At 62.7% G+C, this 57,671-nt stretch carries 49 protein-coding genes and 1 pseudogene; 16 read left to right on the forward strand and 34 right to left on the reverse strand.

The features are described 5' to 3' along the window. Positions 1–928 (reverse strand): bile acid:sodium symporter family protein (locus GNZ13_RS29080; RefSeq protein ID WP_172170996.1); only part of this gene is annotated, 928 nt, incomplete at its 3' end. A 556-nt stretch (positions 929–1,484) separates the two neighbouring features. Between GNZ13_RS29080 and GNZ13_RS29085 the strand changes: the two genes are divergently transcribed. The 4 genes from GNZ13_RS29085 (at position 1,485) to icmF (ending at position 8,432) form a co-directional block, all read left to right on the forward strand. Continuing rightward, positions 1,485–2,042 (forward strand): hypothetical protein, encoded by a 558-nt coding sequence (locus GNZ13_RS29085; protein ID WP_172171134.1) that lies wholly within the window; start codon positions 1,485–1,487, stop codon positions 2,040–2,042. A gap of 548 nt (positions 2,043–2,590) precedes the next feature. After that, the gene (locus GNZ13_RS29090; RefSeq protein ID WP_172170998.1) at positions 2,591–3,679 is read left to right on the forward strand and encodes a porin; all 1,089 of its coding nucleotides are present in this window, start codon (positions 2,591–2,593) and stop codon (positions 3,677–3,679) included. A gap of 219 nt (positions 3,680–3,898) precedes the next feature. Further along, positions 3,899–4,837 carry a LysR family transcriptional regulator gene (locus GNZ13_RS29095; RefSeq protein ID WP_172171000.1) on the forward strand — a complete coding sequence of 313 codons (939 nt, stop codon included), beginning with the start codon at positions 3,899–3,901 and terminating at the stop codon, positions 4,835–4,837. Between the two features lie 64 nt (positions 4,838–4,901). After that, positions 4,902–8,432, forward strand: coding sequence for a fused isobutyryl-CoA mutase/GTPase IcmF (gene icmF / locus GNZ13_RS29100; RefSeq protein WP_172171002.1), 3,531 nt, complete (start codon positions 4,902–4,904; stop codon positions 8,430–8,432). 58 nt (positions 8,433–8,490) lie between these two features. Here icmF and GNZ13_RS29105 read toward each other — a convergent pair whose 3' ends face one another. Continuing rightward, a complete protein-coding gene (locus tag GNZ13_RS29105) occupies positions 8,491–9,450 on the reverse strand; it encodes an NAD(P)H-dependent flavin oxidoreductase (RefSeq protein WP_172171004.1) in 960 nt (319 codons plus the stop codon). Positions 9,451–9,769: 319 nt separating this feature from the next. On the opposite strand from GNZ13_RS29105, the gene GNZ13_RS29110 reads away from it, so the two are divergent. Continuing rightward, a complete protein-coding gene (locus tag GNZ13_RS29110) occupies positions 9,770–10,660 on the forward strand; it encodes an alpha/beta fold hydrolase (RefSeq protein WP_172171006.1) in 891 nt (296 codons plus the stop codon). Between the two features lie 77 nt (positions 10,661–10,737). On the opposite strand, the gene GNZ13_RS29115 is transcribed toward GNZ13_RS29110, so the two are convergent. Further along, the gene (locus GNZ13_RS29115) at positions 10,738–11,208 is read right to left on the reverse strand and encodes an Lrp/AsnC family transcriptional regulator (protein ID WP_172171008.1); all 471 of its coding nucleotides are present in this window, start codon (positions 11,206–11,208) and stop codon (positions 10,738–10,740) included. Between the two features lie 114 nt (positions 11,209–11,322). Here GNZ13_RS29115 and GNZ13_RS29120 point away from each other — a divergent pair, with 114 nt between their 5' ends. Further along, positions 11,323–12,222 carry a DMT family transporter gene (locus GNZ13_RS29120; RefSeq protein WP_172171010.1) on the forward strand — a complete coding sequence of 300 codons (900 nt, stop codon included), beginning with the start codon at positions 11,323–11,325 and terminating at the stop codon, positions 12,220–12,222. A gap of 347 nt (positions 12,223–12,569) precedes the next feature. Here the strand turns inward: GNZ13_RS29120 and GNZ13_RS29125 are convergent. From GNZ13_RS29125 to GNZ13_RS29150, 6 genes and pseudogenes are all read right to left on the reverse strand, one after another. After that, a pseudogene (locus GNZ13_RS29125) lies at positions 12,570–13,488 on the reverse strand (MBL fold metallo-hydrolase). Continuing rightward, the gene (locus GNZ13_RS29130; protein ID WP_172171012.1) at positions 13,485–13,994 is read right to left on the reverse strand and encodes a MaoC family dehydratase; all 510 of its coding nucleotides are present in this window, start codon (positions 13,992–13,994) and stop codon (positions 13,485–13,487) included. Before GNZ13_RS29130 ends, GNZ13_RS29125 begins: the two are co-directional and overlap by 4 nt. Then, on the reverse strand, positions 13,991–14,218 hold the full coding sequence (locus tag GNZ13_RS29135) for a DUF1289 domain-containing protein (protein ID WP_172171014.1): 228 nt from the start codon (positions 14,216–14,218) through the stop codon (positions 13,991–13,993). Before GNZ13_RS29135 ends, GNZ13_RS29130 begins: the two co-directional genes overlap by 4 nt. Positions 14,219–14,222: 4 nt before the next feature. Next, positions 14,223–14,744, reverse strand: a complete 522-nt coding sequence (locus GNZ13_RS29140) for a YbaK/EbsC family protein (RefSeq protein ID WP_172171016.1) — start codon at positions 14,742–14,744, stop codon at positions 14,223–14,225. A gap of 29 nt (positions 14,745–14,773) precedes the next feature. Beyond that, on the reverse strand, positions 14,774–15,700 hold the full coding sequence (locus tag GNZ13_RS29145) for a hydroxymethylglutaryl-CoA lyase (RefSeq protein WP_172171018.1): 927 nt from the start codon (positions 15,698–15,700) through the stop codon (positions 14,774–14,776). 107 nt (positions 15,701–15,807) lie between these two features. Next, positions 15,808–16,749: a 2-hydroxyacid dehydrogenase gene (locus tag GNZ13_RS29150; protein WP_172171020.1), complete on the reverse strand. Its 942-nt coding sequence runs from the start codon at positions 16,747–16,749 to the stop codon at positions 15,808–15,810. Between the two features lie 394 nt (positions 16,750–17,143). On the opposite strand from GNZ13_RS29150, the gene GNZ13_RS29155 reads away from it, so the two are divergent. Further along, positions 17,144–17,746: an RBBP9/YdeN family alpha/beta hydrolase gene (locus GNZ13_RS29155; RefSeq protein ID WP_172171022.1), complete on the forward strand. Its 603-nt coding sequence runs from the start codon at positions 17,144–17,146 to the stop codon at positions 17,744–17,746. A 106-nt stretch (positions 17,747–17,852) separates the two neighbouring features. Continuing rightward, complete coding sequence (locus GNZ13_RS29160) at positions 17,853–18,878, forward strand: sulfate ABC transporter substrate-binding protein (RefSeq protein ID WP_172171024.1); 1,026 nt, start codon at positions 17,853–17,855, stop codon at positions 18,876–18,878. A 177-nt stretch (positions 18,879–19,055) separates the two neighbouring features. Here the strand turns inward: GNZ13_RS29160 and bioB are convergent, their stop codons facing one another. The 4 genes from bioB to bioA are packed head-to-tail and all read right to left on the reverse strand — an operon-like array spanning position 19,056 to position 23,440. Then, a complete protein-coding gene (gene bioB / locus GNZ13_RS29165) occupies positions 19,056–20,144 on the reverse strand; it encodes a biotin synthase BioB (protein WP_172171026.1) in 1,089 nt (362 codons plus the stop codon). Between the two features lie 34 nt (positions 20,145–20,178). Next, entirely contained in the window at positions 20,179–20,910 is a 732-nt protein-coding gene (bioD, locus tag GNZ13_RS29170; RefSeq protein ID WP_172171028.1) for a dethiobiotin synthase, read from the reverse strand. Next, positions 20,907–22,091, reverse strand: coding sequence for an 8-amino-7-oxononanoate synthase (bioF, locus tag GNZ13_RS29175; RefSeq protein WP_172171030.1), 1,185 nt, complete (start codon positions 22,089–22,091; stop codon positions 20,907–20,909). The genes bioD and bioF overlap by 4 nt, the downstream gene beginning before the upstream one ends. Continuing rightward, entirely contained in the window at positions 22,091–23,440 is a 1,350-nt protein-coding gene (gene bioA / locus GNZ13_RS29180) for an adenosylmethionine--8-amino-7-oxononanoate transaminase (RefSeq protein WP_172171032.1), read from the reverse strand. Before bioA ends, bioF begins: the two co-directional genes overlap by 1 nt. A 538-nt stretch (positions 23,441–23,978) precedes the next feature. Here bioA and GNZ13_RS29185 point away from each other — a divergent pair. Next, positions 23,979–25,109 carry an IS481 family transposase gene (locus GNZ13_RS29185; RefSeq protein WP_172171034.1) on the forward strand — a complete coding sequence of 377 codons (1,131 nt, stop codon included), beginning with the start codon at positions 23,979–23,981 and terminating at the stop codon, positions 25,107–25,109. 242 nt (positions 25,110–25,351) lie between these two features. On the opposite strand, the gene GNZ13_RS29190 is transcribed toward GNZ13_RS29185, so the two are convergent. The 8 genes from GNZ13_RS29190 to GNZ13_RS29225 all read right to left on the reverse strand — a co-directional run bounded on the left by GNZ13_RS29190 (position 25,352) and on the right by GNZ13_RS29225 (position 33,955). Next, on the reverse strand, positions 25,352–26,626 hold the full coding sequence (locus GNZ13_RS29190; protein WP_172171036.1) for a dienelactone hydrolase family protein: 1,275 nt from the start codon (positions 26,624–26,626) through the stop codon (positions 25,352–25,354). A 587-nt stretch (positions 26,627–27,213) separates the two neighbouring features. Further along, on the reverse strand, positions 27,214–27,663 hold the full coding sequence (locus GNZ13_RS29195; protein WP_172171038.1) for a YchJ family protein: 450 nt from the start codon (positions 27,661–27,663) through the stop codon (positions 27,214–27,216). 7 nt (positions 27,664–27,670) lie between these two features. After that, positions 27,671–28,801 (reverse strand): acyl-CoA dehydrogenase family protein, encoded by a 1,131-nt coding sequence (locus tag GNZ13_RS29200; RefSeq protein ID WP_172171040.1) that lies wholly within the window; start codon positions 28,799–28,801, stop codon positions 27,671–27,673. A gap of 36 nt (positions 28,802–28,837) precedes the next feature. Continuing rightward, complete coding sequence (locus GNZ13_RS29205) at positions 28,838–29,515, reverse strand: SDR family oxidoreductase (protein ID WP_172171042.1); 678 nt, start codon at positions 29,513–29,515, stop codon at positions 28,838–28,840. 49 nt (positions 29,516–29,564) lie between these two features. Then, complete coding sequence (locus tag GNZ13_RS29210) at positions 29,565–30,773, reverse strand: acetyl-CoA C-acetyltransferase (protein ID WP_172171044.1); 1,209 nt, start codon at positions 30,771–30,773, stop codon at positions 29,565–29,567. A 7-nt stretch (positions 30,774–30,780) separates the two neighbouring features. Then, the gene (can, locus tag GNZ13_RS29215; protein WP_172171046.1) at positions 30,781–31,557 is read right to left on the reverse strand and encodes a carbonate dehydratase; all 777 of its coding nucleotides are present in this window, start codon (positions 31,555–31,557) and stop codon (positions 30,781–30,783) included. A 94-nt stretch (positions 31,558–31,651) separates the two neighbouring features. Beyond that, complete coding sequence (gene aceK, locus GNZ13_RS29220) at positions 31,652–33,481, reverse strand: bifunctional isocitrate dehydrogenase kinase/phosphatase (protein WP_172171048.1); 1,830 nt, start codon at positions 33,479–33,481, stop codon at positions 31,652–31,654. A gap of 60 nt (positions 33,482–33,541) precedes the next feature. Beyond that, a complete protein-coding gene (locus GNZ13_RS29225) occupies positions 33,542–33,955 on the reverse strand; it encodes a MerR family transcriptional regulator (RefSeq protein ID WP_172171050.1) in 414 nt (137 codons plus the stop codon). A 188-nt stretch (positions 33,956–34,143) separates the two neighbouring features. Here GNZ13_RS29225 and GNZ13_RS29230 point away from each other — a divergent pair, with 188 nt between their 5' ends. Beyond that, positions 34,144–35,223, forward strand: a complete 1,080-nt coding sequence (locus GNZ13_RS29230) for an MBL fold metallo-hydrolase (RefSeq protein ID WP_172171052.1) — start codon at positions 34,144–34,146, stop codon at positions 35,221–35,223. Positions 35,224–35,241: 18 nt separating this feature from the next. After that, positions 35,242–36,690: a phytoene desaturase family protein gene (locus GNZ13_RS29235; RefSeq protein WP_172171054.1), complete on the forward strand. Its 1,449-nt coding sequence runs from the start codon at positions 35,242–35,244 to the stop codon at positions 36,688–36,690. A 115-nt stretch (positions 36,691–36,805) separates the two neighbouring features. On the opposite strand, the gene GNZ13_RS29240 is transcribed toward GNZ13_RS29235, so the two are convergent. The 6 genes from GNZ13_RS29240 to argS all read right to left on the reverse strand — a co-directional run bounded on the left by GNZ13_RS29240 (position 36,806) and on the right by argS (position 43,831). Further along, entirely contained in the window at positions 36,806–38,392 is a 1,587-nt protein-coding gene (locus GNZ13_RS29240; protein WP_172171056.1) for an ABC transporter substrate-binding protein, read from the reverse strand. 307 nt (positions 38,393–38,699) lie between these two features. Beyond that, positions 38,700–39,548 carry a cobalamin-binding protein gene (locus GNZ13_RS29245; protein WP_172171058.1) on the reverse strand — a complete coding sequence of 283 codons (849 nt, stop codon included), beginning with the start codon at positions 39,546–39,548 and terminating at the stop codon, positions 38,700–38,702. Positions 39,549–39,551: 3 nt separating this feature from the next. Then, positions 39,552–40,325, reverse strand: coding sequence for an SDR family oxidoreductase (locus GNZ13_RS29250; RefSeq protein WP_172171060.1), 774 nt, complete (start codon positions 40,323–40,325; stop codon positions 39,552–39,554). 15 nt (positions 40,326–40,340) lie between these two features. Beyond that, positions 40,341–40,979, reverse strand: coding sequence for a thiol:disulfide interchange protein DsbA/DsbL (locus tag GNZ13_RS29255; protein ID WP_172171062.1), 639 nt, complete (start codon positions 40,977–40,979; stop codon positions 40,341–40,343). A gap of 184 nt (positions 40,980–41,163) precedes the next feature. Then, positions 41,164–41,979, reverse strand: coding sequence for an SPOR domain-containing protein (locus tag GNZ13_RS29260; RefSeq protein WP_172171064.1), 816 nt, complete (start codon positions 41,977–41,979; stop codon positions 41,164–41,166). A 61-nt stretch (positions 41,980–42,040) separates the two neighbouring features. Continuing rightward, a complete protein-coding gene (argS, locus tag GNZ13_RS29265; protein WP_172171066.1) occupies positions 42,041–43,831 on the reverse strand; it encodes an arginine--tRNA ligase in 1,791 nt (596 codons plus the stop codon). Positions 43,832–44,278: 447 nt separating this feature from the next. Between argS and GNZ13_RS29270 the strand changes: the two genes are divergently transcribed. After that, complete coding sequence (locus tag GNZ13_RS29270) at positions 44,279–44,605, forward strand: DUF1840 domain-containing protein (protein ID WP_172171068.1); 327 nt, start codon at positions 44,279–44,281, stop codon at positions 44,603–44,605. A 132-nt stretch (positions 44,606–44,737) separates the two neighbouring features. On the opposite strand, the gene GNZ13_RS29275 is transcribed toward GNZ13_RS29270, so the two are convergent. From GNZ13_RS29275 to GNZ13_RS29305, 7 genes are all read right to left on the reverse strand, one after another. After that, a complete protein-coding gene (locus GNZ13_RS29275; RefSeq protein ID WP_120297461.1) occupies positions 44,738–44,932 on the reverse strand; it encodes an acid-shock protein in 195 nt (64 codons plus the stop codon). Positions 44,933–45,089: 157 nt separating this feature from the next. Beyond that, positions 45,090–47,807 (reverse strand): methionine synthase, encoded by a 2,718-nt coding sequence (gene metH, locus GNZ13_RS29280; RefSeq protein WP_172171070.1) that lies wholly within the window; start codon positions 47,805–47,807, stop codon positions 45,090–45,092. A 96-nt stretch (positions 47,808–47,903) separates the two neighbouring features. After that, positions 47,904–48,974 carry a homocysteine S-methyltransferase family protein gene (locus GNZ13_RS29285; protein ID WP_172171072.1) on the reverse strand — a complete coding sequence of 357 codons (1,071 nt, stop codon included), beginning with the start codon at positions 48,972–48,974 and terminating at the stop codon, positions 47,904–47,906. A gap of 275 nt (positions 48,975–49,249) precedes the next feature. Then, positions 49,250–49,507, reverse strand: a complete 258-nt coding sequence (locus tag GNZ13_RS29290) for a BTH_I0359 family protein (RefSeq protein ID WP_028198981.1) — start codon at positions 49,505–49,507, stop codon at positions 49,250–49,252. Between the two features lie 118 nt (positions 49,508–49,625). Further along, a complete protein-coding gene (locus GNZ13_RS29295; protein ID WP_172171074.1) occupies positions 49,626–50,414 on the reverse strand; it encodes an alpha/beta fold hydrolase in 789 nt (262 codons plus the stop codon). Positions 50,415–50,574: 160 nt separating this feature from the next. Continuing rightward, a complete protein-coding gene (locus GNZ13_RS29300) occupies positions 50,575–51,915 on the reverse strand; it encodes a DUF3108 domain-containing protein (protein ID WP_172171076.1) in 1,341 nt (446 codons plus the stop codon). Between the two features lie 46 nt (positions 51,916–51,961). Further along, positions 51,962–52,858: an IclR family transcriptional regulator gene (locus tag GNZ13_RS29305; RefSeq protein ID WP_172171078.1), complete on the reverse strand. Its 897-nt coding sequence runs from the start codon at positions 52,856–52,858 to the stop codon at positions 51,962–51,964. A gap of 115 nt (positions 52,859–52,973) precedes the next feature. Between GNZ13_RS29305 and GNZ13_RS29310 the strand changes: the two genes are divergently transcribed. The 4 genes from GNZ13_RS29310 to GNZ13_RS29325 all read left to right on the forward strand — a co-directional run bounded on the left by GNZ13_RS29310 (position 52,974) and on the right by GNZ13_RS29325 (position 57,455). Next, on the forward strand, positions 52,974–53,957 hold the full coding sequence (locus GNZ13_RS29310; RefSeq protein WP_120297469.1) for a fumarylacetoacetate hydrolase family protein: 984 nt from the start codon (positions 52,974–52,976) through the stop codon (positions 53,955–53,957). 262 nt (positions 53,958–54,219) lie between these two features. Then, on the forward strand, positions 54,220–55,440 hold the full coding sequence (locus GNZ13_RS29315; protein WP_172171080.1) for an ABC transporter substrate-binding protein: 1,221 nt from the start codon (positions 54,220–54,222) through the stop codon (positions 55,438–55,440). 109 nt (positions 55,441–55,549) lie between these two features. Further along, entirely contained in the window at positions 55,550–56,446 is an 897-nt protein-coding gene (locus GNZ13_RS29320) for an enoyl-CoA hydratase/isomerase family protein (RefSeq protein WP_172171082.1), read from the forward strand. Positions 56,447–56,636: 190 nt separating this feature from the next. Continuing rightward, a complete protein-coding gene (locus GNZ13_RS29325; RefSeq protein ID WP_172171084.1) occupies positions 56,637–57,455 on the forward strand; it encodes a PhaM family polyhydroxyalkanoate granule multifunctional regulatory protein in 819 nt (272 codons plus the stop codon). Positions 57,456–57,671: the final 216 nt, after the last annotated feature.

Raw genomic sequence — 57,671 nt, forward strand, 5'->3', positions numbered from 1 at the left:
CCATCAGCTGGATCTGGTGGAACAGCATCAGCGGCAACACCACGGCACCCACCGCATGCGAGGCGAAAATCACCTTGGCCATCGGCACGCCGGCAGCGAGGCTTTTCTTCGAACCGCAAAAGATGATCGTGATCTGATCGGCGCGGTTGAAGCCGAGCCGCTTGCTGACGAACATCGTCACAGCAAGCGCGAGCGCGAGCAGCACGACGCTGATCAACAGCAGGCCGCCGAGCGCGGACAACGGGATCTGGTGCCACAAACCCTCGTTGACGGCCTCGCTGAACGCGCCGTACACCACCAGCAGGATCGAGCCCTGGTCGACGAACTTCAGTACGCCACGGTTGCGCTCGATCCACTTGCCGATCAGCGGGCGCAGCAACTGCCCGGCCACGAACGGCACCAGCAATTGCAGAACGATGTTGCCCACCGTGTGCCACGGGGAGGCGCCGCCGCTCGCAGCCTGATTGGTGACGACGAGGCTGACGAGTGCGGGCGTGATGAAGATGCCCAGCAGGCTCGAGGCCGACGCGCTGCATACGGCGGCCGGCACGTTGCCTTTAGCAATGGACGTGAACGCGATAGACGACTGAACCGTCGACGGCAGCGTGCAGAGGAAGAGGACCCCCGCATAGAGCGCCGGCGTGACAAGTGGCGAAAGGAGCGGCTTAAGCGCGAGGCCGAGCAGCGGAAACAGCGCGAACGTGCTGAGCAGCACTACCAGATGCAGACGCCAGTGCGTCGCGCCCGCAATGATCGCTTCGCGTGAGAGCTTGGCGCCATGCAGGAAAAATAGCAGGCCGACCGCAACGTTCGTCACCCAGTTGAACCCGACGGCGGCCTGCCCGTGAACCGGCAGCAAGCTGGCAAGGATCACGGTGCCCACAAGGCACAAGGTGAAGTTGTCGGGAAGCAGTTTCGGGCGAGCCATGGCGAAATCTCGATTCGGTGATGCGGGAAGCAGGGCGCGCGCAAATGCGCCCGACTCAGGCTATGAAAAACGCCTATTGTTGTTGAAAACCGATTGAATATGCAAATTCATTTGCCGAATCGATTAATGAGCATTGTGCATTAAATCGCTACATCGACGGGCTGCAGCCGATCTTCGCAGTCAGCTCCAGTATTGGCGACCGCATCTGTTTGGTCCACTGCCGTTTTGACAATCCGGCGAAAAATCCTGCTGGGATTCGTCATACGCGAGCACCTTCAGCGGATCTCGATATAGCTGCGCAACCAAGCTGTTTCAAGGGTTTCGCGCAAGGACTCTGTCGCGGAAAAACGTCGCAGTAACAAGGTGTTACAACAGCGCTCGAGGCCTAACACTTTTTGGCTCGACACCCTTTGCCGGCACCCATAAATTACGCTGAAAGGCCATCGGGATGCCCCGCGCCGCGACAGATACGCAGCGCTCGAGCCGGTCCCAGAACAAGTCCATCGCAGCTCGAACGGTGGGCTTCAGGCAAGTCTTCGGGCATGTGAGTCACTGGGTGGACGGGTTGTCGAGAACGAAGCACTGGGTGTTGGGCGCGGTTATCGCTGCGCTGTGCTCGTTCGCCTATGCAAAAGAGCCGGGCATACCGCACGGTGGTGGTGGTGGCGGTGGCGGCGGTTACTCGCATGCCGCTGTCGGCCACGCAATGCGAGGCGACGCGCGCAACGGCGGCTATTACTATGGCGCCGCCAACGCAAGACCGGCTCGCAACTACATGGCCAACAGCAACGCGCGCTTGCCGCGTGGCGGCGCGAACTTCGCCGCCGGCAGCTACGCCAACCGCTTTGGCGGCTACAACCCAGGCATGCGTCGGGTTGCCGGACCGGCTGGATATCCTAACGATGGCCGCGGCGGCATGCAGTACGCCGGCGCTATCACCCCGGTCAGCGCCGAATCGCGCGCGGTGCCGCGGCCGCCGCCCAACGCGCCGGTTCGCGCAGGCTCGATTCGCGCCGATGTCGCCCGCTACAACGAAGAGCGCAGCACCTCACGTCCAATGCAGCGCCCGGCGGACGACCCGCGTCAGCAGGAAGGTTCGCCGTACCGTAACTAATCGCGGACTAAAAACCCGCACTCAGTGCGGTCCCACACCGCTCGTCGTCTCACCGAATTCCCCTCTTACGCTCCGACGAATCCGCTTTTCCGGCTTTCAAACCGGTTTGCTGCGGCATTGCGCGTCGCTGCCGTCCAAAACGCCCCCGTCAATGTGACGTTTCGACGCCACACTTTTTTGAAAACACTCGGCAGCAAGCCGCCTCTCGTCGTCAAATTTGATCGTTTCTGTCGCGGCGCGTCATCCGCACGGCATCTGAACCGTTATCACCCGGTCGGGCGCCATGTCAGTAACGCTTTGCGCCAAACCGTGAGGTCCGCGGCGATGCGGCGACGACGTACACGGCCAGCGCTTTATCCGGCCGATAAGTGACAAAACTAATCAGACCGCTATACCCGCAATAACCCAAGATATTTTTGTCCATAAAAATGGTCCGCAAAGATGGTCCCGCCCAGATTGGCTCGATGATCGAACGGACAACAACAACGGTTCGCGCGAGCTCCCCCTTTCGCACAGCCACACCCCTTTTGACAAAGACAGGAGAACCCATGAAAACAAGCATCAGCAGTGCGCTGAAGACCACCCTCAAGGCAACCGCGTGTGCCGCTCTGCTGGCCAGTGCATCGTCTGCTTTTGCGCAATCGAGCGTGCAACTCTACGGTCAGGTCGACGAATGGGTTGGCGCGCAGAAATTCCCGGGCGGCAAGACGGCAGTGCAGGTGTCCGGCGGCGGCATGTCGACGTCGTACTGGGGCTTGAAGGGGGCTGAGGATCTGGGCAACGGCTACAAGGCGATCTTCACGCTGGAAGGCTTCTTCCGTGCGCAGAACGGCCAGTACGGCCGGTTCCCGGGCGACACGACGTTCTCGCGTAACGCGTACGTCGGTATCGAATCGCCGTACGGCACGGTGACGGCGGGCCGTCTGACCACGCCGCTGTTCGTGTCGACGATCCTGTTCAACCCGTTCATCGATTCGTACGTGTTCTCGCCGATGGTGACCCACGTGTACCTCGGCCTCGGCACGTTCCCGACGTACACGACGGATCAGGGCGTGACAGGCGATTCGGGCTGGAACAACGCGGTGTCGTACTCATCGCCGAACTTCAACGGCCTGTCCGCGACGGCGATGTACGCGCTCGGCAACACGGCCGGTCAGAACAGCGCGAAGAAGTGGAGCGGCCAGGTGCTGTATTTCCACGGCCCATTCGCGGCGACCGCGGTGTACCAGTACGTGAACTTCAACAACGTGCCGGTCGACCTCGGCAGCTTCAATACGTCGGGCGTTCCGGGCCTGAAGAGCCAGAGCGTGGCGCAAGCCGGCGTTTCGTACGACATGAAGTTCGTGAAATTCTTCGGCCAGTACATGTACACGTATAACCAGCAGACCATTTCGAGCTGGCACGTGAATACGGCGCAGGGCGGCGTGTCGGTACCGGCCGGTCCGGGCACGGTGATGGCGTCGTACGCCTATTCGCGCGACGGCGGCGGCCTCGACCAGACCCGTCAGACGGCTGCTGTCGGCTACGACTACCCGCTGTCCAAGCGCACGGATATCTACGCGGCTTATATGTACGACAAGATCACCAGCCAATCGAGCGGCAACACGTACGGCGTGGGCCTGCGCGCGAAGTTCTAAGCGTCTGGGGTCAAGGCGGGCGGCGCCTGCGAGCCGGCGCCGCGTGACGCCCAACCCTGCCGAAACAGGTAACACCGGCAAAGCCCACCTTCTTCGATGAAGGTGGGCTTTGCCGCTTCTGGCGTCCGTTTTTGGTGTCCGCATCTGCGCGATTTGCCGACCAGTTTTTGATAAACCCGGCAAAATGGCGTCGATTGATTCCTGAAGCGAGCGATTGAGATGGATACCCTCGTCAGCATGAAAGTGTTCCGCCATGTGGTCGAAGTCGGCAGCTTTGTCGGCGCGGCCGAACGGATGGAGATGTCGGCGGCGATGGCGAGCAAGCACGTGATGCACCTCGAACAGCAGCTCGGCGCGCGTTTGCTGAACCGCACCACGCGCCGTGTCGCGCCGACCGAGGCGGGCCGCGAATACTACGAACGCTTGAGCCAGGTGCTCACCGAGCTCGAAGAAGCCGAGCAGGTGGTCGGCGCGGCGAGCGTCGTGCCGCAAGGGCGCTTGCGGGTTTCGTCGTTGTCGGCGTTCGGCTTGAGCCACGTGATGGCCGCGGTGGCCGACTACGCCGCGCAATATCCGCAGGTCACGGTCGACATGACGCTGTCCGACCGCGTGGTCGAATTGATCGACGAGGGCTTCGATGTCGCGATCCGGGCTTCGCCGAGCGGGCTGAAGTCGTCTTCGCTGATCGCCCGGCAGATTGCGACCGCCCATCTGGTGCTGTGCGCGTCACCGGCTTATCTGCGCCGGCACGGCACGCCGAAGACTGTCGCCGATCTGGCGCGTCACAACTATCTGCAGTACGCGGGCGTGTCCACGCTCGAAATCGCTCCCGCGACCGGCGACGGCTCGCCGCGAGTGCGTCTGTCCGGCAATCTGATCGTCAACCACCTGGAGGCGCAGCGCGTGATCGTGCTGCAAGGCGCGGGCATCGCGATGCTCGGTACAGAGGTGATCGGCGACGATCTGGCCGCGGGGCGCCTGGTGCCGCTGCTGGTGGACGACGTGCCGCCGCGCGAGTTGCCGATCCATGTGGTCTACGCGAGCCGTCGGCATCTGTCGGCGAAGGTGCGCTCGTTTGTCGACTTCCTGGCCGACCGGTTCGCGAACGAATCGCTTTGGCCTTCGCTCGAGCAGATCAAGGCGCTGGCGGTGCGGTAGGCGCCTCACCCCGTTTCGCTATACTGGTTGCAAGCACCCATACGCGTAACGATCTGGGGGAGACATGACCGATCTGTCCACGCCGCAGCGCGCCGGCAGCCACAAGCTGCCTGCGGGCCGGCGCCTGCGCTTTGTCACCGCCGCCGCCTTGTTTGACGGCCACGACGCGTCGATCAACATCATGCGGCGCATTCTGCAAGCGAGCGGTGTCGAGGTGATCCACCTCGGCCACAACCGCTCGGTCGATGAAGTTGCCACCGCCGCACTGCATGAAGACGCCGACGGCGTCGCTGTGTCGAGTTACCAGGGTGGCCACAACGAATACTTCCGCTATCTCGTCGATCTGCTGCGTGCGCGTGGCGGCGAGCGCATCAAGGTGTTCGGCGGCGGCGGCGGCGTGATCGTCCCAGAAGAAATTGCCGAACTCGAACGATACGGCGTCGAGTCGATCTATTCGCCGCATGACGGGCAGCGGCTCGGCCTGCAAGGCATGATCGACGACATGATTGCGCGCTGCGCCGAAGTCGCGCGTGCCGCTGCCGCCACACGGGAGAGTCCGGTTGGCGAGTGGGTGGCCGATTTGTCGGCGTGTGGGCTGCCGCGTTTCGAGCCACGCGCAGCATCGCAGGTCGAGACGCGTGCCGATGATCACGCCAACGCGCGCGAGCCTTCGGGCAAAGCGCGTAAGGCCGGCGGGAACCTCTACGTCAGCCAGATCGCGGACGCCGTCAGTACTGCCGACACCGTCAGTCCCCCCCGTTCCGCGAGTGCCGCCAGTACCGCCGAACAACCAGACTCAGCAACCTTCACTTTCCGCCGTCTTGCCCAACTGATCAGCGCGTACGAAGCGGGCCGCGTCAAATCGGCCGAACAGGAAATACTTTCGGTCCTCGCTGGCGCGATCGAGGTTCCCGTCCTCGGCATCACCGGCACCGGTGGCGCCGGCAAATCCTCGCTCACCGACGAGCTGATCCGCCGCTTTCGCCTCGACTATGGCGACGCCCTCACCATCGCCGTGCTGGCTATCGACCCGTCGCGCCGCAAGTCCGGCGGCGCGCTGCTCGGCGACCGCATCCGCATGAACGCAATCGGCGATTGGGGCGGTGGCGCGCGCGTCTACATGCGCTCGATGGCGACGCGTGAAGCGTCGAGTGAAATCACCGATTCGTTGTCCGACGTGCTCACGCTGTGCAAGGCTGCGGGCTTCGATCTGATCATTGTCGAGACCTCCGGGATCGGGCAGGGCAATGCGGCGATCGTGCCGTTCGTAGACGAATCGCTGTATGTGATGACGCCCGAATTCGGCGCGGCGAGCCAGTTGGAGAAGATCGACATGCTCGACTTTGCCAGCTTCGTCGCGATCAACAAGTTCGACCGTAAAGGCGCGCCCGATGCGTTGCGCGATGTCGCCAAGCAGGTGCAGCGCAATCGTGGCGACTTCGCGAAGTCGCCCGACGCGATGCCCGTGTTCGGCACGATCGCCTCGCGCTTTAATGACGACGGTGTGACCGCGCTTTATCAGCGTGTGGCCGAGGCGTTGCGCACGCACGGCCTGCCTTCAGGCGGCGATCGTCTGCCTAGGCTCGACGACCTGCGCTTTTCGAGCGGCCGCAACGCCATCGTGCCGCCTGCGCGTGTGCGCTATCTAGCGGATGTCGCACAGACCGTTCACGCGTATCGCGAACGTGCCGACGCGCAAGCACAGGTGGCACGTGAGCGCTGGCAACTCACCGAAGCGCGGCGGATGCTCAATGAGGCTGAAGCAGGAGCAGCGAACCACCCCCAATCCGAACTCGACGCGCTCATCACTCAACGCACCGCCGCTCTCGGCGAACGCGAACGCAGACTCCTCGAAGCCTGGCCGCAAACGGTGGCTGCCTATTCCGGCGACGAACACATCGTCCGCATACGCGACCGCGAAATCCGCACCGGACTCACCGTCACGACACTATCCGGATCCAAGGTCCGCAAAGTCGCGTTGCCGAAATTCGTCGACCACGGCGAAATCCTGCGCTGGCTGATGCTCGACAATCTCCCCGGCTATTTTCCGTTCACCGCAGGCGTGTTTCCGTTCCGCCGCGAAAACGAAGACCCGACACGGATGTTCGCTGGCGAAGGCGATCCGTTCCGCACCAACCGCCGCTTCAAATTGCTCTCCGAAGGCATGCCGGCCAAACGTCTCTCGACAGCCTTCGATTCGGTCACGCTCTACGGCGAAGAACCGCACGAGCGCCCCGACATCTACGGCAAGGTGGGCAACTCGGGCGTCTCCGTCGCGACGCTCGACGACATGAAAACGCTCTACGACGGCTTCGATCTGTGCGCGCCTGAGACATCGGTATCGATGACGATCAACGGTCCGGCGCCGACGATTCTCGCGATGTTCTTCAACGTCGCGATCGATCAGCAGATCGCGCGCATGACGCAGCAGCAAGGCCGTCCGCTCACCGAAGGCGAACTCGCCGCCGCTCGCCGCACGGCGCTGGAAAACGTGCGCGGCACGGTACAAGCCGACATCCTGAAGGAAGACCAAGGCCAGAACACCTGCATCTTCTCGACCGAGTTCAGCCTGAAAGTAATGGGCGATATTCAGGCGTACTTTGTCGATCACGGCGTGCGCAATTTCTATTCGGTGTCGATCTCCGGCTATCACATCGCCGAGGCCGGCGCGAATCCGATTTCGCAGTTGGCGTATACGCTCGCGAACGGCTTCACCTATGTCGAAGCCTATCTCGCGCGCGGCATGTCGATCGACGACTTCGCGCCGAATCTGTCATTCTTCTTTTCGAACGGCATGGACCCGGAGTACACGGTGCTCGGCCGTGTCGCGCGACGCATCTGGGCCATTGCAATGCGCGAACGCTACGGTGCGAACGAACGCAGCCAGAAGCTCAAGTATCACGTGCAGACCTCGGGCCGCAGCCTGCACGCGCAGGAGATCGACTTCAACGATATCCGCACCACGCTGCAAGCCCTGATTGCGATCTACGACAACTGCAATTCGCTGCACACCAATGCATTCGACGAAGCGATCACCACGCCCACCGAGGATTCGGTGCGCCGCGCGGTGGCGATCCAGTTGATCATCAACCGCGAATGGGGTCTCGCGAAGAATCAGAATCCGAATCAGGGCAGCTTCGTGATCGAGGAGCTGACCGATCTGGTGGAAGAAGCGGTGCTGGCGGAATTCGATCGGCTCACTGAGCGCGGCGGCGTGCTAGGCGCAATGGAAACGGGTTATCAGCGCGGGCGCATTCAGGACGAGTCGATGCTGTACGAGCATCGCAAGCACGACGGCTCGTATCCGATCGTCGGCGTGAACACGTTTTTGAGCGCGCATCCGCACGAAGCGCCGCAGCCGATCGCGCTCGCCCGCTCCACCGACGAAGAAAAACAGAGCCAGTTGAAGCGTCTGCGCGATTTTCAGGCCCGGCACCGTGATGACGCACCTGCGGCGCTTGAGCGCTTGAAGCGTGCAGTGATCGACGATGACAACGTGTTCGCGGTACTGATGGACGTCGTGCGCGTCTGCTCGCTTGGGCAAATCACGCACGCGTTGTTTGAAGTGGGCGGACAGTACCGCCGCAATATGTGAGTGCCGGACATGCTGCGGCTCCGGAATCGAGCCGCAGCAAAACGCCTTAACCAGGCACTTACCGCGCAATCCCCAGCCGCGCTTTCGCGTCGTCATATTCCTGCGTCAAACGCCGAACCAGCTCACCAACGCTCGGCACGTCGTCCATCAGGCCGACGCCTTGGCCTGCGCCCCAGATGTCCTTCCACGCCTTCGCCTTGTCGCTGCCGAAGTTCATCGCGGTCTTGTCCGATTCCGGCAGCGCGTCCGGGTCCAGCCCCGCGTTCACGATACTTTCGCGGATGTAGTTGCCGTGCACGCCAGTGAACAGGTTCGTGTAGATGATGTCCGACGCCGTGGAATTGACGATCGCCTGCTTATAGCTGTCGACCGCGTGCGCTTCTTTGGTCGCGATGAAACGCGTGCCCATGTAGGCGAGATCGGCGCCCATGGCCTGCGCGGCGAGAATCGAGCCGCCGTTGGCGATCGAGCCGGACAGCACGATCGGGCCGTCGAACATGCGCCGCACTTCGCCGACCAGCGCGAACGGCGAGGTCGTGCCCGCATGGCCGCCGGCGCCCGACGCCACCAGGATCAACCCATCGACGCCCGCTTCCAGCGCCTTCTGCGCATGCCGAAGGTTGATCACGTCGTGCAGCACGATGCCGCCGTAGCTGTGCACCGCGTCGACGATCTCACGCGCCGGTGCGCGCAGGCTGGTGATGAAAATCGGTACCTTGTGTTCGACGCACACGCGCACGTCGTGCTCGAGCCGCGTATTCGACTGATGAACGATCTGGTTGACGGCGATCGGTCCGATGATCGCGTCGGGGTTGGCCGCCTTGTGTTCGGCGAGTTTTGCCTGAATCTGCGTGAGCCATTCGTCGAGCAGTTCGGCCGGGCGAGCATTCAGCGCGGGGAACGAGCCGACAATTCCGGCCTTACATTGAGCCAACACGAGTTCGGGATAGCTGACGATGAACATCGGCGAAGCGACGACGGGCAGCGCGAGTTTTTGCAGGACGGCGGGCAATGCCATGGTGCGAGTCTCCTGATGAACGGACCGGTGCGGTGTAGAGCGCCCGGCGATAATGAGTTTAGCGGCACATGGCCTATGGTGCGTCGAGACTGACAAGCGTCACGCTGCCGCCACGATCTCGCCCCGCATTTGCCACGACCGCCCGAAATTTAAGAACGATCGTTCGATTATAGGCGAACTGCGTCGGTCGCGTTCGTCATGTCCGTTTGGAACAGTTGGAAGGAGTGTTCAGTTTCTATGTTTGCGTGGCCTATCCCACCCCGCGTCGACACATTGCGCTCCTACAATGCTTGGACTCCCAAACAACAAGAGACCCGCTATGGCCTTCGAGGATTTCACGCCCTTTCGCGTTGCCGTGGGCGACGTCGATATTTTCGGAGTGAAGGGCGGGGCAGGGCCGCCCCTTCTGTTATTACACGGCCACCCGCAGTCGCATCTGATTTGGGAGCGGTGCGCAGCGCAACTGGCGCAGCACTTCACCGTCATTGCCACGGACTTGCGCGGCTACGGCGCCTCGGGCAAACCGCCGAGCGACGCCGACCACACGCCGTATTCCAAACGCGCGATGGCGGCCGATCAGGTCGCCGTGATGCGCCACTTCGGCTTCGAACGATTCCTGGTGTGCGCACATGATCGCGGCGCCCGGGTTGCGCACCGAATGGCGCTCGATCATGCCGACGCCGTCGAGCGTTTGATGCTGCTCGACATCGCGCCGACGCTCGCGATGTACGAAGCCACCGACCGCGCCTTCGCGACGTATTACTTCCATTGGTTCTTCCTGATCCAGCCGGAGCCGCTGCCGGAGACGCTGATCGGAGCGAACCCGGCCGCGTATGTCGATGCGGTGATGGGGAGCCGTCACGCGGGCCTCGCGCCGTTCGCGCCAGAAGCGCTCGACGCTTATCGCAGCGCGCTGGCGCAACCCGGCGCCGTGCATGCGATGTGCGAGGACTACCGGGCGTCGGCGAGCATCGACCTCGAACACGACCGGGCCGACATCGAGCGCGGCCACAAGATCGGCTGTCCGCTGCGTGTGCTGTGGGGCGACAAGGGGGTGATCGAGAAATGCTTCGACGCGCTGGTGGAATGGCGTCACGTCGCGCGGGACGTGAGCGGGCGTTCATTGTCGTGCGGGCATTACATTCCTGAAGAGGCGTCGGACGAACTGGTCGCGGAAATGCTGTCGTTCTTCGAAGCGGTCGAACAGTAAGTGGCTTTGTTCATCCGCAATGCGGCCGCCATTCGCTCAGGCGTGAGGTGACGCGGCCGCGCGGCCGCGCGTTTCGCTCAGCCTAACGGCGGCAAGCGGCGCGCGACCGGCGTCGACTTGACGATGGCGGTGCTGGTCTCCGCGCGCTCGGTGACTTTCGACAGAATCTCGTCGAGTTGCTCGATTGAATGCAGGTAGAGGCGGCAGATGAAGCAGTCGTCGCCCGTCACCTTGTCGCATTCGACAAACTCCGGAATCCGCCGGATCACGTCTTCCACCAGATGCAACTGCCCGGGCAAGGGCTTCACGCGCACGATTGCCTGCAACGTGAAGCCAAGTGCGCGCGGATCGATCTGCACTGTGAAGCGCTCGATCACGCCTTGCGCTTCGAGCCTTCGGACGCGCTCCGCCGTACTCGGCGCCGAAAGGCCAACCAGACGCGCCAGTTCGCTGACCGGCTGGCGGGCGTCCGCCGCCAGCGCGGCGAGCAGCGCGCGGTCGGTTTCATCGAGTGTCGCGGGTGCGGCGGGAGCAAGGCGTTTGGTCATGATGGCCTTCAAATATTAGGTTCCTTCGCAGGAAGACTTAAGTTTAGCCATGTATTCGGGCGGTTGGATTAATTACACTGCTTCTCATGCAGGAATCAATTCGAGGATCGAATCATGGCGTCAAATGAGATTCGCCGCGGCGCGGCGGAAATGACCATGGCCATGCTGATGTCCGGCACCATCGGCTGGCTGGTGGTGTCGTCGCAGCAGAGCCCGTTCAATGTGGTGTTCTTTCGCTGCATCTTCGGCGGCGCGACGCTGGCCCTCGTGTGCGCCGTGCTCGGCCTGTTCAGGCGCAAGCTCTTTTCGTGGAAGATGCTCGGCCTCGCGCTCCTCGGCGGCGCGGCTATCGTGATCAACTGGGTGTTGCTGTTCGCGGCCTATTCGCGCGCCTCGATTTCGATGGCAACCGCCGTCTACAACACGCAGCCGTTCATGCTGGTCGCGCTCGGCGCGCTGGTGTTCCGCGAGCGCATCGGCGCGTCGACGGTCGCCTGGCTGGTGGTCGCGTTTGTCGGTCTCGTGTTCGTGGTGAAGGTCGAGCCGGCGGTGTTGGCGGTGCCGGGCCAGTATCTGGTCGGTGTCGCCTATGCCGTGGGCGCGGCGGCGATGTATGCGGTCTCGTCGATCATTACCAAGCGCCTGAAGGGCACGCCGCCGCATCTGATTGCATTGATCCAGGTGTCGCTCGGCGTCGTAATGCTGGCGCCGTTCGTGCGCTTCGATGCGCTGCCGACTAGCGGCGTGCAGTGGCTCGAATTGATCGTGCTCGGGGTGGTCAATACGGGGCTCATGTATGTGCTGCTCTACGGGGCGATCCAGAAGCTGCCGACCTCGATGACCGGTGCGTTGTCGTTCATCTATCCGGTGGTGGCGATCATCGTCGACCGGGTCGCGTTCGGGCAGACGCTCGCGTGGATTCAGGTGCTCGGTGCAGTGCTGATCCTGGTCGCGGCCGCCGGCGTGAATCTCGGCTGGCGGATCGTGCCGCAGAAACGTCTGTCCTCGACCTGATGTAATGACTGCGGTGCCGATCCATTAACCAATGATCGTACGGAATCCGGAGCAACCGGGGCGCCGCATTGTTCATATAGACGGACCAATGACGCCGAACTCGTGCGACTACGAGGCTTCGTAGCGCGGTCTGTATGCGTGTTTAAAAGGCGGCGTCAAGCTTCTGTAGGGAAATCACTGATGCGGTCGAAAAACCGGCACGCGTATCATTCATAGCGACGCTGATCACGTCCGACAGAATTTCCGCCGCTCGCCATGATGGTCGAGCGGTTTTCTTTTTGTGGCGACGGTTTTGGTGTTTTGCGTGTGGTGCGCGGCTTACCGCCCGACCGCCTGTCCCGCGCGCGTCACGCCTGGCGCGCGACGATGCGTTCGCCATCGATTTCCAACGGCCCGTTCCTCGCGGCCAGCTCCTCGACGGTCGTGTGCACCAACGTGGACCATTCGCCGCGCGGCTTGAGCATCGACGCTGCGGCGCGCATCACGGCGGCGTCGTCGAGCATCCGCAGCAAGGTGTCGAAGTTCATCGCGCGAACTTCGAGCAGCTTGAACACGATCAACACCTTCAACGCATTTTTCGCATTACGTGCCGGATCGGCGCGTAGCCACGCGACGCGCGAAAACGCCCGTTCAAGCGCCTCTTCGACATTCGTGAAGGGTGCTCCATGGCCGGGAATCACGAGCCGCACATCGAGCTTCGCGATGGCTTCGAGGACCGCCTGTTCTTCGGCGAAACCGCTTTCACCTTCCAGTTCGGGAAAGATCACGCCAAAGCCGTTTTCCCACAGCGCGTCTGCGCTGATCAGGATACGTTCGTCCGCGCAATACAGCATCAACGAATGCGGATCGTGACCCGGCGCGCCGAGCACTTGCCAGTCAAGCGCGCCGAGCCGCAGTTGCGCGCCGGGCGCGATCGTCTCGGTGAAGGTGAAGCGCTCGCAGCGCTGGCCGGTGGCGCGAAACGTCAGACGGGTTTCGTCCCAGTTGCGTACCGCGTCGGCTTCGGATGCGGGAATCGCGGTACGGCACGGCCACGTCGACTGCAATAGCGCGTTGCCGCCGCAGTGATCCGAATGCAGATGCGTGTTGACGATCAGATCGAGCGGTCGCGCGCCGAGCGTTTGCTTCACCAGCGCCATGGTTTGCGGTGCGTGCGTCGCGTAACCGGTATCGACGAGCGCGGCACACATGTCGTCGACCAGCAGCACGTTGTTCGACGAGCCAGCCACGTTCGAAGACTCGGATCGATTCCGGTAGCGTGATCATGGTGCGCTTGAGTCCGCGCTTGCATTCGCGCTTGTGTCAGAGTTTGTATCCGCGCATGAATTCGCCGACGCTTCGGGTTTCGGCATCACGAGAATTGTCGACGTGCCGATCAACACGATGTCGCCACGCTGATTCACCACGCTCCCTTCGAGATGCGTCAGATCGCCGTTCAGACTCGGCTTCCAGTAAGCGTCGCGCACGCGCCAGGTGATCGTCAGCGTATCGTTCGCGTGGACTGCTTTCTTCAGCTTGATATCGAACTCGAGTCCGAGCGGCTGCGCGTAGGTCGAGAAATGCGTGGCCAGCAGCGCCATGAAATACGCAGTGGGTTGCGTGCCGGACGCGATCAACCCGCCGAAGCGGCTTTGCGCGGCATAGGCGTCGTCGTGATGCAGCGGATTGAAGTCGTTGGCGAGCGTGGCGAACGATTTCACCGATTCCGCCGATAGTTCGAGCGTCGAGCTGAACGTCTCGCCGACCGTCACGACGCGCGGCGCGGCGTTCATCGCTGCCCCTTTGCCTGCTTTGCCATGAACTCGGCGTGGCGCTCCTCGATCGCGTCCCAGACCGCGCGTTTCGCGTCGTCGTCGAACAACGACCAGCCGGCGATTTCGTCGATTGTGCGCAAGCAGCCTTCGCACCAACCGGTCGAGGCGTCCATCTTGCACACGCTGATGCAGGGTGACGGCACGGCAGCCTCGTCGTCTTCGTTATCGATGCCCGCTGTCATCGCTTCACGCCGTCTCGCGCAGCGCCACGTCGATCACCGGCGCGCCCGTCAGCGCAATCAGTTCCTGCGCGGTCAGATTGAACACCGCATGCGGATGACCCGCAGCGGCCCACAGGCTGTCGAGTTCCAACAGATCGGCATCGATCAGCGTGACGGGCTCCGTGGCGTGGCCGATCGGGCACACACCGCCGATCGCATAACCGGTTTTCTCGCGGACGAACTTTGCATCCGCACGGCCGATCTCGCCGACTTGCGCCGCGACCTTCTTTTCGTCGACGCGATTCGCTCCGCTCGCGACCACCAGTACCGGTGCGTCGTCTTCGCGGCGGCGAAACAGGATCGACTTGGCGATCTGCGCAACCGAGCAGCCGAGGCCGGTGGCGGCTTCGGCGGAAGTCTTGCCGGTTCCCGGCAGCATCACGATCCGGCCCGCGTGGCCGCGTTCACGCAACAACTGTGCGACGCGGCGCGCCGCGTCGGGCAACGCTGCGAGATCATCGGATTCGAGAGAAGCGTGGTCCGTCATCGTTCTATGTCCTGAATGGATTGCGAGAGTCAAACGCAGTTGGCCTGTTCGCTGCGCGCTTTGGCAAGCAACGCCTTGCCGGCGCGCGAGACGTTAGGCTTGCCAATCGACGTCGAAATGAAATCGCCGATCGCGACGACTTGCGCGAGATCGATGCCGGTCTCGATGCCGAGGCCGTTCATCAGATACAGCACGTCTTCGGTTGCGACGTTACCGGTTGCGCCCTTCGCATACGGGCAGCCGCCGAGCCCTGACACTGAAGCGTGATAGATCTCGATGCCTTCCTGCAACGCGGCGTAAATGTTCGCGAGCGCCTGACCGTAGGTGTCGTGGAAGTGCCCCGACAGACGTTCGCGCGGGAACACCTTGGTGACTGCCTCGAACACTTCGCGCGTGCGCTTCGGCGTACCGACGCCGATCGTATCCGCGATATCGATCTCGTCGCAACCGAGCGCCGCGAAACGTTCGACCACATCGACTACCGATTCCACCGGCACTTCGCCTTGATACGGACATCCGAGCGCACACGACACGCTGCCGCGAATTCGCAAGCCATGATCCTTCGCCGCCTGCGCGACCGGCGCGAATCGACCGATGCTTTCCGCGATGCTGCAATTGATGTTCTTCTGCGAGAACGCTTCGCTGGCCGCACCGAAGATCACGATCTCATCCGCGCGCGCGGCCAGCGCACCTTCGAAACCGCGCAGGTTCGGCGTCAGCACCGAGTAGATCGTACCGGCCCGGCGCTCGATGCCGGCCATGACATCGGCGCCGTCGGCCATCTGCGGCACCCATTTCGGCGATACGAACGACGCTGCTTCGACGTTGCGAAAGCCCGCCGCCGACAAGCGGTTGATCAACTCGATCTTGATCGCGGTGGGGACGAATTCTTTCTCGTTCTGCAGTCCGTCACGCGGACCGACTTCGACGATTTTGACGTGTTGGGGCAAGGCCATGATGTGTCTCCTGCCGCGCGTGGCGGCGCTCTTTCAGTTGCTCAGGTGGATTCGATGGTGGTGTTCAAAACCCGTGCTCGATATTTGCATTCATTCAGTATCCACGCTCAGTATCCACGTTCAATATCGACCACGCCGCCCACCGTTTCGCCGCGCATCAGCGCCGCCATTTTTCGTGCGACTTGCGCGACGCTCTCTTCGCGCAAGGTGAGCGCGGACATGTGCGGCGTAATCGTGATGCGCGGCTCCTGCCAGAACAGATGATCGGGCGGCAACGGTTCCTCGCGGAACACGTCCAGCGTCGCGGCGGCGAGCTGGCCGCTTGCGAGCGCTTCGAGCAGATCCTGTTCGACCAGATGACCGCCACGTGCGACGTTGATCAGATACGCACCCTTCGCGAGCCTGGAAAAGGTGCGCTTGCTCAGCACGTCGCCCGTATCCGGCGTATGCGGCAGCAGATTCACCAGCACTTTCACGCCGTCGAGAAATGCATCGAATTGCGCTTCACCGGCGAAGGCCGTGATGCCCTCGATTTGCCGCGCACTACGACTATAGCCGCGCACCGGCATCCCGAACGACGCGACCGTTTGCGCGACCTGCGCACCGAGTACGCCGAGGCCGAGCACGCCAACCGTGAAGGTCTCGCGTGGATGCGGATCGAGGACTTCCCAGCGGTGCTCGCTTTGCAGCGTCTGGTATTCGTCGAAACGGCGCAGGTAGCGCAGCACGGCATGCGTCACATATTCGGCCATCTGCAGGACCATGCCGGTGTCTTCGAGCCGGATCAACTGGGCATCGCGCGGCAGGGTACCGGGTTGCTCGTGTTCCAGCGCGAGGATCGCATCGACGCCCGCGCCGAGGTTGAAGATCGCGCGCAGATCGTCGCGGCCGGCCAGCATCTCACGCGGCGGGCGCCACACGACCGCGAAATCGGCTGGGCCGGAGTCGCCCGTCTGCCATTCGCGCAGTTCGGCTTCCGGCAGCGCGCGGGCGAAGTCGTGGAGCCACGCGGCGGCGTCGGCATGCGGCATGTAGAAGAGGATTTTCATACGGTCCGGAAGGCGCGTGCGTTGTCGAGTCTGATGGCGGGAAAGGCCCGGTAGAGCGGTTGCAACGCCCACGATGCTTCAGACGACGCTAGCGGCATGGGGCCTCCTCCTTTTATGGATAGGCTTCATTCTACTTTTTCGACGCGGATCGCGTGCGTTCGCGCACGGGCGTGCGGTTTTGGCCCGAACTTCTGGCTCGGCCACGCTCCTTGGCGTGGCTTGCATTGAGCCACGGGCCACGGCAATGGCAAGGACTACGGCAAGGGCAACGGCAAGCCCGCGCGAAGCGATTTGGCCGTGCATTTACCCCATAAACAAAGCACAAAAACTTGGTTCGCCCTTGCGGCGCCAGGCGGGACAATCACTTTCCGGATTCCGGCAGCGAGGGACTGACATGCTTTCATGCACCAAATCGACATGGCCGCCGCGGCTCGTCACCGTTCCCGGCCTGCACGGCAGCGAGGGCGCGCACTGGCAAACATGGCTCGAACGGCAATTCGCGCGCTCGCTGCGCGTCGAACAGGCCGACTGGGATGCCCCGGACGTCGCCGTCTGGGCGAAGTCGCTGCGCGATCTGCTCGCGCGCGAACGTGGGCCGTTCGTGCTGGCCGCCCACAGCTTCGGTTGCCTTGCGACTGCGCATGCGTTGCAGCAGGCCTCGTATGCGAACGATGTGGTCGGCGTGCTGTTCGTCGCGCCTGCGAGTCCGCAGAAATTCGCCTTCGCCGGGCAGTTCGACGCCCGGCGTCTCGGCGTGCCGTCGATTCTGATCGGCAGCGAAACCGACCCGTGGATGCCGCTCGCCGGTTCGCGCGATCTCGCGCAGCGTTTCGGCAGCGCGTTTGTCAATCTCGGCGACGCGGGACACATCAACACCGCGGCGGGGTTCGGCCCGTGGCCGCGCGCCAAATATTTCGTCGATACGCTGGTGCATTGCGCGGCGCCATTGCGCTTTCGTGAGGAGGTGTTCGAGGTCGCGCAGCACGCGTTCGTTTGAGCGCCCAATTGAGCACGAGTGACCTAGTAAGCGATCCGTTAGAATCCCGCTTCACGCTGCACGCTTGTGCGGCCACAGATTTTCATCATCGACAGGCGGGGACAAGATGGCAGGCAAGACGGGGACATCGCGCTGGCTGGCAGCCGGCATGACGGCAATGACGCTCGCGCTCGGCGGCATCTCGACGGCGCACGCAGACACGTCGCTGCTCAACGTGTCGTACGACGTGACGCGCGAGTTGTACAAGGACATCAACGCCGGCTTCATCACGGCATACAAGCAGAAGAGCGGCGAGACCGTGTCGATTCGCCAGTCGCATGGTGCGTCGAGCGCGCAGGCGCTGTCGGTGCTGCAAGGACTGCAGGCTGACGTCGTGACAATGAACCAGCCGAACGACATCGACCTGCTCGCCGAAAAAGGCCAACTGGTGCCCGCCAACTGGCGCACGCGCCTGCCGGACGACAGCGCCCCGTACACCACGACAATGGTGTTCCTCGTGCGCAAGGGCAATCCGAAGCACATCAAGGACTGGGACGACCTCGCCAAACCTGGCGTGCAAGTGGTGATCGCCAATCCGAAGACTTCGGGTAACGGCCGCTACACGTATCTGGCTGCATGGGGTTATCGCAAGCAGCACGGCGGCACCGATGCACAGGCACTCGACTTCGAAAAGGCGATTTTCAAGAACGTGCCGGTGCTCGACACGGGCGGACGCGGCGCGACGACGACCTTCACGCAACGCGGTATCGGCGACGTGCTGGTGACGTTCGAAAACGAAGTGTCGTTGATCGACACGGGGGTGGGCGCGGGCAATTTCGAAGCGGTGTATCCGTCGGTGAGCCTGCTGGCTGCGCCGCCGGTGTCGATCGTCGACAAGGTGGTCGACAAGCGCGGCACGCGCAAGGAAGCGCAGGCGTATCTCGACTATCTGTGGTCGCCGGCCGCGCAAGAAATCATTGCGCAGCACCATCTGCGTCCGCGTGACAAGAACGTGCTCGCAAAGCACGCGGCCGAGTTCAAACCGATCAAGACCTTCACGGTCGAAGAAATGTTCGGCAACTGGCAGAAAGCGCAGCAAACGCATTTCTCCGATGGCGGGACGTTCGATCAGATCATCGTCGACAAGAAGTAAATCTTCGCCTCAGTTCCGCAGACCGTCAGACCACCAGACGTAAAAAGGCCGCCTCGTTTCTGAACTGCCTTCCAGAAGTTGGACACCCGTCCAACGATTTGGGAGCAGCTCATTTCCGAGGCGGCCTTTTTTATTGCGCGTGCTTGCTGCGCCACTGACGCGCGAACGTCGAATTCGTTAGTTCGACGCAGCGTGCTTATCACAGCCATGCTCGCAGCCGCTCTGATCCAGCGGCATCTGCTGCGCTGCTTCCGCGCGAATGCCAAGGCGTTCGAGCAGCTTGCGGTCCGCTTCGGCTTGCGGGTTGCTGGTGGTCAGCAACTGGTCGCCGTAGAAAATCGAGTTCGCGCCGGCGAGGAAGCACAGCGCCTGCAACGCTTCGTCCATCTGCTCGCGGCCCGCCGACAGACGCACCATCGCGCGCGGCATCGTGATACGTGCAACTGCAATCGTACGGACGAATTCGAACGGATCGATCGCTTCGGTGCCGGTCAGCGGTGTGCCTTCCACTTGCACCAGGTTGTTGATCGGCACCGATTCCGGATAGGGCTCCATGTTCGCCAGTTGCGCGATCAGGCCGGCGCGCTCACGGCGCGATTCGCCCAAGCCGACAATCCCGCCGCAGCATACGTTGATGCCCGCATCGCGCACGCGCTCCAGCGTGTCGAGACGGTCCTGATACGTGCGCGTCGAAATGATCTGGCCGTAGAACTCCGGCGAAGTATCGAGGTTGTGGTTGTAGTAGTCGAGGCCCGCTTCGCGCAGACCCTGCGCCTGATGCGTTTCCAGCATGCCGAGCGTCACGCAGGTTTCGAGGCCCATCGCCTTCACGCCGCGGATCATGTCCTTGATCGGCTCGAGGTGACGGTCCTTCGGATTGCGCCACGCCGCGCCCATGCAGAAGCGCGTCGCACCGTTTTCCTTCGCGACCTTTGCGGCAGCCAATACTTCATCGACCGGCATCAGTTTATCGGCCTGCAGGCCCGTGTCGTGATGGACCGACTGCGGACAGTACGCGCAATCTTCTTCGCAACCGCCGGTCTTGATCGACAGCAGCGTCGACAGTTGCACCGTGTTCGCGTCGAAGTGTTCGCGGTGGGTTTGCTGCGCGCGGAACATCAGGTCGTTGAACGGCAGTTCGTACAGCGCGACGATGTCGGCGACGCGCCATTTGGCCATCGGTTTGGCGTCTGCTGCGGCGTTGTTGGCGTTGTGATTCGAGGCGGCCGTATCGGCTGGCGCCGGAGCGATGTTCAGTTGCGTCATGTCGTCAATCCTCATGGATGGATGTAATGGGTTTTCAGCGCTGCGTGTGGCGCAGCGTCTGCAGGAGTCGGTTGATGTCGAGTTGATCCGCCGCGAGCTCGGGCGAAGCCGGGCTCATGTGCGGCACGATGCCGAGCAGGGGCGCGTCGTGTTCGCGCGCAAGATGCTCGCGAATCGAGGAGATGTTTTCATCCGGGAACGTCATGTCCGGATCGACGCGATTCGCCACCCAGCCGGCAAGCGTCAACCCACGCGCGGCGATCGCTTCGGCGGTGAGTAGCGCATGGCTGATGCAGCCGAGGCGCATGCCGACCACCAGTACGACCGGCAGTTTCAGCGCGACAGCTAGATCGGTGGTGTCTTGCGTGGCGGTCAGCGGCACGCGAAAACCGCCGACGCCTTCGACCACGACGATCTCGGCCTGCTGCAAAGCTTGCGCATGGCAATCGACGATGTGGTCGATATCGAACGTGACGTTCTCCAGCGCGGCGGCGATATGCGGCGCGGCAGGTTCTTTCAGCAGATACGGCGTGCGAATCGCCGGCGGCAGCAGGACGCTCGACGCGGCGTCGAGTTGGTCCGCGTCTTCGTTATGCAACACTCCGTTCACTTCGAACGCACCCGCGGCGATCGGTTTCATCGCGGCGGCTTGCAGGCCTTCGCGCACGAAACCGCGCAGGAGTGCTGCGGACACGAAGGTCTTGCCTATTTCCGTATCGGTGCCGGTGACGAATAGCGACAGCGCGCTTCGACTCGAGCCACTCATGCCGCCTTCGCCCCGAGTTGTTGCAAGCCCGCTTCGAGCCGGTCCAGATCCGCTTGCGAATGCGCGGCTGAAAGCGAAATGCGCAGTCGCGAGGTACCTGCGGGCACGGTCGGCGGACGGATCGCCGGCACCCAGAGACCCGCGCGATCGAGCGTGGCCGCGATATCGAGCGTGGCCTCGTTCGAGCCGATGATCAGCGGCTGCACGGCGGTGTGCGAATCGACCGGCAGCCACGGCGTGGCTTTAAGCATCGCGCGCGTGCGTTCGATCAGTTGCTGGAGATGCGCGCGCCGCACGTCACCTTCTTCGCCGCCGATGATACGCAGGCTCGCCGACACCGCATGCGCCGCAGCGGGCACCGAAGCGGTCGTGAAGATGTACGGGCGCGCGCGCTGCACGAGCCATTCGATCACGGTCTCATGCGCGACAACGAATGCGCCCGATACGCCAGCCGCTTTACCGAGCGTGCCGATCGAAATCAGATTCGACGAGCGCAACGCGGCCTCAGCGACCGCGCCGCGGCCTTGCGGACCGAGGACGCCGAAACCGTGCGCATCGTCGACGATCAGCCATGCGCCATGCTGTTCCGCGAGTTCGAGCAAACGCGCGAGAGGCGCGATATCTCCGTCCATGCTGAACACGGTATCGGAGACGATGACTTTGACCTCGGCGTTCGACGCGTCGAGCATCGCGCTCAAGGCTTCCGTATCGCAGTGCGGATAGATCTGCACGTCGGCGCGCGAGAGGCGCGCGCCGTCGATCAGCGACGCGTGATTCAGCGCATCGGAAAAGAGCGTCGTGCCACGGCCCGCGAGCGCCGTGAGCGTCGCGAGATTCGCCATGTAGCCGGTGCTGAAGTAGAGCGCGCGCGCATTGTCGACGAAGCCGCCGGCGAATTCGGCCAGATCGTCTTCGAGCTGCGCATGCGCGCGCGAGTGGCCGCCGAGCAGATGCGAACCGCCGCTGCCCGCGCCGTAGCGCTGCGCGCCTTCGGCGATCGCCGCGATCAGTTTCGGATGCGCCGCGAGCCCGAGATAGTCGTTACTGGCGAAGCCGATGATTGCGCGGCCGTCGACCGTCATGTGCGCGGCGCACGGCGTGTCGGCGATGCGGCGACGACGGCGCAGACCGCGCTCGTCGATGTCCTTGAGGCCTTCGGTGAGTGTGTCGAGCAGGTGCATTAGCGGGTCTCCGCGAGCGTGGCTTCGAAGGTTTCGCGCGTGCGCGTGGCGAGCAGTGCGATTTCTTCGTCGTCCAGGATGTAAGGCGGCATCAGATACACCGTCGTCGAAATCGGACGCAGCAGCAGTTCACGCTGCAACGCGTTTTCGAAGAAGCGGCGCGAGAATGTTTTGGCTTGCTGAGCGTCGTCGATCACGGCGTCGAATGCGAAGATCGTGCCGCACTGACGCAGATTGCGCACCTGCTTGTGTTCGGCGAGCGGTGCGAGCGCGGCCTTCAGCTTCGCGGATTTCTGCGCGTTGACGGCGAGTACGTTGTCGCTTGCGAAGAGATCGAGCGTGGCGAGCGCCGCGCGGCACGCGAGCGGATTGCCGGTGTACGAGTGCGAGTGCAGGAAGCCGCGCGCGGTGTCATCGTGATAGAAGGCTTCGAAAATTTCATCGCGCGAGAGCACGATCGAGAGCGGCAGATAGCCGCCGCTGATGCCTTTCGACAGACACAGAAAGTCAGGCCAGATGCCGGCTTGTTCGCATGCGAAGAACGTGCCCGTGCGTCCGCAGCCGACGGCGATTTCATCGGCGATCAGATGTACGCCGTACTGATCGCACAGCGCACGCAATCCGGCGATATACGACGGGTCGTGCATCGCCATGCCGGCCGCGCATTGCACGAGCGGCTCGACGATCAGCGCGGAAATTTTCGTGGCGCGTGCTTCGAACAGCGAGCGAACCTGATCGAGTGCGCGACGCGCGACATCGGCTGCTGTTTCGCCGGCTTGCGCGAGCCGAGCATCGGGCGAGGCAACGACGTGCGCGTTGCGGATCAGCGGGTCGTAGGCGTCCTTGAAGAGCGCGACGTCGGTGACGCCGAGCGCGCCGATGGTTTCGCCGTGATAGCTGTTGGCGATGCAGACGAATTCCTGCTTGTCGGCGAAACCGCGATTGCGCCACGAGTGGAAGCTCATCTTCAGCGCGATTTCAACGGCCGATGCGCCATCGGATGCGAAGAACGCGTGACCGAGCGTGTTGTTGGTGAGTGCGCTGAGACGCTCCGCGAGTTCGATGGCTGGCTCGTGCGTGCAGCCGGCGAGCATTGCGTGTTCGAGCGTGTCGAGCTGGTCTTTCAGTGCCGCGTTGATGCGGGGGTTGGCGTGGCCGAACAGGTTGACCCACCATGAGCTGATCGCGTCCAGATACCGGTTGTTCGCGCGATCGTAGAGCCACGCGCCTTGACCGCGCGCGACCGGGATTAGCGGCAGGCGCTCGTGGTGCTTCATCTGGGTGCAGGGGTGCCAGACGGCACGCAGGCTGCGGGTGATCCAGTCTTCAGGAGATGCTGAGTTTTCCAAAGGGTACTCCGAGGTGCTTTTTTGCCGTTGCACGGCTGGCTTTTTTAGGGCCTTTTCATTCGTGGTGCGGGTTTTTCTTTGCGCTGCGCGCGGCCTTGAATTGGCGTCCGGGGTCGAGATTAGCGGTTTATTTCGTGCTGTGCACGAGGGGCTGGGGTTGGTTTTTTGCCCGCGGCGCTGGGGTTTGGTGCTGTTCGATGCAGGTGGTTTCAGATCTGTTCTGAAGGTCGCTAATCGACGGAGTTAACGACGACAAAGTAGTTGGACCTTGTGGGCGGGAATTTGGCCTGCTCGGCGGTTTTGGGCTGTTTGCCTGCGGCGTTGGCCTTTCCTTGATCTGGTTGCCTGCGCAGCGTTTGTTCGTCTGTATGCCTGCGGCGTTGGCCTTTCCTTGGTTTCTTATCGGTCTATTAGCGTCGCCCCTGTGCGGGGCGGGCACTTACTTCTCTTTGCCGCCGTGTATAGACCGGAGACATAGCTGACAGGTGTGCGGGGACATGGTTGACACTTCCGGGTATTAAAACGCCCGGTCCCGACCATGCCCTGGAATGCAAGAGACACCATGAGCCTCCGACAGGAATTTGTTCATCTGGCCAGTCAACACACGCTGACGATGACTGAGCTGTGCCAGCGCTTTAATATCAGCCGGCAGACCGGCTACAAATGGCTTAATCGCGGCGAGAACGCGCTGTCAGATCAATCCCGGCGCCCTGCCAGCAGTCCCTCAAAGACCCCCGCTGCCATGGAGCAGGAAGTGGTGCGGTTGCGCCAGGCCCATCCGCGTTGGGGTGGCCGCAAGATCAGCCGGCGCCTGCGGGATCTGGGCTTTGAGGCGGTGCCACAGGCCAGCACCGTGACCGACATTCTGCACCGGCACAACCTGATCCTGCCGGCCGATTCAGCGATGAGCCAACCCTGGAAGCGCTTTGAGCACGAGCAGCCCAACGTACTCTGGCAGATGGACTTCAAGGGGCACTTTGAGACCCTCGAGAAGGAGCGCTGCAGCCCCCTGACGGTACTCGACGACCACTCGCGCTTCAGCATCCTGCTGCGCGCCTGTGGACCCACCGACACCGCTACCGTGCAGACGGGATTGCGGGAGGCGTTTGGGCACTACGGCTTGCCATTGCGCATCAACACCGATAACGGCTCGCCGTGGGGGGCGCCCGGCAGTCCGGGTCAGCTCACCGAACTGGCCGTCTGGCTGATCCGGCTGGGTATTCGTATCAGTTACAGCCGGCCTTATCACCCGCAGACCAACGGCAAGGACGAACGGTTTCACCGTACGCTGAAGGCTGAAGTACTGAACGGACGAAGCTTCGCCACCCAGCAGCACGTGCAACAGGAACTGGACCGCTGGCGCACCGTATATAACTGCGAGCGCCCGCATGAGGCGATCGGCATGGACACGCCGATCAGCCGTTACCGGCCTAGCCCCCGCGCGTATCCATCCATCCTGCCGGAGCCGGAGTACGGCCCGGATGACGTGGTGCTGCGGGTCAAAGCGAATGGTCAGCTACGCTTTGAAGGACAGCACCTTAGGGTCTCGAAAGCACTTTATGGGCTGCCGGTTGCGGCACGCGCAAAGCCGGGCGAAGACGGCGTATTTGAATTCTGGTTTGCCCATCATCGCATCCTCACCCTTGACCTGAGGAGCGAAAATCACTGACCATAAAGTGTCAATGATGTCCCCGCACACCTGTCAGCCATGTCTCCGGTCTATACACGGCGGCAAAGAGAAGTAAGTGCCCGCCCCGCACAGGGGCGACGCTAATAGACCAATAAGAAACCAAGGAAAGGCCAACGCCGCAGGCATACAGACGAACAAACGCTGCGCAGGCAACCAGATCAAGGAAGGGCCAACGCCGCAGGCAAACAAACAAAAAGCGCCGCGAAGGCAAAAATCAACTCTTAATTCCGACTAGCAATAGCCCGCCGCTCACCGGCAGAACCCGCCGAAGAAGAATCTGCCGTCTGCGAAGACCCATCCCCCCAAACAACGGAGTTATCAACCGCATACAACCGGCAAGGCGCCGAACTCTGCTTCTGGCAATTAGCAATAGCCACCGACATCGGATTATCGCCACCCTCGGCCCACGACCACGCACCCGTGTCCGAAACAGCAAAAGCCCGACTAGGATACTGACGCAGAAAATTGCGATATCCATTACGGCCAGCTTCGTCGACAAACGGCACAGAGTCGACCGCATCGACAGCAGCAAACCCACTCGCCTTCGGCAACGAAGGATCCGAAACCCGATATTGCACGCCGGTAGGCATCCCCACCCGAGCTAGGAAAGCCTCGACAGCAGGCCACCACACATGCACGCCATCGCGATCGCCCACGAGTCGATGCGCGTCATTCTTGTAGTCGCCGAAATCCACCATCTTCGCGCTCGCGCCGTGCGCGGCATACGCGGCATACATGCCGGCCACCAGCGGCGCCGTCCACACCGAATCGTTATCGCCATACAACCACAGCGACGGCGCCTTCGTTTTCTCGCCATACGCGCCGAATGCACGTGTCAGGTTGCCTTGCCAGTCGCCGCACGCGTCCTGCCGCAAACCGCCCGAGAAATTGATCAAGGCCCGCACGCCCGGTGCAGCTTCGGAGCCGTATGCCATCGTTGCCAAGCCGCCGTGCGAGGTGCCGGCCACCACAATGTGCGTCGCATCCACGTACGGCTGCTTCGACATGTAATCGATCGTCGCGGCCACGTCGCCGGCCTGGCTGACACCGTTGCGTTCGACGTCGCAACCATCCTGCTGATAAGTGCCGCCCGAATGGCCGAAGCCTTGACGGTTCGGCGCGACCACCACGTAGCCGCGGCGCACGAATTCACGCGCGAACGGCAGCGGGTCGCTGCGCTCCTGCGTGCGCGGGTCGCCAGGAATCTTGCCGTGGTTGAAAACGATCATCGGAAACGGGCCTGCGCCGTCCGGTTTGTAGATCGTCGTTTCGAGCGTGACCGTGCCGGCAGCGTCGACCGGCACGCGGATGATCTGTTCGTTGAGGCCGGCGGTGGGCAGATAGACGTCGTCGTCGAGCGCGATGCGCGGCACGTGTGCGCGGGTGAGAGGCCCTGCCTGGGTGTCGCCGAGTGGCTCGGCATGCGCGAGTGCGACAGCGCATATCGCCGCTGCACACGTCACCGCACACTTCGTCAGAACCTTGCTGAACACCATTCACGCACCTGCCTCAAAAAAACTGTCCTGAACACCGGGATGCCTTGTCTGTCGAATGTCATCGCTGACAATTGCCTTTCATCGACGTTTTCGACAAACAAAAGCACACTCGCGTACGTAGTGCGCCAAGCGCACGCACGCTAATCGAGATCGCACGGGATGAACCCAAACGGCCGACGCGACCCCACGCGCCGATGATGAGCGCCACAGATGCTGCCCGGAACCGCCGTCGAACCCTTGCTGGTGGGCTATCGGCAGGCACCTGCGCATTTTGCGGAACCGGTATGGACCTGTTCTCGCAATGTGGCGTCACAAACCTACGGCCTCATCCTGGCACGACAATTTTGTTTTGTGCAATCAAGGAGAACCCGCGACGCAAAAATTGCCGCGTGCGGATCAGGGAGTGTTCGCCCCCCCGAGAGGCTGCAAAGCGCCCGTCACACGGTGCTTGGCTGCACGAAGTAATTTGTCGCAACATACGCGCTGTGGTGTCGAGCCAACACGAAAAAAAGCCCTCGTTTGAGGGCCATATGTGATCACGGCGCTATCTGCGTCGTTGGGTTGTGTAAGGCTGTGGAAGGTACGGCTTATTCACTCACGTCACCGTCGACATAGCGCCAGCATCCATCTTCCCCGCGGACGAAGCGGCTCAGCTCGTGCAGCCGGTGGGCGCGCCCGTCTACCTTGTATCGTGCGACGAATTCGACGGTCGCATGATCGGCGTTGGTTTCAGTGAAGGCTTTGATCTGCAGTCCGAGCCAACGCGGCGCGTCCGGGGCAGCAGGGTCGGCGTCGAGATCGGTGGGGCAGGTGTGCGGCGTCCAGGTCGCGCGCAAATAATCCGTTGCGCCTACAACATACGCGCTGTAACGCGAGCGCATCAGTTCGAGCGCGCGCGGCGCGGTTTCTCCGCCATCAATGTAGCGGCCGCAACATTGTGCGAAACGGGGCGGTTTGGCCCCGCTGCGCTGATCGGGCGCGGCGCCGCCGCATGGACAGTCGGACGGTCGCTGCGTTGACAACAATGGCTTATTCATCAGACTTTCAGCCGAGACCGCGCGCGATCAAAATTTTCTGGATGTCGCTGGTGCCTTCGTAAATCTGGCACACACGGACATCGCGATAGATGCGCTCGACAGGGAAGTCGCTCAGATAACCGTAGCCGCCATGAATCTGCAAGGCTGCCGAGCAGATGCGCTCGGCGGCCTTCGAGGCAAACAGCTTGGCCATCGCGGCCTCGGTCAGGCAGGGCTGGCCGGCGTCTTTCAGCGAAGCCGCGTGCCAGATCAACTGGCGCGCGGCTTCGAGTTGGGTCGCCATATCAGCGAGACGGAATTGCACGGCCTGGTGCGAAAACAGCGGCTGGCCGAAGCTCTCGCGTTCCTTCGCATAGCCTAATGCCGCCTCGAACGCGGCTCGCGCCATACCGACGCTCTGCGCCGCGATACCGATGCGCCCGCCTTCGAGCCCCGATAGCGCAATCCGATAGCCTTCGCCTTCTGCGCCGATCAGATTCGCGGCCGGCACGCGGCAATCTTCAAAAATAATCTGGGCGGTGTCCGACGAATGCTGGCCAAGCTTTTCTTCGACTCGCGCGACGACGTACCCCTTCGTGTCGGTCGGCACGATAAATGCGCTGATGCCGCGCTTGCCCGCCGCTTTGTCGGTCACGGCCGTGACGATCGCGACATTGCCGTTTTTGCCGCTCGTGATGAACTGTTTGACGCCGTTCAACACGTAGCCGTCGCCATCTCGTGTCGCGGTGGTGCGTAGCGCGGATGCGTCCGAGCCCGCTTGCGGCTCGGTCAGACAAAACGCGCCGAGCATCTCGCCGCGCGCGAGCGGCGTGAGCCAGTCGCGTTTCTGATCTTCGTTGCCATAGGTCAGCAGAATGCTGCACACTGGGCAGTTGTTGACGGAGATCGCAGTCGAGGTGCCGCCGTCGCCCGCCGCGATTTCCTCGAGGATCAGCGCGAGCGCTAGCGCGTCCATGCCGGCGCCGCCGTACGCTTCGGGCACCAGCACGCCATACGCGCCGAGTTCGGCAAGCTGACGATGTACGTCCTTCGGAAAGATGCGCTCGCGGTCCCATTGCGCCGCGTGCGGGGTGACCGCTTCGCGGACGAACGTGCGCACCGCATCGCGGACCATCAGGTGATCCTGATCAAGCACCATGGCTCGGTCTCCTCGTTAGTCTCCCCATGTGTCGCCTCACCAGTCGAGCGCCGTGCCGTCGTATTGATAGAAGCGGCCGTTGAACGCTTCACGCGCGGCCGCTGCCTGCGCGAGCACTTCACGCATGCCGGTGACGCTGCGCGCCGGATCGATCGCCGCTTGCGCGCCACCCATGTCGGTGCGCACCCAGCCAGGGTGCAGCGAAATACACGTTGCGCGCGTTGTATCCAGCGAGGCGACTTTCAGCGCGTCGTTGAGCGCAGCCTTACTCGCTCGATACAGCCAGCCGGTCGTGCCGCTTGCGTCACCGATACTGCCCATCTTGCTCGAAATCACCGCGAACACACCGCCGGCTGCTTCGACGAGCGGCAGCAGGATCGGCATCAACTGCATCGGACCGCGCACATTCGTGTGCATGACCTGGTCGAAGTCTTCGGCCGTGATCGTTTCGATGTCCTCGGTGCGCGGGCCGTACACGCCCGACACCAGCACCGCCGCGTCGAGCTGTTCGCCGTCGAGCTTCCAGCCGAGCGCGGCGATTTCTTCGGGCGCGGTGACGTCGAGTGAAAAGGTCTCCGCGCCAAGCGCTTTCAGCGCGTCGAGCGCAACGCCGTCGCGCGCGGTGGCGAGCACGCGCCAGCCGCTCTTCTTGTATTGCCGCACAAACTCCTGGCCGATCCCGCGCGATGCACCGACGATCAACACTGTCTTCATCGAATCACCTCAAGCTCTCAAACGGCTGTAAACAGCGCGTCAAACCAGTTCAAACCAGCTCAATGCCCATCGCGGTCGCTTCGCCACCGCCGATGCACAGTGTCGCGACGCCACGCTTCAGACCGCGGTTTTTCAACGCGCCGATCAGCGTGACGAGAATGCGTGCGCCCGATGCGCCGATCGGATGGCCGAGTGCACAGGCGCCGCCGTTCACGTTGACCTTGTCATGCGGCAGATGATGTTCCTTCATCGCGGCCATCGTGACCACCGCGAACGCTTCGTTGACCTCATACAGATCCACTTCGTCGGCGCGCCAGCCGTTCTTCTCGAACAGCTTGCGGATCGCACCGACCGGCGCGGTGGTGAACTTCGCCGGTTCTTGAGCGAAGGTAGAGTGACCGACCACGCGAGCAAGAGGCTCGACACCGAGACGCTTCGCGGTCGATTCACGCATCATCACGAGCGCCGCGGCGCCGTCGGAAATCGACGACGAGTTCGCCGCCGTCACCGTGCCAGTTTTGCTGAACGCAGGCTTGAGCGTCGGAATCTTGTCGAGGTTCGCTTTGAACGGCTGCTCGTCGTGATCGATGGTCACGTCGCCCTTGCGGCTCTCCACCTTCACCGGCGCGATTTCCCATGTAAACGAGCCGTCTTCATTCGCGCGCTTCGCACGATTCAGGGACTCGACGGCGAACGCATCCTGCGCTTCGCGCGTGAAGTCGAACGACGCCGCGCATTCCTCGGCGAAGGTGCCCATCAAACGGCCTTTTTCGTAGGCGTCTTCGAGACCGTCGTAGAACATGTGGTCGATCACCTGGCCGTGGCCCATGCGCATACCGTTACGCGCTTTGGGCAGTAAATACGGTGCGTTCGTCATGCTCTCCATGCCGCCCGCGACGATCACATCGACCGAGCCCGCGGCCAGCATGTCGTGCGCGAACATCGCCGCGCGCATGCCGGAGCCGCACATCTTGTTGACCGTGGTGCTGCCGGTGCTCAATGGCAAGCCGGCGCCGAGTGCGGCCTGACGCGCGGGCGCCTGGCCGAGGCCGGCGGGCAGCACGCAACCCATCACCACTTCGTCGATCTGCTGCGGCTTCAAGCCGGCGCGTTGCACGGCGGCTTCGATTGCAACCGAGCCCAACTGCGGCGCGGTTAGCGAAGCGAAATCGCCCTGGAATGCCGCCATCGGCGTGCGGGCCACACCGACGATTACGATCGGATCAGACATTGTCTCGCTCATGTTTGTCTCACTCATGCGTGTCTCATTCATCTTTAAACTCCTTGATCACACCTTCGACGATAGCCGGCACATCGCCGAGCTGGGCCGCATCGGCGGCGACCATGTCGTTGTCTGCCTTATGCGCGCCGCTGGCTGACACCGCGGCGACGCAGCTCTTATAGGTCGCATCTAGCGCGGCAGGCTCGCTAATCGTCATGCCGAGGTTGCGCACCTTGCCGTCATGCACGCCATACACCCAGCCGTGCACGGTCAGTTCCTGGCCGCGTGCCCACGCATCGTTGATAATGGTGGTCCGGCATACGTTCATGACCTGTTCGATCGCATTCAGTTCGACCAGACGCCGATGGCGCGCCTCACCGAGCGGCCATTCTTCGATCAACGCAGCGTGCTTGGTGCGAACGTCCTGCACATGATGCAACCAGTTATCCGCGAGACCCACGCGCCGGCCGTGCAGCGCCGCGCCGACGCCCGAGCAGCCATAGTGACCCACCACCATGATGTGCTTGACCTTCAGCAGATCGACGGCGAACTGGATCACCGACAGGCAGTTCAGATCCGTATGCACCACCACGTTCGCGATATTTCTGTGCACGAACACTTCGCCTGGCGGCAGGCCGATGATCTGATTGGCCGGCACGCGCGAATCGGAACAGCCGATCCACAGGTATTCGGGTGTCTGCTGGTGCGCGAGGCGCGAGAAGTACTCCGGATCTTCGGACAGCTTGCGGGCCACCCACGCGTCGTTGTTGTCGAACAGATGAGCCAGCGGATTGGCAGCGGGAGAAGCGTTCGTATTCATGATGAGTCTGGGCGGTTGCTCGACCGATTGACCGGTCGATGTCGTTACATACGGTTCGGACGATGCAGTCAACGATGCGGGCGGCGCATGAGGCTTACGCCACCCGCACGGTGCGTTCGTCTGCCTGGTTCTCCGATTGTCCGGACGCCGTATCGGCGAATCGTTCCGGATAGCGGTTGCAGAAGCGCACGCTGCTGTCGTACGGGAAAAAGTCGGGCAGTTCGCCTTTTAATAGATGATCCTTGTGCCGTTGCCAGAGCGCTGGATCGAAGAAGTCCGCGTGATGCTGCATGAAGGACCGGCGCACGCGTGGGTCGCCGAGCAAAAACGTGCCGTACGTCTCCGGGAAAATGTCGTGCGGGCCGACCGAGTACCACGGCTCTCCCGACATTTCGTCTTCCTCGTTACGTGGCGCCGGCACCGCGCGCACGTTGCATTCAGTCAGGTATTCGATTTCATCGTAGTCGTAGAACACGACGCGGCCATGACGCGTCACGCCGAAGTTCTTGTACAGCATGTCGCCAGGGAAGATGTTCGCCTGCATCAATTCCTTGATCGCGTTGCCGTATTCCTTGATGCCGTGATCGACGTCATCGTCGGTGCCGCTATGCAGGAACAGATTGAGCGGCACCATCCGGCGTTCGATATACATGTGGCGAATCACCAGGTTGTCGCCGTCGTGTTCGATCAAGGACGGCACTTCCTTTTCGAGCTCGCGCACCAGTGCTTCGTCGAGCCGCGAAATGGGCAGCGCCACGCTCGAATATTCGAGCGTGTCGGCCATGCGGCCCAAGCGGTCATGCCGTTTGACGAGCTGATACTTTTCCTTGATCTTTGCGCGCGTGGTTTCTTTCGGCGGCGGGAAGTGGTCTTTGATCAGCTTGAACACATACGGGAACGACGGCAGCGTGAACACCAGCATCACCAGTCCCTTGATGCCGGGCGCGATGATGAACTGATCGCTGGAATGCTTCAGATGGTGCAGCAGATCGCGATAGAACAGATTCTTGCCCTGCTTTTGCAAACCCACCGACGTATAGATTTCCGCCTTCGGTTTGCCCTGCATGATCGTGCCGAGAAACTCGACGTAAGCCGAGGGCACTTCCATGTCCACCAGGAAATACGAATGCGAGAAGCTGAAGATGATCAGCAACTGATCGCGTTTGAGCAGCACCGTATCGAGCGCGAGCACACCCGGCTTCACATGGCGCAGCGGCACTGCGAACGGCAACAGCAAATCGCCGTTGATGATCCGTCCAACGATATACGCCGAGTTGTTCCGATAGAACAGCGACGAGAGCACGTGAATCTGGAAGTTGGGCGCTTCGTCGAACACGCCGAACGCGTCGTGGATCGCCTGCATCACGCACGCGACGTCGCGCGTCAGATCCTCGAACGGCGGCTCCAGCTGAAAGTTGGTGACGATGCGCTCGAGCGTCGCGGCAAGACCGTCCTTGCCGGGGTAATACGCACGATAGGTCGGCTTCGCCGCCGGTTCGTCGTTCTCGATGTATTCGGTCGAGATCGCCGGGCGCACGAAAATGAAGTCGTTGTTGAAATACGAGCGGTGCAGGATCTTGCAGCACACCGAATTGAAGAACGTCTCCGCGCACTCGGGTTGGCGGTGCGTGGTCAGGAGGCCGATGTAGTGGAGCTTGATCTGCTGCCACACTTCGTCGTCGATATTTTCGGCGTCGTATTCGTCTTCGAGCAGTTCGACGCATTCCTCAACGCGATCGTCATACGAGGTAATGCGCTCGCGCGCCAGCGTTTGCAGGCCATGCCAGTCGGCAGCTTCGAAGAGCGATTTGGCATGAATCGCGGCGTCGCGGAAAATCCGGTAGTGCCGATCGAATCCTTCGAGCATCGTCTGGGCGACGTCAAAGCCGATCTGCGACGACAACAGTTTGGGGAAGTGATTCATGTCGACCGTGCATTCGTCCCATGTCGTGAAGACACCCGTGATTGTATCGTCCGGGTGGGCTTAGGCGGACCTAGCGGACCTGGTCCCGCGTGCGCCGCTCTCCAGCAGCGCACGCGCCTGGGCTTCGTATTGCGCGAGGTCTTCGAGCGTCGCGTTCAGGTCTTCGAGCTGACGTTCGAGCACGTCGCGATGGCGCGCCACCGTGGCCAGGAAGGCGTGCAATTGCGGCACGGTGTCGGTTGGCGACTCATAGACATCGAGCAGATCGCGGATTTCCGACAGCGTGAAGCCGAGCCGCTTGCCGCGCAAGGTGAGCTTCAGGCGGGTTCGGTCGCGGCCCGAATAGACGCGCCGCAAGCCGCTCGAACCCTCGCGGCTGGGCGAGAGTAAACCCTGATCTTCATAGAAGCGGATTGCCCGCGGCGTGACGTCGAATTCCCGCGCGAGCTCGGTGATCGTGTATTGCGTGTTCATCGGGGCATCCCGTGACCGGGCAGAAAATCGGATTGAACGATAGAATCGACGTTTACGTTATCGTCAACTTGATCGAAACGCAACTACGGCGCAATACGGCACCGGTATGTCCCGACCGGGCCGCAACCACGTCGTCCGGCATCGCATACCTCGCCATGCCGGACGGCCGACGGAGGAAGACAACCACAATGAATGCACTCGAACATCAACTCGACTACCCGTTCAACGACACTTTGCCCGAAGCGGGCCATGCGATGGAAGTCGCGCCCGGCGTGTTCTGGCTGCGCATGCCGCTGCCGTTCGCACTCGATCACATCAATCTGTGGCTGCTGCGCGATGAAATCGACGGTCAGCAAGGATGGACGATAGTCGACTGCGGCATTACATCGGACACGATCAAGGAGAACTGGGAGAAAGTGTTCGACTCCGTGCTCGACGGCCTGCCGGTGCTGCGCGTGATCGTCACGCATTGCCATCCGGACCACATCGGCCTCGCGCACTGGATTTGCAGCGGCGGCGACAAGAAACGCTGGGACGTGCGGTTGTGGATGACACTCGGCGAATACATGCAGGCACGCGTGATGGCGGCCGGCGACGGTTCGAATGCAGGCGGCGAGGGCGCGGCACGGCACTTTGCGCGCCATGGTTTGAACGATCAGGTGTCGCTCGAGAAGCTGCGTAATCGCACGAGCTACTACTCGAGCCTCGTGCCGGCGATTCCTGGCCAGTACCGCCGCCTGCGCGAAGCGGATGGCGTGAAGATCGGCGGCAAGACGTGGCGGGTGGTGACCGGCTTCGGCCATTCGCCGGAACACTGCGCGTTGTATTGCGAAGAGACCGGCACGCTGATCTCCGGCGACATGGTGCTGCCGCGAATTTCGACCAACGTCTCGGTGTTCGACATGGAACCGGAAGGCACGCCGCTCGCGCTGTATCTGGAATCGCTCGGCCGCTACGAGACGATGCCCGAAGACACGCTCGTGCTGCCGTCGCATGGCAAGCCGTTCCGCGGTGTGCGTACGCGCATCAAGCAATTGCGTGAGCATCATGACGCGCGTCTGGCTGAAGTGCGCGAGGCATGTGCCGAGAAGCCGCAAAGCGCCGCGGATATCGTGCCGCTCATGTTCAAGCGCCAGCTCGACATTCACCAGATGACGTTTGCGATGGGCGAGGCGTTGGCGCACTTGCATCTGCTGTGGCTCGCGGGTGAGTTGAAGCGCAAGCAGGATGCGGATGGGGTGATTCGGTTTGCAACAAAACTCGAATAACCGATCCTAAGGCATGCGATGAAGCCAAACAATGTCGTCATTGTTGGAGGTGGCGCGTCCGGTCTTGCAGCCGGCATTCACCTGGCCCGCCAGGGTGTTCGCGTCAAGCTGTTCGAAGCGCGCGACACGCTCGGCGGGTGTTGCTCTACCAGCAACGTAGACGGTTATACCTTCAACAACGGTGCGATGTTCGTCGCCGTTCCCCGCTTGCTGGATCACGCCTTCGCGCGCCTGGGACTGGATCGCTCGGCGCTGCTGCCGCTGCGCCGCATTGCCACGCCGCAAGCGTCGGTATTACCGGACGGCACGAAAATTACGCTCGGCGACCGGCATCGTGTGCGCGTCGACGGTGAGCGCGGCGATTCGCGCACGGCGACGCTGCAGGCAGAGATCGAACGCTGCGTGAGTAAATGGAATCCGCTGCTGAAGATTTTCATCGATGACCTCCTGACGCAGCCGATGTCCATCGCGCGCGTGATCTCCAAGGCATGGCGCCACCTTCCCAAGCTACGCGGCAACTTCGCCGATGAACTCAAGCGCAGCTTCAGCGATCCGCAAGCGCGTGCCGCGCTCGCCGCGGTGACGCTCTACACCGGTCTGCCTGCCGACCGCACGCCGGTGTTCCTGATCGTGGGGTTGATCTCGTTGCTGGAGGACGGCCTCCATCTGCCGGAAGGGGGTATGGGTTCGGTCAGCCGTGTATTGGAAACTACCTTCCGTCAACTCGGCGGTGAGGTGCACACCAGCACACCCGTCGCCAGAATCCGCATAGAAGGAGGACGTGCGCGCGGGCTCACTCTCGAGAACGGAGAGGACATTGCGGCGGATGCCGTCATTTCGACGGCCAGCGGCATGAGCACGTTCAGTCGTCTGATCGAGCCGGCCAACGTCCCTCGCGCGATGCAACGCCGGGTGCAGCGCGCACCGTTGTCGCACCGCACGCTGAGTATTCAACTGGGGCTGACCAATTCTCTGCAACCCGCTGCTCACTCAGTGAACCACATCCCGCTGATGGATGAGCAACAGCGCCTGCTGGCGCCGCAACCAGGCCGCATCGAATGGTTCAACTACACCGTTCCCACTCAGCCTATGCCTGAACTGGCGCCGTCGGGCGGCAGCATCGTCGAGATGTTCACTGCAGTGGACGAGCATCTGCCGCTGGACGCATGGTCTGAGGAAACCAAGGCAGCGACAGCCGACGCCGCCATTGCTGCACTCGCTCGATATCAGCCGCTCGCCATCGCAACGAAGCGCATCACCAGCCCGAAGGATTACGCGGAAGGTATGCACCTGTTCGGCGGCGCGGTCTACGGCCTGTCTCCGGCGGCGCGCCCCGACCAACAGTTTCCGCACGTCACGCCAGTGGATGGGCTGTACCTGGCAGGCCAGACGACGTATCCCGGATTCGGCGTCGCGACGTCGGTTTTCTCTGGCGTATTCGCGGCCGAAGCGCTGATCGGGCAATGACGTCATGGGGCCGGCGCTATGCGGCGGCTGGTATGAGTAAAAAAAAAACAGACCCGGTGCATTGCAGCGGGTCTGTTTCCTTACTCAACTTCGAGCGTGGCGTAACGCAGTTGTTTTACTGCACCGCCACCGTCCCAAAGTTCTGTCGTCCGAACGGACTCACGTGATAGCCGCTCACAGTCGTGCGCGTGATGGCCGCCGCCGTCGGGTAACCCAGCGGAATCCACAGCGCCTGATCGTGGATGATCTGCTGCGCCTGTTCATACGCCTTCGCGCGTTTGGCCTGATCGGGCGTTGTCTTGCCGTCGGCGATCAGCTTGTCCAGATCCTGATCGCAGAAGCGCGCGAAATTGATGCCCGACTTCACTGCATTGCAACTGAACAGCGGTGACAGATAGTTGTCCGGATCGCCGTTGTCGCCGGCCCAGCCCATGAACAGCGTGTCGTGCTGGCCAAGCTTTGCCTGCTTGATCAATTCGCCCCATTCGATCACCTTCACATCCGCCTTCACGCCGATCTTGGCGAAGTCGGCTTGCAGCAATTCGGCGCCGGCCTTTGGATTCGGGTTCAGCACGCTGCCGTTCGGACGCACCCAGATCGTCGTTTCGAAGCCGTTCGGATAGCCCGCATCCGCGAGCAGCTTCTTCGCCTTTGCCGGATCGTACGGCCACGCCTTGACAGCCTTGTCGTAGCTCCACGTGTTCGGCGGATACGGATTCACGGCCGGTGTCGCGGTGTTGTCGAAGATTGCCTTCAGGTACGTGGTGCGGTCGAACGCCATGTTCAGGGCGGCGCGCACCTTCTGATTGTCGAGTGGCTTCTTCTGCGTATTCAGTGCGACGAAGGCGGTCATGAACGCCGGCGTCTGCACGATGGCGAGCGACTTGTCACCCTTCGCTTCGGCGAGATCCTGCGGCTTCGGCGACAGCGCGATCTGGCATTCGCCCGCTTTCACCTTTTGCGCGCGCACGGTGGCGTCCGGCGTGATCGCATAGATCAGGCGGTCGATCTTCGGCTTCGGACCCCAGTATGTCGGGTTCACGTCGTAGCGGATCACCGCGTCTTTGGTGTAGCTCTTCAATTCGAACGGACCGGTGCCGATCGGTTTCGAATTCAGGTCGACCTGATTGCCGGCCTTGAGCAACTGGTCGGCGTATTCAGCCGAATAGATCGAGGCGAAACCCATCGTCAGGATCGACACGAAGGTCGCGTCCGGCGCGTTCAGTTCGAACTTGACGGTGTTGTCGTCAATCTTGCTGATCGACTTGATGAGCTTCGGCAAGCCCATCGATTGCGCGTGCGGAAAGCCGCTCGCGCCCGCCACCTTGTGCCACGGATTGCTGTCGTTAAGCATCCGGTCGAACGTGAAGACGACGTCGTCGGCATTCAGCGCACGGGTGGGCTTGAAATAGTCGGTGGTCTGGAACTGCACGTTTGGACGCAGATGGAACGTGTAGGTGAGGCCGTCGGCGCTCACGTCCCACTTGTCGGCGAGCGTTGGCTCGACTTTCTTCGCGGCCTCGTCGTACGAGACCAGCGAATTGAAGATCACATCGGCCGACGCATTGGTCGTAACAAGCGAATTGAACTGCACGACATCGAAACCGTCGGGGCTCGACTCGGTGCAGACGGTCAGCGGTTTGGCGAGCACGAGCGCGGGCGCCGTGAACAGTACGGCGGCTGCGAGCAGTTTGAAGCGCATAGGATCTCCCATAACAAGCGCAGTCAGGCAGTGCGTCTGGTTGTGTGGTTATGTTCCGTTGACGGGTGGCGACCGGTCTGGCCGTCGTCTTTATTGTGATACGTTTCCGGCGCTGGCGCATGGTTTGGCTGTTGCCGTACATGCACATCTCGGCCTTCGCGAAAGCTTATCGAAGGGTGGTTGCGGCGACAACAATTTAATCCGCATATCCATATGGACAGCGGGAGTTGGTGTGCAGGGGCGCGGCTCGTCGGTAGCGCTGAGCGGCGCGGTGGCTCGGCTCAGTGCGAGCGCAAGGTGTCGGCGCTCACGACGCGGCCGCGCGCCCGAGCAGATACGCGATGCCGTCAATCGCGCGCACGCCGTACCACGACACCAGTTCGCCATCGATCAACTCGATGCGCTTGCCGGCGAGACGCGGATCGCGCTTCAGCGCGTCGCAATGTGCTTGCGTAAAGCGATAGGGCTCGCTGGAGAGCAGGATACGATCGACGCCGGCAAGCCACGGCGCGTGGTCGAAGTCGAACGTGGGATAACGCGCGGCGCCGACCACTCCGCCTTCTACGGCAGGCAGCGTCTGCCAGTTCACAAGCCGCAGCATCGCGGCAATATAGGTATCTCGCGCGACCGTCATCCACGGTTCACGCCAGATCAGATACAGCACGTTTTGCCTGGGAAACGCCTGCGTGGCGGCCTCGTGCAGACGCGCTTCGAGCGCCTCGCTCAAGCGCTGCGCTTCTTGCGCGCGGTCGAAGATGGCGCCCAACAGCGAGTACAGCGAGAGATTGTCCTGCGGTGTCTGCGGATGGGTGACGACGATATGCGGCACGAACGCGCGCAATTGCTCGACGGTATCGCGCTCGTTTTCGTCGATATTGACGATCAGATGGGTGGGACGCAAAGCACGAATTGCGTCGATATTGACGGCCTTGGTGCCGCCGACCTTGCGCACCTGCCGCACCTTGTCACGCGGATGCACGCAAAAACCGGTGCGCCCGACGATCTGACTGTCGAGCCCTAAAGCGAACAGCAGTTCCGTGATGCTTGGCACCAGCGAAACAATGCGCGCACTGGCGCCCCGCGTATCGACGCCCGACGCATGGGCGCCCCCCATTTCGTGCGCGACGCCGGCTGCATCGACCGCACGCGGCTGCATGATTTACTCGGCGGCGGCGCGGGGCTTGCGCGGCGCGCGTTCGAAGGCGAAGTCGTAGAGCCGGCGCGGCAGCACATGCAGCAGCATCGCCACGATGCGCATCTGCCACGGGAACACCGCAAATGCGGTTTGCCGTTCGACCGCCTGCGCGACCTTCACGGCGAAACGCTCGGCATCCATCAGGAAGGGCATCCTGTACGGGTTGTGCTCGGTCATCGGCGTGCGCACATAGCCGGGCGCGATGGTGACCACGCCGACGCCCAGCGGCCGCATCTCGACGCGCAACGCTTCCAGATACTTGAGCGCGGCTGACTTGGACGCGCTGTACGCGCCAGACCCCGGCAAGCCACGCACGCCGGCGACGCTGGTGATCCCGACCAGCGTGCCTTTCTTCGCGGCAATCATCGCGGCGGCGAACGGCTCGAAGGTGGCAACCATGCCGAAGTAGTTGATATCCATCACTTCGCGGAAGGTGCGCAGATCGCCGTGCCCGGTGACCGCGCCCCGGCTGATGCCGGCATTGGCGATCACGACGTCCGGCAAGCCGTGCTGCGCGATGAACTGCGCGGCCGCTTCGGCGAGCGCCTCGGCGTCGCGGACGTCGACGGAATAGGTGGAGATGGAATTCTGCGGATGGGACTGCTGGAAGGCGGTGAGGGCGTCGCCGCGGCGGGCAACCAGGCCGAGAATCGCGCCGCGCCGCGCATATTCGGCGGCGAGCGCGAGGCCGATGCCACTCGATGCGCCGGTAATGAAAACCTTCAGGGGTGAACTCATTCCGGCGCCTCGGCTTTACATCTTCTTGGCGCGGATCTGCTGCACCAGGTAGTCGAGTACCTGGGTCGTACCCGGCAGGCTGTTGGTCGCAGCCGGACCGGTTTCATACTTGCCCTGCACGGCCAGCGTCGGCACGCCGTCGATCTTGTAGTCTTCCATCAGCTTCTTATCCTTCTGCAACGCGCTTTGCGTCGAGAACGAGTTGTAGGCGTCCATGTACTTCTTCGGATCGACGCCATTCTTCGCGAGGAACTTGCTCTGGTCTTCCGGCGTCAGCAGGTAGTTCTTGTTGACGTGGATTTCATTGAAAACCTTCGGCGTGAGTTGTTGCTGCAGGCCGAGTGCGTCGAGTGCGTGATACATCTTCGAGTGCGGAATGAAGTCGTCGCGGAACGCAACCGGCACGCGCTTGAACACCACGTCCGGACCTTGCTTCTTCACCCATGCTTCGAGGAACGGGTCGAATTCATTGCAGTGCGGGCAGCCGTACCAGAAGAATTCGGTGACTTCGATCTTGCCGGCCGGCACGTCCGTTGGTTGCGGCGTGGACAGCACGGTGTAGTCCTTGCCGGAAACCGGTGCGGTCGGCGATGCATGCGCCGTGGCGGCAACTAGGCCCAGCGAGAGGAACAGAATGCTCAGCAATTTTTTCATGTTTTGTTGACCCAATTAGGCGGTAAAGCGGTGGCGCCACGCAAATGCCCGTCACCGTTATCAATGTCGGCGTTAGACGTTCTAGTCGTCCGTTGTGCTTGTCGGTTGTGCTTGTGACTCGCGCCGCACGCCGATAGTTCGGCGGCGGCGCGTTCCGGCAAATCACCGTTTGTTTATTGTTTGCTTATTGCTTCGTAAAGCGGATCACGGCTGTATCCACGCCCGCGTCGGACAGACGCTGACGGCTCGAGTTCATGTCTTCGAACTTCGAGAACGGGCCGATACGGACACGGTAGTACGTCACGCCGCCTGCATCGCGCTGCGTGACCTTCGATTCGAAGCCCTGGAAGGCGAGGCGCGCGCGCTGCTGCTCGGCGTCGGCCGAGGTCTTGTAGGCGCCCACTTGCAGGAAGTAGCCCGTGTTCGCGTCAACCGCTGTCGGCGCCGCGCCCGAACCCGGCTTGGCGTTGGCAGCCGTGGTGGCCGTGCTCTTCGGCGCCGAGCCTGCCGCGGTGGCGGCCGGTGCGCTGGAGCTTTGCGGCTTTTTCGCCGGTGCGGTGGCCGTGCCGTTGCCGTTATCCTGCGCGGGCTTCGGTGGGACTGCCGTGCCGTTCGCATTACCACTCGACGGCGGCACTTCGACGATCTGCGGTTCTTCCAGCATGCCGGACTGCGTCTGCGAGTTGGTCTGGCCCGGCGCGGTGTTCGGCGGCGCCGGTTGCGCGGCTTGCGGCACCGGCTGGCCCGGCGTCTTGCCTTGCAGCGGACGGTTCGGGTCGTATTGCTGCCCCTGGCTCGCGCCGGTTTCGGGCGTAGCGGGCGGCGCGACCTTCGAGACAAACGGCGTAGGCGCACGGGTGATATACAGCGCCACCACTACCGCGATCGCGAGACCGACGATCAGGCCCAGCACGATGCCGAGAAAAGTCCCCCCGGTTTGTTTCGATTGCGATTGCTTTGTTGTGCGGCGTGGTTTTGCCATCGTATGAATCACCTGCAAAAAGAATCCTGGAACGGCCGTCGATTATAACGACGGCCGCGTGCATGTTGCGCCGGAGGACTTACATCTTGACGGGAGCAGAGACGCCGATCGTCGCGAGACCGTTGGCCAACACCTGGCGCGTGGCCGCAAGCAGCGCGACGCGCGCATTGCGCTCGGCAGCGTCGTCGACCAGCACGCGTTCGGCTCTGTCATTGTAGAACGAGTGGAATTCCCCGGCGAGGTCACGCAGATAGAACGCGACCGCGTGCGGCGCGAGTTCGTCGGCGGCGTGTTCCAGCATGTCCGGGAACTCGGCGAGCTTGTTCAGCAGGGCCATGGCGCGTTCGCTGGTGAGCGGCGATACGTCCACCTCCGCCAGCGTGCTCTCGTCCGTGCTGTAGCGCGCCTTGCATTCGGCGATGACCGAGCAGATCCGCGCATGCGCATACTGCACGTAGTGCACCGGATTTTCGTCGTTTTGTTTCAGCGCCAGGTCGATGTCGAACACGAATTCCGTATCCGCCTTGCGCGAAATCAGGAAGAAGCGCACGGCGTCGCGGCCGCGGCGAATTGTCTCTTCGTCGATCAGGTCGACGGCGGCTTCCGAGCCCGGCGTTGCGCCGCCCGACCATTCGATCAGGTCGCGCACCGTCACATAGCTGCCGGCGCGCTTCGAGATTTTCACCTCTTCGCCGTTGCGCATCACCGTGACCATCTTGTGCAGGATGTAGTCGGGATAGCCCTTCGGAATGCCGATGCCGAGGCCTTGCAGGCCGGCGCGCACGCGCGCGATCGTGCCGTGGTGGTCCGAGCCCTGAATGTTGATGACCTTGGTGAAGCCGCGCTCCCATTTGGCGACGTGATAGGCGACGTCCGGCACGAAGTACGTGTAGGTGCCGTCGCTCTTGCGCATCACGCGGTCTTTGTCGTCGCCGTCGTCAGTGGTGCGCAGCCACAGCGCGCCTTCCTGTTCGTAGGTCTTGCCGGCGGCGATCAGCGCCTCGACGGTCTTCTCGACCCGGCCTTCCTTGTACAGCGACGACTCGAGATAGTACTGGTCGAACTTGACGCCGAACGCCTGCAGGTCCATGTCCTGCTCGCGGCGCAGGTAGGCGACAGCAAAGCGGCGGATCGCGTCGAGATTCTCGATGTCGCGCGCGCCCGTGACGGGTTCGCCGTCGCTCGCGGCGACGGTGACGGCGTTCATATAGTCGTGCGCGATCTCGGCGATGTATTCGCCGTTGTACGCCGAGGCGGGCCAACCTTCGTCGCCGGGGGCGAGGCCGCGGGCGCGCGCCTGCGTCGACACGGCGAGCGTGTGAATCTGCACGCCGGCGTCGTTGTAATAGAACTCGCGGTGCACGTCATAGCCTTGCGAGGCCAGCACGTTCGAAAGCGCGTCGCCGAGCGCGGCCTGGCGGCCGTGGCCGACGTGCAGCGGGCCGGTCGGGTTGGCCGAGACGAATTCGATCAGCACGTGCTTGCCGGCGTCGCGCTGCGAACGGCCGAAGGCATCCTTTTCGGCGAACACGGCGGCGATCACCGCCTGCTTGGCGGCCGCCGCGAGACGCAGGTTGATGAAGCCGGGGCCGGCCACTTCGGCGGCATCCACCAGACCCAAGGCCCGCGGCTGCGCGAGCAGCGCGTCGACGATCTGTTGCGCCAGCTGGCGCGGGTTGGCGCGCAGCGGCTTGGCGAGTTGCATCGCCACGTTGCAGGCGACGTCGCCGTGCGCGGCCACCTTGGGGCGCTCCAGCGTGATCGTGGGCGAGACGAAGGCGGCTTCGCTCGCGCCTTGGGTTGCGTCAGCAACCTGCTTCACCGTGTCGGCGAGCAGGGTTTCGAGGGTATGTTTATGTGCAGGCAGCATGCTTGTTGCGAGTCCAGTGAGGCAATCCGGTGATGCCGAAGAAGCGGCGGCCGCGCGCGAGGCGCAGCCGATTCGTCAGAAGCGTGGAAAGCGGCGATGCACCGGCCGGGACGTGCCGGGCGCTTCGGGGCGTCATCAGGCACGTAGCGTGCAACGCGGTTAGCGCGGTGCGCGGCAACATGCCGAGGCGCTTGCAGCTGCGGCCTGGCGCGGCGGCAAGCGGTTTCGGCCAACGGCCCAGCCACGCCACCTGCGCTACGCCGCGCGCGGCGCATTGCGGCGCGCTTTTCCGTCCAGACGGATTTTAGCAGGTGCTAATATGTTCAATGAGATGCCCACCAAGGGCCGTGGCCGCCGTGCCTGATCGGCGTGTCAACGAAACGCGCGCCGGCGGCTAGCTTACAGCCGCTCGCGCGTCGATCCAACATAACGAAAAAGGGAACAGTCATGCTGATTACTTTCAAATGCCGGGCCTACCCGGATGTGGTGATGCTGGAGAATCTTGCCCAGTACCTCGTCGGCATTGTCGGCAAGCGCCTTGGTGAGCGTGGCGTGATCACCCACGACGAACTCGACGTTGCGATCACCAAGCTCGAAGCGGCAATCAGCGTCGACAAACAGGAACGTGCCGAGCACGAAGGCCATTTCCACGAAGGCGAAGACGGCCACGAACATCATGAGATTCCACCGGGACTCGCCCAGCGCGCGTTCCCGTTCCTCGACATGTTGCGCGCCGCGCAGAAGGAAAACCTGGATATCCTCTGGGGTCTCTGATTCCGGAGCGGTCCGCCAGCGGTGGCGTTCGCCGCGCCTGGTGGCACGGACCCGTGCGCACCAATGAAAAGAGCCCGCATCAGCGGGCTCTTTGTCTTTCACGGGTCTTAACGGCCCGTCTCACGAACCTGCTTACTGGCTGGCGGCATCCGCCGGTGCAGCCATCGGTGCCGACGCACCCTTCTTCATTTTCTGCTTCTTGGGCTTCTTGACGTGTTTTTCCGTAGGCGGCGAATAGGAGCTCACCGAGCTGGCGGGCTGGGCCAGCGCGACCGAGGCGCCTGCGGCGAGCGAAACAGCAGTCAATAACAGCGTCAGCTTCTTCATACGATTTTCTCCGTTGACGATTGCAATTTGATAAGCCGACGCGTTTTGGCCGCGTCTGGCGGGTTGAAGCTATTTCAGTCTACAAAGCCGAAAATTGCACTGCCGCAAATATTCAGTCTAGCGTGCCCGATATAGTAGGTTTCCCGCCCCGCAAGGCTTACAGCAAAGGCGCGAGAGCCCGTTCGGCGTCTGTTTTCGACAACGACATGCGTTTTGCGTAGTCTTCCAGCTGGTCCTGGCCGATCTTGCCGACCGAGAAATAGGTGCTGTCCGGGTGTGCCAGATAGAAGCCGGAGACGCTCGCCGCCGGCAACATGGCCAGCGACTCGGTTACGCTCATGCCGATTTCAGTGGCTTGCAGCACGTCGAACATGTCGCGTTTCACGAGGTGGTCCGGGCAGGCCGGGTAGCCCGGCGCCGGGCGGATGCCGTGGTACTTTTCGGCGATCAGGTCGTCGTTCGAAAGGGTCTCGGTGTTCGCGTAGCCCCAGAGATCGCGGCGCACGCGGGCATGCATCGCTTCCGCAAAGGCTTCGGCGAAGCGGTCGGCGAGCGCCTTCAGCATGATCGCGCTGTAGTCGTCGAGATCCTTTTCGAACTGCTTTTCTTTCACGTCGACGCCCAGACCCGCCGTGACCGCGAACATGCCGATGTAGTCGGCCACGCCCGAATCCTTCGGCGCGATGAAGTCGGCAAGCGAGCGGTTGGGCCGCATCACGCCGTCCACCACCGGCCGCACGCTTTGCTGGCGCAGATTGCGCCACGTGAGCGCAACTTCCGAGCGCGATTCGTCCGTGTAGATCTCGATATCGTCATCGTTCACCGTGTTGGCCGGCAGCAGCGCGATCACGCCGTTAGCCTGCAGCCAGCGGCCCTGGATCAGGCGCGCGAGCATCGACTTGCCGTCCGAGAACACGCGGCGGGCCGATTCGCCGACGATCTCGTCGTTCAGGATCGCCGGGTACGGGCCGGCGAGGTCCCAGGTCTGGAAGAACGGACCCCAGTCGATGTAGTTCGCCAGCTCGTTCAGATCGAAGTTCTTGAACACGCGGCGGCCGATGAACTTCGGCTTGACCGGCTGGTAGCCTGCCCAGTCGACCTTGGTCTTGTTCGCGCGGGCTTCGGCGAGCGTGACCATGGGCAGGGCCTTCTTGTTGGCGTGCTGATCGCGGATACGGTCGTAGTCGGCCTTGAGGTCGTCGACGTACTTCGCTGCGCCTTCATCGGACAGCAGGCTCGACGCCACGGAGACCGAGCGCGACGCGTCCGGCACGTACACCACCGGACCTTCGTAGTGCGGTGCGATCTTCACGGCAGTGTGGACGCGGGAAGTGGTCGCGCCGCCGATCAGCAGCGGAATCTTCTTGATGCGGAAGTAGTCGTCGCGCTGCATTTCCGACGCGACGTAGGCCATTTCCTCGAGGCTAGGCGTAATCAGCCCAGACAGCCCGATGATGTCCGCGCCTTCGACCTTCGCCTTCGCGAGAATGTCGTTGCACGACACCATCACGCCCATGTTGACCACTTCGAAGTTATTGCACTGAAGCACCACCGACACGATGTTCTTGCCGATGTCGTGTACGTCGCCCTTTACCGTGGCGATGACGATTTTGCCCTTCGCGCGGACGTCGGCGCCGGCTTCGGCCATCAGTTTCTTTTCTTCTTCGATGTACGGGATCAGATGCGCGACCGCCTGCTTCATCACGCGCGCCGACTTCACGACCTGCGGCAGGAACATCTTGCCTTGACCGAACAGGTCGCCGACGACGTTCATGCCGTCCATCAGCGGGCCTTCGATCACGTTGATCGGACGGCCGCCGGCTGCGGCGATCTTCGCGCGCACTTCCTCGGTGTCTTCGACGATGAAGTTGGTGATGCCGTGCACCAGCGCATGCGACAGACGCTTCTCGACTGGCTGATTACGCCACTCGAGGTTCTCTTCCTTCTTCGCGGCGCCGGTCTTGAACTTGTCGGCGATTTCCAGCAGACGATCGGTGCCGTCTGCACGGCGGTTCAGCACGACGTCTTCAACACGCTCGCGCAACTCCGGATCGAGATCGGCATACACGCCGAGCTGACCCGCGTTGACGATGCCCATGTCCATCCCCGCCTGAATCGCGTGATAGAGGAACACGGTGTGGATCGCCTCGCGCACCGGGTCGTTGCCGCGGAACGAGAACGACACGTTCGACACCCCGCCGCTGATCTTCGCGTACGGCAGATTTTCCTTGATCCAGCGCGTCGCGTTGATGAAGTCGACCGCGTAGTTGTTGTGTTCTTCGATGCCGGTCGCAATCGCGAAGATGTTCGGATCGAAGATGATGTCTTCCGGCGGGAAGCCGACTTCGTTCACGAGGAAATCGTAGGAGCGCTTGCAGATCCGCGTCTTGCGCTCGAACGTATCGGCCTGGCCTTGCTCGTCGAAGGCCATCACGACCGCGGCCGCGCCGTAACGGCGAATCAGGTTCGCGTGATGACGGAACGCTTCTTCGCCTTCCTTCAGCGAGATCGAGTTGACGATCGCCTTGCCTTGCACACACTTCAGACCCGCTTCGATCACCTCCCACTTCGACGAGTCGATCATGATCGGCACGCGCGCGATGTCCGGTTCCGACGCGATCAGATTCATAAAGCGAACCATCGCCGCTTTCGAATCGAGCATGGCCTCGTCCATGTTGACGTCGATGATCTGCGCGCCGTTTTCGACCTGCTGCCGCGCGACCGCGATCGCGTCGTCGAACTGGTCGTTCAGGATCATTCGCGCGAACGCCTTCGAACCGGTCACGTTGGTGCGTTCGCCGACGTTGATGAAGAGCGTCCCGGACGTGACGTTGAACGGCTCGAGGCCGGAAAGGCGCATGGTGTGATCGGTCATGGCGTTAGGTGCGGTTCGGTTGCGTGCGTTTACGTGCGATTACGTGCGTCGGGTTCGATAGCTAAAGAGCGGCGGAGCGGCGTCGAGCCACCGGACTCAGGCTGCGTCGCGGTATTGAGTCGGCCATTGGCGCGGCTTCACTTCAGCCAACGCCTTGGCAATCGCCGCAATATGCTCCGGCGTCGTGCCACAACAGCCGCCGGCGATATTCACGAGGCCTGCCTGTGCGAACTCCTTCAGCAATCCCGACGTATCCGCCGGCAGTTCGTCAAAACCCGTATCGCTCATCGGATTCGGCAAACCGGCGTTCGGATAGCACGATACATAGGTGTCGCACAGCTTCGCCAGTTCGGCGATGTACGGGCGCATCAGCGCCGCGCCCAGCGCGCAATTCAAACCGAAGGTGAGCGGCTTGGCGTGACGCAGCGAGTTCCAGAAGGCCTCGACGGTTTGCCCTGACAGAATCCGGCCCGATGCATCGGTGACGGTGCCCGAGATCATGATCGGCAGGCGCTCGCCGGTGTCTTCGAACAGTTCGTCCAGCGCGAACACAGCGGCCTTTGCATTGAGCGTGTCGAAGATCGTTTCGACGAGGAACAGATCGCAGCCACCGTCGATCAGCGCCTTCGCCTGCTGGTAGTACGCCGCGTGCAGTTCGTCGAACGTCACGTTGCGCGCGCCCGGATCGTTCACGTCAGGGGAAATGCTCGCCGTCTTCGGCGTCGGTCCGATGGCGCCGGCGACGAAGCGCGGCTTGTCGGGCGTGGAGTACTTGTCGCAGGCGGCGCGCGCCAACTTCGCCGATTCGAGATTCATCTCGATGGCGAGGTCTTCCATCCCGTAGTCGGCCTGCGCAACCGTGGTGGCGCCGAACGTGTTGGTCTCGATGATATCCGCGCCCGCCGCGAGATACTGTTCGTGAATCTCGCCGATGATCTGCGGCTGCGTGATAGACAGCAACTCGTTGTTGCCCTTGATGTCGCGCCCGTAGTCCTTGAAGCGCTCGCCGCGATAGCGGGCTTCGTCGAGCTTGTAGCGCTGGATCATCGTGCCCATTGCGCCGTCCAGAATCAGGATGCGCGATTTGAGCAGCGCGGGCAGCGCCGTGCCGCGTGTGTAGGCGGCGTCGGGACGGACTGGCGTGGCGGATTGAGCAGGCTGGTTCATGGCGGACGAGGGCTTGCGCCGGCTTTTTCGGGAAACCTGTCATTGTAGCCGCTGTGGGGCGGTTCCGCCGGGCGCGGGCCGAGCGGCCGGGTGCGCGTGCCGTGGCGATAGCGGCTGCGGCTGCAGCGGAAACAAACCGGCGGAAACAAAACGGCCCAGTCAGGTGGAAGCCTGCTGGGCCGCGTTATTACTGCTGACCGACTTGTAAAGGCCGCCGGCTAAACCGGTCGGCGCGGTCGATGTATGTCGCCAAACCGTTACGTTAAATCCTTCAGTTAGTGGAGAATCACCGGTTGATGCATCAGGCTGTCGAACTGCCCGAGGAATTCGTCTACCTCATCCAGCGACGGTTCATCTTCGATCAGCTTTTGCACGTGCTCGCGGAAACTCGCCGCCATTGCACCGTCTATGTAGATTTCGCGCTGCATGTTCTTGTCCACGATCTCGTAGCCTCCTGATTTCATGGCCAGCGGGCCTTCCTGCGGCGGAAACTCGACGACACAATAGTTGGGGCTGTTGTAGATCATTTGCATGGCGACACTCCTTATTTCCGTTGGCTCCTGGCCATTCCTGCGCCATAGGTGGAGCTTGTGGTGTGGAATTCAAGGGGTGGGTCCGGATTGACGCTCGTAAAAGTTCCGAACCTACCGGTTAGACCGGCTTTTCAAGAAACGTTTCAAGCAGTGCAGCAAAACGGTGAGATTGCTCGATGGGCGCGAGATGAGCGGCATCGAGCAGTTCGAACTGTGCGCCTTCGATGGCGTCTGCTATTGCCTGCGTTGCCGCAGGTGGCGTGCCCGTGTCGTGGCGGCCCGCCACGGTCAATGTTGGGCGACGTATTGTTGCCAGCTTACTGCGTACATCGAAATCGCGCAGCGCTTCGCACGCCATTGCGTAGCCTTCTGACAACGTATGGGTCAGCACATCGCGGATCTGGTCGACAGTTTCGGGATGCTCGGCCTGAAAATCTGGCGTCAGCCAGCGGCTCAATGTCGCGGGTACCAGTGATGCCATACCTTCCGTGCGTGCCGCTGCCGCGCGTTGATCCCATACCGCGCGGCCTTCGGGCAGCGTGCCGCCCGTGGTGTCGGCAAGGGTCAGGGTGTCGACGCGCGATGGGTGGTCAAACGTGAATTGCTGCGCGATCATGCCGCCCATCGACATGCCGACAAGATGCGTGGTGGGTGCGCCGAGCGCATCGAGCAGCGCCGCGAGATCGCGGGACAGATCGGCAATGCCGAAAGGCTTGCTCGATACCGCGGTCTTGCCGTGGCCGCGAAGGTCATAGCGCAACACGGTGTAGCGGTCACGGAAATGGCTGGCGAGTTGGTCCCACACAGACAGATCGCCGCCGAGCTGGTGAATGAACGTCAGCCACGGGCCGCCGCCCTCATTGCTCAGCACATAGCGCGTCTCAATGCCGTTGATTTTCACTTGCATGCGGGCTCCTTGAAGGGGAACGCAGTGGAAAGAGCCGTTTGCGCGCGCTTCTCCCGCCTTCACTATACCTGCGTGGCGGCCGCGCGAACGATTGAAGTTCATGGTGCGAGTGAGCCACGTCGCGGAAGTTTCAGCGACTTGCTCGAGGCCATACTCGGGTTCAGGGCTTTTCGGGCAGATTGCCGGGAAGGGTGGAATCGACCGGTGAAGAGGGGGCGGTTTCGGGCGTCATTGCGGGTGCGTTGGCGGTGGGCGATTGGTTTGCCGGATTGTCAGGTGAAATATTGCCGCCGCTGTCAGCGCCGCTGGAGCCACTAGAGCCACTAGAGCCGCTTGTGCCGTCGGCGCTGTCGGCGCTGTCGGCCGGACCGCCGGCGCCGTCTGCATTGAGCTTGCCGCGCCACACCAGTTCGAATTGCGTGCCGTTCGGCTCGGTCTGCATGATTCGCGCGGGCAGCCAGCCGAGCGACGGCGCGAGCCACACGTCGATGCGGCGTAGATCGCCGTCATGCCGAGGCAAGCGTTTGAAGTGGCGCGTCTCGAGGTAACCCTGCGCGGTGCGGATGGTCTCGTCGCCGATCGTCTCGATTGGCCAGTTCTCGCCGCTGTCGTTATCGACCACGAAGAATTGCCTTGTCACGCCCGGCTTGTAGGCGGCAGGGTCGCCGCGCACGAGGCTGGCAAGCTGCATCACCATGCTGAAACGGTCTTGCGCGCCGTCGGGCAGTGGCAGCGAGGCCGGGGTGCGCGTGAAGGCGATCTTTTTGTCGGTGCGATTGAAGATCGCCACGTCTTCCGGGCGACGGCCGCGCTTTTCGACGTATTGATCCGGCGCGAGACCGAATGCGTCGATGCGGCCGTGGCTCGAGTACACGAACGTGCCGACGAACGGCAGCGGCACAGAGACGACCATTTCGTAGCTCTGTGCGTTGCTGCTCCAGTGAATGGTGCCGGGCTGGTTGCGCACGCCGTTGTAGAACGTGTCGTAGTCCAGTTCCCCGGATGGCGGAACGGAGAATTTCACGCCTGCTGCGGCCTGGGGTGCGCTGGCAGCGGTGGGGGCGCTGGCCGTGCCGGCGGCGGTTGCGCCCGCTTTGGCGTTGGCATCGGGGGTGCTCGTAGCGGCCGATGCGCTCCCTGCAGCATCCGATGCAGCCGTGACCGCGGGCGTTTGCTTTGCCGGTTGCGTCGCCGTCAGTACATGCTCGCGCGGCTTGCTCGCAACTGCCTTGTGCGCCGGAGCTGGCGCCGCAGCTTGCGGCGCATCGGCGGCGGGTTCGCGCTCGATACGTTCGGGCGTTAGCAATGCGACTTGCACAGGGACATGCTTGTTGTCCGATGGATTCAGCGTCGCGCGGTTGCGCTCGACCCATTGCGCCGCAATCCAGTGCAAGGCGGCCACCACCAGCAGAACCGCGATCCATCGCCACACCCGCAAACCGGCGCGCGGCCCGGCGGGCGGCGTGCGATCTGAGCGATGTGTGGCAGAAGGTGAGGACATGGGCGAAAGAATTCGAACGGGCGGACGGTAATGGGATCGGCGGGGGTCACCGTGGCGTCGCACTATACCCGAGCTCGTACGAGAGCTTTTGCGCGCATTCGCGCAGCGCCGTGTCGATCTCGCCACCCCAGCGGATGTCGAACGCGCCTTCATGACCGAGCGCGATCAGGCCGAGCGCGAGATCGCCGGTCGAATCGAACACCGGCATGCAGAACGCGTGGATGGTCGGCAGCAACATGCCTTCCACGCGCGCCGCTTCGTGCTGCCGCACCTCCGCCAGCACCCGCTCGACCTCTTCCCGTGTGCGCGGACCGCTCATGTGCGACGAGCGGCGCGAATCGGCCAGTTCGCGCTCCAGCATCGCGGCGGTCTTGCTCGACGGCAGATAGGCGGCGAACAACAGACCGGTGGCGGAACTGAGCAGCGGCATCACGTCGCCGAGCCTGAGCGACGCCTTGGCCGGATGACTCGATTCCATCCAGTGGACCATCGTCGGCCCCTGATTGCCCCACACCGCGATGCCCACCGTCAGATCGAACCGGTCGCGCAGTTCGGCGAGCGCAATGCGCGCGAGCTTCACGCCGTCGACGCGGGCAAGCCGTGCGAGCCCCAATTGCAACGCGAAGCCGCCCAGTTCGTAACGGCCCGACAGCGGATCCTGCGCCACCACGCCGAGACGCAGGAAGCTCACCAGATAGCGGTGCGCTTTTGCCGGACTCATGCCCGCACGCTGCGCCAGATCGCGCAGCATCATCGCGCGCGGTTCGTGGGTCAGCACCTCGAGCAATCTGAACCCGACTTCGATCGACTGGATGCCGGAGCGCAGCTTTTCCTCGCCGGCCTCGACGCTTTCGTCGTCAGATTCGGGTGCGTCGTGCGGTTCGAGCGGTTCAGCGGAGTCGGTGTCGGCACGGATCGCGCCGGATCGGACAGTTGGAGGCATGAGCGAGACGCATGGAGCGCGTTTAAAAGACAGTGGGATGCACCGGCACTTGGGCCGCGCCGATTCACCATCGTAGAATAGATTCCTTCTATCGTCACTAACGGTTCACTCCTCTATGAAACTTGCCACGCTGAAGGACGGCACGCGCGACGGTCAGCTAATCGTCGTGTCCCGCGACCTGCACACCGCGGCCGTCGCCGACGCGATCGCGCCCACCATGCAGCGCGTGCTCGACGACTGGGCCTTCTACGCGCCGCAACTGCAGGACCTGTACGACGCGCTCAACCAGGGCCGCGCGCGCAACACCTTCCCGTTCGACGCCAGGGAATGCATGGCGCCGCTGCCGCGCGCGTTCCAGTGGGCCGACGGTTCGTCGTACGTGAATCATGTGGAGTTGGTGCGCCGCGCGCGTGGCGCGGAAATGCCGCCGGAATTCTGGACCGATCCGCTGATGTACCAGGGCGGCAGCGACGACTTCATCGGCCCGAAAGACGATGTGCTGTGCGCATCTGAAGAATTCGGCATCGACTTCGAGGCGGAAGTCGCCGTGATCACCACGGACGTGCCGATGGGCGCCACCCCCGATCAGGCGCTCAGGAGCGTGCGTCTGGTGACGCTCGTCAACGATGTCTCGCTGCGCAATCTGATCCCCGCCGAACTCGCGAAGGGCTTCGGCTTTTTCCAGAGCAAGCCGGCCACGTCGTTCGCGCCGGTGGCGGTTACGCCCGACGAACTCGGCGAGAGCTGGCGCGAAGGGCGCCTGCACCGGCCGATGATCGTCCACTGGAACAACAAGAAAGTCGGCCAGCCCGACGCCGGCACCGACATGGTGTTCCACTTCGGCCAACTGATCTCGCACGCGGCGAAAACGCGCAACCTGCGCGCCGGTGCGATTGTCGGTTCGGGCACGGTGTCGAACAAGGACGCGAAGCGCGGCTATTGCTGTATCGCCGAGAAGCGCTGCCTCGAGACCATCGAGCACGGCGCGCCGCAAACCGAGTTCATGAAGTTCGGCGATACCGTGAAGATCGAGATGTTCGACGAAGCAGGCAAGTCGATTTTCGGTTCGATCGATCAGGGCATCGCGCCGCTGGATTGAGGCGCCAGGCCGAGGCACCGGTTTTGTGCGGTACGCGGCATCAAGATCGCATCCGCACGCGCCTCGGTGTCCGCGAAAGGGTTTCGCCCGATGCCGACGCCACAACGCGCCGCTACACTGACTGGCGCGGCGGCGGCCTCGGGGTAGCGGCTGGCCGTCGATTGCGGACCCAACGCGAAACCAGCGCGACGCAGCGCGTGAGCCAGGCACAAGCAGCACATCGGCGGTACATCAAAACGAAAAACCGACGTGAGGAGAGAGCATGCCGCGATTTGAATCCTTCGAACGAGGAACCCAGCGCGCTCACGCATCGAGCGTGCGCGCAACACCGTCGCGGCGTGGGCTCGCCCGTCTTGCCGCCGCACTATGTGGCGCGCTACCCGCCTTCGCACTTGCGCAGGTGAAGATCGGCCTCGTGTTGTCGCTGACCGGGCCGGCTGCATCACTCGGTATTCCCGCGCGCGACACTGCCACGCTGCTGCCCAAGCAGATCGGCGGGCAAAGCGTCGAATACATCGTGCTCGACGACGCGTCCGACACCACGCAGGCTGTGCAGGACACCAAGAAGCTGATCTCAGAGAATCACGTCGACGTGATCATCGGCTCGTCGATCACGCCGAATTCACTCTCGATGATCGATGTGGTTGCCGATGGCGAAACGCCGATGATCTCGCTGGCATCGTCGGCGAAAATCATCGAGCCAGTGGATGCAAAGCGCCACTGGGTATTCAAGACCCCGCAGACCGATGCGATGATGGCCTCGGCGATCGCCGGGCATGCCAGTGCGCACGGCGTCAAAACGATCGCGTTCATCGGCCAGGCCGACGCGCTCGGCGAAACTTTCTACACTGAAGTTGCCAAGTTCGCGCAACTGCATCACATCGACATGGTGGCGAGCGAGCGCTTCAACCGCACCGATCCGAGTGTGACGGGCCAGGTCCTGAAGATTCTCGCGACCCATCCGGATGCGGTGGTGGTCGGCGCGGCCGGCACGCCCGCCGCGCTGCCGCCGAAGACGCTCAGGGAACGCGGCTACAAAGGACTGATCTATCACAATCATGGGGTCGGCAATAACGACTTCCTGCGCGTGTGCGGCGCCGATTGCAACGGCACGTTCCTGCCCGCGAGCCCGGTGCTGGTCGCCGCGCAATTGCCAGCGGACCATCCGGCCAAACGTCTCGCGCTCGACTACATCGGGCGCTTTGAGGCATTGCGCGGACCGGGCAGCGTGTCGGCGTTCGGTTCGTACACCTGGGACGCCGGCATGCTGCTCGGCAACGCGGTACCGATCGCGCTTAAGGTGGCCGCGCCCGGCACACCGGAATTTCGCCGTGCGTTGCGCGACGCACTGGAAGCGACGCGTGGTCTCGCGGACACCAACGGCGTGGTCAACATGAGCACCACGGATCACCTCGGACTCGATCAACGGGCGCGCGTGATGGTCGAAATCAAGAATGCGAAGTGGGTTTATCAGCCGTATTGAGTTTGCGCGGGGGTTTGCGCTGACATAGCGCGGAGAATGTGTCGAATGTGCCGAATGTCCCCTTAGGGCGACGGTTTCAACGGATATACCGATAGACGGATTGCTCACCATGTCTCAAGCAACACACAGTAACGACGCGTATTACGCGCACTACCAGTCGCTGCAATTGCACCGCCACCCGCACGGTGTGCTCGAAGTCGTGATGAGCGGCGAGGGCGCGAACAAAAGCGGGCTGGCCACCGCTAATGCGCGGATGCACTTCGAACTCGCCGAAATCTGGCGCGATATCGATCGGGATCCCGAAACGCGTGTCGCGATCATTCGCGGCGAGGGCAGGGGCTTTTCGGCCGGTGGCGACCTGCAACTGGTCGAAGACATGGCGACCAATTTCGAGGTCCGCGCACGCGTGTGGCGCGAGGCGCGCGATCTGGTCTACAACGTGATCAATTGCAGCAAGCCGATCGTTTCGGCGATGCACGGTCCGGCGGTCGGCGCGGGGCTCGTGGCCGGGCTGCTCGCCGATATCTCGATTGCGGCGAAGTCGGCACGGATCATCGACGGCCATACGCGCTTGGGCGTTGCCGCCGGCGATCACGCGGCCATCGTCTGGCCGCTCCTGTGCGGCATGGCGAAGGCCAAGTATTACCTGCTGCTGTGCGAGCCGGTGAGCGGCGAGGAGGCGGAGCGGATCGGCCTCGTGTCGCTTGCCGTCGACGAAAACGATCTGCGGCCCAAAGCATTCGAAGTCGCGCAAAAACTGGCCAGCGGCTCGCAAACGGCGATTCGTTGGACCAAGTACGCGCTGAACAACTGGTTGCGCTCGGCGGGACCGGCGTTCGATGCGTCGCTGGCACTGGAATTCATGGGGTTCGCCGGGCCGGATGTGCGCGAAGGCGTGAACTCGCTGCGCGAGCGGCGCGCGCCGGATTTTGGCGGCATGGACCCGTGGAGAGGGCCGCCGCGGCACACGCCGGGCGGCGGCGCCTCGGGCGGTGAGCGCTCCTGAAACCGGAGACTGGCGCGTATTACACAAAACCCCGCGCAAAGCCCCGCCGGTCGGCACTTGAGGTGCTGCGCGAGTGGGGCGAACAGCAGCCCAAAGTAAGCGCGGTTCGCAGCGCCACGCGCGGTATGATCGAATCAGATGCGCGCGGGATGGCGCTATTTCCTTCCCTTTATGCAGCGAGGCGACAAGCATGACCGATACACCTGGCACCACGCCGCCCTTTCCCGGCTTTCCCGGTTTTCCGCCCACTGAAATGCTCGAACAGATGTGGGGCATGATGCGTCTCTCGCCGTTCGGTTCGGCGTTTTCGGGCGCGCAGCCTGGAAGCAGTCTCGGGCCGTCGCTGTCGATGATGTCCGACATGATGGCGCCGCTGACCAACGTCGAAGAACTCGACAAGCGCATCACCGACATGCGAGCGGTCGAGCAGTGGCTCAAGCTGAATCTAAACATGCTGCAGTCAGCCATTCAGGCGCTCGAAGTGCAGCGCGCCACGCTCGCGACGCTGCGTGCGTTCGGCGCGTTCGCGCAGTCGTCGATGGCGCAGCCGGCTTCCGCAGCGGCTGCGGCGAGTCCCGCGCAGACCGGCTGGCCGCATCCGGAGACTGCTTCGGCTTCGAACAGTACGAGCTCATCGGCCGCCGCAGAGTCGGCAACCGACGAAGGTGAGGCCGCCGCAACGCCACCGTTCGACGCCTCCGCCTGGTGGAATCTGCTGCAATCGCAGTTCAATCAGATCGCCCAGTTTGCAGTGACGCAAGCAACTGCGGCAGCCACCGCATCAGGCGGTTCGGCGACGGACTCGCCGGGTGCGGCGAGCGTTTCGGCATCGACAAAGGACGCGGCTGACACGGATGACGCGGATGACGTGGCGGATGAGGCCGCCGCAGACGCAGGGCCCGCAACCAAACGGCCGGCAGCGAAGCGGGCCGCGACGTCAACTTCAATGTCCGCGAAACGCGCAGGCAGTTCGGGCGCCGCCCCGCGAGCGACCAAAAAGTCTGTTTAACGGCAGGAATGAAACCGGGCAGCGCGACCCGTGCGACGACGGCGCAAAGCCCGGCGGACCGGCGGTGCAAGCGAAGAGAATTCGCCGCCTGTCATGGTTTTGACGCCGATCGTCGGCCAAACTCTACGAATCGGGTAGTTTATTGAGAGAGGTCAATCAGGCACCGGAATTGCGGCTGGTAATGCACGGGATCCGTAAAGTCAGCGTGCTATCATT

The sequence above is a fragment of the Paraburkholderia elongata genome (assembly GCF_013177735.1).
Taxonomy (GTDB): Bacteria; Pseudomonadota; Gammaproteobacteria; order Burkholderiales; family Burkholderiaceae; genus Paraburkholderia; species Paraburkholderia elongata.

What these genes read in the sequence shown, in the direction of transcription:
- GNZ13_RS29090 (WP_172170998.1), top strand. Translation starts at nt 2,591, where the DNA reads ATGAAAACAAGCATCAGCAGTGCGCTGAAGACCACCCTCAAGGCAACC.
- GNZ13_RS29095 (WP_172171000.1), top strand. Translation starts at nt 3,899, where the DNA reads ATGGATACCCTCGTCAGCATGAAAGTGTTCCGCCATGTGGTCGAAGTC.
- icmF (WP_172171002.1), top strand. Translation starts at nt 4,902, where the DNA reads ATGACCGATCTGTCCACGCCGCAGCGCGCCGGCAGCCACAAGCTGCCT.
- GNZ13_RS29105 (WP_172171004.1), bottom strand. Translation starts at nt 9,450, where the DNA reads ATGGCATTGCCCGCCGTCCTGCAAAAACTCGCGCTGCCCGTCGTCGCT.
- GNZ13_RS29110 (WP_172171006.1), top strand. Translation starts at nt 9,770, where the DNA reads ATGGCCTTCGAGGATTTCACGCCCTTTCGCGTTGCCGTGGGCGACGTC.
- GNZ13_RS29115 (WP_172171008.1), bottom strand. Translation starts at nt 11,208, where the DNA reads ATGACCAAACGCCTTGCTCCCGCCGCACCCGCGACACTCGATGAAACC.
- GNZ13_RS29120 (WP_172171010.1), top strand. Translation starts at nt 11,323, where the DNA reads ATGGCGTCAAATGAGATTCGCCGCGGCGCGGCGGAAATGACCATGGCC.
- GNZ13_RS29130 (WP_172171012.1), bottom strand. Translation starts at nt 13,994, where the DNA reads ATGAACGCCGCGCCGCGCGTCGTGACGGTCGGCGAGACGTTCAGCTCG.
- GNZ13_RS29135 (WP_172171014.1), bottom strand. Translation starts at nt 14,218, where the DNA reads ATGACAGCGGGCATCGATAACGAAGACGACGAGGCTGCCGTGCCGTCA.
- GNZ13_RS29140 (WP_172171016.1), bottom strand. Translation starts at nt 14,744, where the DNA reads ATGACGGACCACGCTTCTCTCGAATCCGATGATCTCGCAGCGTTGCCC.
- GNZ13_RS29145 (WP_172171018.1), bottom strand. Translation starts at nt 15,700, where the DNA reads ATGGCCTTGCCCCAACACGTCAAAATCGTCGAAGTCGGTCCGCGTGAC.
- GNZ13_RS29150 (WP_172171020.1), bottom strand. Translation starts at nt 16,749, where the DNA reads ATGAAAATCCTCTTCTACATGCCGCATGCCGACGCCGCCGCGTGGCTC.
- GNZ13_RS29155 (WP_172171022.1), top strand. Translation starts at nt 17,144, where the DNA reads ATGCTTTCATGCACCAAATCGACATGGCCGCCGCGGCTCGTCACCGTT.
- GNZ13_RS29160 (WP_172171024.1), top strand. Translation starts at nt 17,853, where the DNA reads ATGGCAGGCAAGACGGGGACATCGCGCTGGCTGGCAGCCGGCATGACG.
- bioB (WP_172171026.1), bottom strand. Translation starts at nt 20,144, where the DNA reads ATGACGCAACTGAACATCGCTCCGGCGCCAGCCGATACGGCCGCCTCG.
- bioD (WP_172171028.1), bottom strand. Translation starts at nt 20,910, where the DNA reads ATGAGTGGCTCGAGTCGAAGCGCGCTGTCGCTATTCGTCACCGGCACC.
- bioF (WP_172171030.1), bottom strand. Translation starts at nt 22,091, where the DNA reads ATGCACCTGCTCGACACACTCACCGAAGGCCTCAAGGACATCGACGAG.
- GNZ13_RS29185 (WP_172171034.1), top strand. Translation starts at nt 23,979, where the DNA reads ATGCCCTGGAATGCAAGAGACACCATGAGCCTCCGACAGGAATTTGTT.
- GNZ13_RS29190 (WP_172171036.1), bottom strand. Translation starts at nt 26,626, where the DNA reads ATGGTGTTCAGCAAGGTTCTGACGAAGTGTGCGGTGACGTGTGCAGCG.
- GNZ13_RS29195 (WP_172171038.1), bottom strand. Translation starts at nt 27,663, where the DNA reads ATGAATAAGCCATTGTTGTCAACGCAGCGACCGTCCGACTGTCCATGC.
- GNZ13_RS29200 (WP_172171040.1), bottom strand. Translation starts at nt 28,801, where the DNA reads ATGGTGCTTGATCAGGATCACCTGATGGTCCGCGATGCGGTGCGCACG.
- GNZ13_RS29205 (WP_172171042.1), bottom strand. Translation starts at nt 29,515, where the DNA reads ATGAAGACAGTGTTGATCGTCGGTGCATCGCGCGGGATCGGCCAGGAG.
- GNZ13_RS29210 (WP_172171044.1), bottom strand. Translation starts at nt 30,773, where the DNA reads ATGAGTGAGACAAACATGAGCGAGACAATGTCTGATCCGATCGTAATC.
- can (WP_172171046.1), bottom strand. Translation starts at nt 31,557, where the DNA reads ATGAATACGAACGCTTCTCCCGCTGCCAATCCGCTGGCTCATCTGTTC.
- aceK (WP_172171048.1), bottom strand. Translation starts at nt 33,481, where the DNA reads ATGAATCACTTCCCCAAACTGTTGTCGTCGCAGATCGGCTTTGACGTC.
- GNZ13_RS29225 (WP_172171050.1), bottom strand. Translation starts at nt 33,955, where the DNA reads ATGAACACGCAATACACGATCACCGAGCTCGCGCGGGAATTCGACGTC.
- GNZ13_RS29230 (WP_172171052.1), top strand. Translation starts at nt 34,144, where the DNA reads ATGAATGCACTCGAACATCAACTCGACTACCCGTTCAACGACACTTTG.
- GNZ13_RS29235 (WP_172171054.1), top strand. Translation starts at nt 35,242, where the DNA reads ATGAAGCCAAACAATGTCGTCATTGTTGGAGGTGGCGCGTCCGGTCTT.
- GNZ13_RS29240 (WP_172171056.1), bottom strand. Translation starts at nt 38,392, where the DNA reads ATGCGCTTCAAACTGCTCGCAGCCGCCGTACTGTTCACGGCGCCCGCG.
- GNZ13_RS29245 (WP_172171058.1), bottom strand. Translation starts at nt 39,548, where the DNA reads ATGCAGCCGCGTGCGGTCGATGCAGCCGGCGTCGCGCACGAAATGGGG.
- GNZ13_RS29250 (WP_172171060.1), bottom strand. Translation starts at nt 40,325, where the DNA reads ATGAGTTCACCCCTGAAGGTTTTCATTACCGGCGCATCGAGTGGCATC.
- GNZ13_RS29255 (WP_172171062.1), bottom strand. Translation starts at nt 40,979, where the DNA reads ATGAAAAAATTGCTGAGCATTCTGTTCCTCTCGCTGGGCCTAGTTGCC.
- argS (WP_172171066.1), bottom strand. Translation starts at nt 43,831, where the DNA reads ATGCTGCCTGCACATAAACATACCCTCGAAACCCTGCTCGCCGACACG.
- GNZ13_RS29270 (WP_172171068.1), top strand. Translation starts at nt 44,279, where the DNA reads ATGCTGATTACTTTCAAATGCCGGGCCTACCCGGATGTGGTGATGCTG.
- GNZ13_RS29275 (WP_120297461.1), bottom strand. Translation starts at nt 44,932, where the DNA reads ATGAAGAAGCTGACGCTGTTATTGACTGCTGTTTCGCTCGCCGCAGGC.
- metH (WP_172171070.1), bottom strand. Translation starts at nt 47,807, where the DNA reads ATGACCGATCACACCATGCGCCTTTCCGGCCTCGAGCCGTTCAACGTC.
- GNZ13_RS29285 (WP_172171072.1), bottom strand. Translation starts at nt 48,974, where the DNA reads ATGAACCAGCCTGCTCAATCCGCCACGCCAGTCCGTCCCGACGCCGCC.
- GNZ13_RS29290 (WP_028198981.1), bottom strand. Translation starts at nt 49,507, where the DNA reads ATGCAAATGATCTACAACAGCCCCAACTATTGTGTCGTCGAGTTTCCG.
- GNZ13_RS29295 (WP_172171074.1), bottom strand. Translation starts at nt 50,414, where the DNA reads ATGCAAGTGAAAATCAACGGCATTGAGACGCGCTATGTGCTGAGCAAT.
- GNZ13_RS29300 (WP_172171076.1), bottom strand. Translation starts at nt 51,915, where the DNA reads ATGTCCTCACCTTCTGCCACACATCGCTCAGATCGCACGCCGCCCGCC.
- GNZ13_RS29305 (WP_172171078.1), bottom strand. Translation starts at nt 52,858, where the DNA reads ATGCCTCCAACTGTCCGATCCGGCGCGATCCGTGCCGACACCGACTCC.
- GNZ13_RS29310 (WP_120297469.1), top strand. Translation starts at nt 52,974, where the DNA reads ATGAAACTTGCCACGCTGAAGGACGGCACGCGCGACGGTCAGCTAATC.
- GNZ13_RS29315 (WP_172171080.1), top strand. Translation starts at nt 54,220, where the DNA reads ATGCCGCGATTTGAATCCTTCGAACGAGGAACCCAGCGCGCTCACGCA.
- GNZ13_RS29320 (WP_172171082.1), top strand. Translation starts at nt 55,550, where the DNA reads ATGTCTCAAGCAACACACAGTAACGACGCGTATTACGCGCACTACCAG.
- GNZ13_RS29325 (WP_172171084.1), top strand. Translation starts at nt 56,637, where the DNA reads ATGACCGATACACCTGGCACCACGCCGCCCTTTCCCGGCTTTCCCGGT.